Origin of the sequence: Algoriphagus resistens (genome assembly GCF_001442615.1) — a bacterium.
Classification (GTDB): Bacteria; Bacteroidota; Bacteroidia; order Cytophagales; family Cyclobacteriaceae; genus Algoriphagus; species Algoriphagus resistens.
On record NZ_LMXN01000004.1, the window covers coordinates 403,701 to 461,371 of the forward strand.

Consider the following 57,671-nt stretch of genomic DNA (forward strand, 5'->3'; position numbering starts at 1 on the left):
TGTTCGTAGGATTTGTGTTGCTGTAACCATATTCCTGCGACCGCAAACAATGCAACTATAGAGGCAGCTACTCCTACTATCCAGAATTTCTTAGGTGGCGTTCTTTGATCTGGCTCCATTTGAGCTTTCACCTTTTCCCATTGCTCTTCCAGTTGGGACTCAGACAGGTAATTTGGATGCTCGTCTTCCTCATACAATTTCTTTAACTTTAGAAACAGGTTGACATTTTGCTCGCTCTTCTCCAACCACTTTTGGATCATTGCATTTTCTTTCGCATCCGTTTCTTTTTGGATAAATGCCAATAGCCTTTCTTTAATATGTATATCATCTCTCATTCTATAAGGCTATACAAGAATTGGAAAGATTACCCTGACAGTGAGACTGTTTTTTATTAAAAAAAGTACTTTAGTCAGGGCTAATCGCCAGTTGCTTAGTGGTAATTTCCTACAAAACAGCCAGCGTCTATTACCTGACTAGTAGAATCAGAATATACCCGCAAGGAAAAGCTCAGTGGATGTATCCCTTCTTAAGGAATTTTCTTAATGTGGTTAAGGAACGCCGGATCTGGGTTTCAACGGTACGTGGTGAAATACCAAGCTGGCTCGCAATTTCAGTGTATTTTAACCCTTCTTTCCTACTCAGCAAAAAAATTTGTTTGCGCAGGTCCGGTAAAGAATCTATCGCTTGATCAATCGCTTGCTCCAGTTCCTCATATTCCATGAATTGATGTTCATAGCTTAATATGCGCTCAGAATCATACAAGTCTATCGATGAATTTAACTTGACTTTTTTAAGGTGGTTGATGCAGTGATTGTGAGTGATTTGAAAAAGGTATGGCTTCAGGGAACCAGCTTCAGTATTCAATCGATCCCGGTATTCCCACACTTTCAAAAAGGAATCGTTGACTATCTCCTTGGAGCTCTCTGAATCATTGATGAGTCTGTAGCAATAGGCAAACAATACGGCATAATACTTTTCAAAAAGTACTTTATAGCTTTTTAAACAACCCCTTCTGATATTTTTGATTAAAATTTGATCCATAACAAAGATCAAACCAAGCAAATATTCACCACAAGTATGTTAATGAAAATTGAACCTTGTATTAAGAAGCGTTCACTTTAAACTTAAATAGCTTAGAAGAAAGGTAGGGACGATATTCTGAATAAAGTCTAATTTCCAGAGGTTACTTAAGCCACAAAACCCATAAGAATGTGAAGGAAAACCAATTGTACAAACCACGGCTAATGGCTGATTCCGAACCTTCGGAAAACAACCCAAACTTAAAGTAAAAATCTTTAGTGGGGTCAATGTTAATCCAACCCCCATCCTAGAATAGCCACTACTTTGAAACATATCAACACGATCATCGCTAAAAAGACTAAATATCGCATAGGTTTATAGATGATTTATTTTCCGGAAAACCCATTAAATACTTGGTAATTTCGTAATCAACATCGGTTTACCCTCCTCTTCCAAAATAATTGAAAAACTAGTTGACCTAGTAAAATTGATCAGCTTTTTATCATACACTCTTAACTGAGATGGATCGATTATCCTTAACTGATGAAAAATTGATGCTTCATAATTTTCAGGATAGTCCCCGGCGGTTTCTCCATTCGTTGTTTTTCTATATTTTGGCCTAAATACAACAGATATTTTGATATCACCAGGATATTCGGCTTGAATTAACTCTATTTTTTTCCTAGGTTTTAAATAATTCTCAGAATAATACGCCTGAGTAAACAAAGAGATATGGTGCTGAGGTTTTTTGAATAGGTCTTTCTTTCCTTTTTCTCTTACCGTAAACAAGGCAAAATCAGCAGCCTGGTACTTCTCTAATTCGGATTTTTCTGTTTCTACACCATCAATGGTCAATGAAATGCTTTTTGTGCTTTTCCATCGTTCGAAAACATCGCTCGGGATTTCATTAATCTGAGGAGGGCTTTTAAAAAGAATACTTGTTTTCACATCGGGATAAGCTTGCTGCAAGGCTGTCAATTTCTCAAATGCCAATGCATCAAAAAAAGGAAATTCTGTTCCGGCTTGCTTATCCCTCTCATCCAATGCTAGATAGGCACTTCGAAGAGCCGGAAGATCAAGCTTAGCCAAATCTACTTCGTAAGGGTTCCCTTCTTTAAAAGCTTGGGACAGGAGGTGTTCATAATTATTTATTGGTTCTGGATATTGGGCTGGGAAATAGGGTTTGCTGGATGACAAAAACAACAGCATAAAACCTGTTAAAACCAGGCTGCTTGCTTTATACAGATTGGTCTTAAGCGGGGAGCTGGATTGGCCCATCATGATTACTCTCCGTTTGGTAACCGAAGCGTTAAACGGACTACCAATCGATAATGCAACCTCATTCCCTGAAATTTTATTGAATAATAGCCATTGGTAAGCAGCTTTGTTTCTGAACTTGGAATTAACGGCTGCATCTGCCAAAAATTCATGGTTCAACCGGATTGCTTTTTTGTAAAGAAATAGAAGGGGATTAAACCAAAATACAATTTTCAGCACTTCCACAAACAAGATATCCCAACTATGCTTTTGCCGGATATGCGTTAATTCATGAACTATAATTTCTTCTTCAATTGCCTTGTTTTGGAACGCTGATTTATCAACAAATAAAAAATGTAAAAAAGTAAAAGGTAAGCTATTATTAGGAAGTAAAACATAGATACACTCACCTTCTTGTAGGGTTAAATTGTTTCTAATGGACCGGACAAGTTGTAATAACTGAAAAATAAATCGAGTAAAGAAAACGCTCAGCCCCAGTAAATAAATAACCTTTAAAACGATGCCCCAATTAATCGGAGTAATCCCTTGGGTCGTACTTAGACTTCCATTTCCAGCATTCATCTGTGCAACATTTTGATCAGGCAGATTATCCTGTATTCTATTCTTAATGACTGTACTTGCTAGGGTTGAATCTTTTGCCCCCGTGGTATTTCGGATATGGAAGCCAAAAGGAACAGGAAGAAATGGAACGATCAATGAAAAGCCGAGCGCAAAAATGAGAAAGAACCTAGTAAATCCAAACATACTTTCTTTAGCCAAAAAGGCGAAATAAAAAGCATAAAAGATAAGTAGGGCAAGAGTCGCCTTTGTGATAAATTCAATCATGGCTTCTGGGATTTAAGTTGTTCTTCAATTATCCTCTTTATTTCTTCCAGTTCATTCGTTTCCAGCTCCGTCTCTTTGGTAAAAAATGATGCAAACTGAGTAGGAGAATCATTAAAGAAGTCTTTAATCATGCTACTTACCTTTTTGGAGAAATATTCGTTTTTGGCAACCAAGGGAAGGTATGCTCGGGAGTTACCAAACAATTCAAAATAGATAGCCTCTTTCTCTTGCAACCTTTTGAGTAAGGTAGCAACGGTGGTGTGTGCAGGCTTAGGTTCCGGATAGGACGCTAGAATATCCTTCATAAATACCCTTCCCTTTTCCCAAATCAAATTCATAAGTTGCTCTTCAGCTTTAGAAAGATTCATATTCTATTATTATAGACTGTCGTCTACAATAATAGACAAAAAAAAATAATTATAAAAATTTCTGAAGCTTTTTATTCCTGAAAACCATCCTTGTCTTGAATTAGATTCTACGATTTTAAAAAGATCAGTTGGTGAAGGGTTGCGTCGTTGCCCATTACGAATGAATAATATTTAGCAACTCTATTAATCAGTTTCATCACAATGATTGGAGCATTGGGAGCAGAAAGCCCCTTTCCTCTTTTCGCTTCACCATATCGTAGAAATGCTAATTAAGTTTTTCAAATTGAGTTTCATTTGAATCAATTTCCCTCTTAGACATCGCACAGTTCGTTCGGGACGAGATACTAGAGGTGCACGAATTCAGTTTCTCTATTTAAAGCTTTGGCTTCCCAAATAATGCCCCCTCTTTTTCGATATTCCAACCACAGGTAATCTTATGCTATTTAACATCTATGGACTCAAAGGGGCAAAAACTATTTTGAAAGAATTAGCCAAGATGCACACCACATCGAACAAAAGGCAGAAACCTTAGAATAAAACCGAAAATCAATAACTTTAGCACAACTTAAACCATCTTATTACTGCCAAAAAAACCCTATCCATTAGGGTTTTAATGTGCCGAACTGATATGGACTCAATTTCATTGCCAAATACATGTATTCCAAGTTGGACAAATCTCAGACTCCCCTCAAATTCGATGAGAAATTTTTTAATCCTAATTTTAACTTCTTTATTTTTCTTAGGATGCTCAAACGAGAAAAAGAAATACCTATTCACCCCTGTCTCAGTTGAGAAATCCAATCTAAAGTTCACAAATGAAGTCAAAGAATCAGTAACCCTCGGAATTCTCTACTATCTCTATTTCTACAATGGTGGGGGAGTCGCAGTTGGCGATATAAATAATGATGATTTGCCTGATATTTACTTTACCGGAAACCAAGTACAAAATAGGCTATTTTTAAACAAGGGAAATATGGAGTTTGAGGACATCACCTCAAATGCTGGAGTTGACGGATCCTCAGATTGGAACACCGGAGTCACCATGGCTGATGTAAATGGAGACGGATTTTTAGATATATATGTTTGTGCTGTGACTGGTATACATGGCTTAAAAGGTAAAAACGAACTGTTCATAAACAACGGGGACCTCACCTTTACCGAAGAAGCTGAAAAATATCAATTGGATTTTGAAAATTATGGCACTACTTCAGCATTTTTTGATTTTGATAATGATGGAGATCTCGACATGTATCTACTCAACCATTCAGTTCACACTGAAAATTCATACGGCCCGGCAGATATTAGAAATATTAGATCTGAAAAAAGTGGAGATAAATTATTAAGAAACGATAACGGGATATTCATTGACATCAGTGAAGAAGCTGGGATATTTGGTGGAGCAAATGGATATGGATTGGGTCTGACAACAGCTGATTTTAACAACGATGGCTTTACTGATATCTATGTAAGTAATGATTTTCACGAGGATGACTATTACTATATCAATCAAGGAGATGGCACATTCACTGAATTACTAAAAGAGAAATTCAGCCAGATCAGCAGGTTCTCCATGGGCAACGATGCAGCAGACATTAATAATGATGGCTATGTCGATATTTTAACGCTAGACATGCTTCCTGAGGATGAGAGTGTCCTTAAAGCATCTATGAGTGACGACCCCGTCTACACTCATGACCTGAAAATCAAACGGTTGAAGTATCATCCTCAATATGCGCGTAACATGTTGCAAATTAACCAAGCCGGAGAATATTTTCAGGAAACTGCTTTATACAGTGGAATAGCTGCTACCGATTGGAGTTGGTCTCCCCTGTTCGCTGATTTCGACCTAGATGGCATACAGGATGTTTTTATTTCTACAGGTATTCCAAGAAGACCCAACGATCATGACTACATCAGCTACATTTCGAATGACGAAACTGAGGGGAAATTCAATAACTCCAACAAACTAGATCAGGAAGCCCTAAACAAAATGCCTGAAGGGAAAGTAAAAAATTACATCTATAAAGGAGAAAAAAATCTACAATTCTCTGATCAAACAGGCAATTGGATTTCTAAAGACCCTATTATTTCCAATGGAGCAGCTTGGGCAGACTTTGATAATGACGGGGATTTAGACTTGGTCACAAACAACCTCAATGAGCCGGCAACTCTATATCAAAACAACGCAACGGAAAACTCAACTTATTTAAAAATCAAAGCAAATTTCAAAACTCCCAATAATTTCGGCATAGGCACTAAAGTGATTTCTTGGCATCAGGGAAATATGCAAGTAAAACAACTATATAATTCCCGTGGCTTCCAATCCTCCTCTGAACCATTAATACATTTTGGCTATGGAAATGCTTTAACTATAGACTCCCTCCTAGTAATATGGCCAGACAACACATTTGAAAAAAAATACAACATAGCTGTAAACCAGACGATAGTTTTCAGTCCCGTGGAAGATAGGCAAACAATAAACTACTCCGATATTTTCCCGAAGGCTGAGAAATGGTTTAAAAAAACCAGTTTCCCGGGCTTAACATATAAACATCAAGAAAATCACTTCATAGATTTTAACCGTCAAAAACTTATCCCATTCAAAGTTTCTGACCGAGGTCCCGCAGTTGCGGTTCGAGATCTTAATGGAGATGGTTCTGATGATATTTTCTTCGGTGGAGCCAAAAATCAACCTGCTGAGATTTACATTCAGACTAAAGTTGGTTTTGCGAAAAAAAAGGAGGATTTGATCTCCATAGATTCTATCACTGAAGATGTGTCGGCAATAATAGAAGATTTGAACAATGATGGTAAAAACGACCTTTTTATAGTATCGGCTGGGGGTGAACTTGAGTATGAAAACAAAAATCTAGGAGATAGACTCTTTATAAATAATGGCAGCAATTTAACTAAGCAAGGTCTTCCTTCCTATTATCAAAACAGCTCAGTGGTGCGGGCTTTCGATTACGATAATGATGGCCATATAGACCTCTTCATCGGAGGGGCAGCTGAGGCAAAAAATTATGGTGAAACACCAAATTCCTTTTTGTTAAATAATAAGAATGGAATATTCACTATTACGCAAAACGATGAGTTGCAGCAGGCAGGGATGGTAACCGATGCGGTCTGGACAGATTTTGACAGTGATGATTGGGTAGATCTCATAGTCGTGGGAGAATGGATGGCACCCAGGTTTTTTAAAAACCAAGAGGGTGTATTAAAAGATATCACCCCAGAAATCACTGATCGTGAGCTAACAGGACTGTGGCAATCCGTAATTCCCTTTGATATAGATGGGGATGGAGATTTGGATTATTTACTCGGTAATTGGGGCTTAAACACAAAGTTTATAGCCAATGATGGTTCGCCTTTAAAGATGTATTATTCAGATTTTGACGATAATGGAAGTACAGAAACTATAGTGGCTTACGAGAAAAATGGTCAATACTACACAGTTTCTGGGTTAAGTGAGATGGGTAGCCAAATGAGCTTTCTAAAGAAAAAGTTTACTTCACATCAAAAATTTGCTGGAAAACCTATTGAAGAAATTTTTGATAACGACCAATTGGAAAATGCCAAACTCTTCACAGTTAACAATCTTGCCTCTGGATATTTACTTAATTCAGGAGGGAAATTTACTTTTGAATCCTTTGATGCGGCATTACAGATGGCTCCTATTACTGCATTCCTAAAGTTTGATTTTAATCTTGATGGGAAAGAAGAAGTCTTGGTAGGTGGCAATTATTTTGGTGTTACACCCTACCATGGTCGCTTTGGGAGCTTATCAGGAAATATACTCACTTCAGAAGGCAAAATTCTGGAAGGAAACAACCTAGGTCTAAGTTTCACCCAAAAATCTGTTAGAGGTTTGGATATAGTCAATTTCCAAGGCAGCCCCTACCTTTTGGTTACCTATAATAACGAAGAGCATGAGGTCTACCAACTTCCTTAATACTAAAAAATCCGGCTCCCAAGAACAAGCTTAGATGCCGGATAATCTTTACAACAGAATTAAATTGATATTTAACTCATCTAATCATTTTATTGATACTCAGTAGCCAGGATTTTGCTCCAACACATTACTTGCTGAAAGCGCAGAAGTAGGCACTGGAAAGCGATTTAAATGATCTGAACCGGACGGTTGATGATCCCACCATTCTTCTGTGGTGAAAAAGCCAAGCCGTACTAAATCAGTTCTTCTCCTTCCTTCTCCTAAGAATTCAATGCCCCATTCATCAGCCATTCTATATAGATCCAAATTTCCTGAAGTAGCAGGATTTGGATCCATGCCATCTTCAAATGCTCTTCTCCTTACCTCATTGATCAATTCAGCGGCTCTCTCAGAATCTCCAGATCTAAGCATACATTCTGCAAGCATCAGGTAAACTTCTGCCAATCTAAAAGCAGGATGGTCGGCCCCCCACCTTAAGGATAAATCTGCACTGGAAGGAATAGGGATTTTCACTAATCGGACCCCCGTATTTTCCTCTCCCGCTCCTATATTCGAAGGGAGCTCTTCTACAGAAGAATAGGTTTGACCCAACTCAGAAAATCTTCCTACTTGATCCACAAACACCAAAGGCTTTCCATTATACTCTTCATTACCCATCACCTGATCTCCCGTGATAGGTGACACTTGATCTCCTACTAGGAACATCCCTTCGTAATTACTGTTTCCTAGATACTTATAGGGTCTCTTTCTAAGGTCTTCATCCTCATATTTTTCATAGGGTGAACCAAGTTTAAAGTCATCCATATACAAATCACCATTAGGCTTTCTTGATGGTTGAAGGTGTGTTCCATTGTTAGAACCCAAATCCACATCAAAATATACCCTAGAATTATAATGATACATATGACCGTAATGGGTGTATTCCAGTCTATTAAATTCAGAAGGAATGGACCATATAATTTCTGTGGAAAGATTATTAGTGAAATTGTGTGGCCCTTTCCAATCAGGATCCAAACTATACACTCCATATTCTCCATCTAAAAGTTCTTGGGAAATTTTGGCAGCCTCTTCAAACATATCAACTCCGGTATAGGCCTCGGAATTAAAGTACAGTCTTGCCAACATCAGTGCTGCTGCACCTTTAGTCATTGCACCTTCCAAGGGAGCTCCTACTTCCCTTTCAGGTAGATCAATGATGGCTTGTTTTAACAAACCCTCTATATGGTTAAACGTTTCCTGATCAGAACTTCTTGGGACATTTTCCTGATCTAGACTAGTAAATATCGGAAGTCCACCAAAAAAGTCCAGACCGCGAAGGTAAAAGAAGGCCGTTAACGCATCCAGTTGCCCCAGATGAGCGGCCTTATCTTCTTCCGTCAACGCAAGGCTTTGATAATCCAGGTTGCCTAAATCCTGCTTAACGTCCAATGCCAATGCTACACCCTGTAAGGTTCCTCTCCACGTCTCAAACAACTGGGATTCGTCAGGTGTCCATTCATGATGTTGGTAACGAGCATACCTCCCTCCATCATACCAGTGTCTGCCTTTGGTAGTTCGGGCAAAATGATCGGCAGAAAATTCCTGGGCAATCCACCTGTCCCCAGTTAGATACCATCTGGCATGGGTAAAAGGCCTATATAGTGCAGCTAAAACATCACCTTCAGTTTTGAAGAAAGTTTCCGGCACTACCCTATCATACCATACTTCGTCCAATGAACAGCTGGTTAATGCTACTGTTAAGGTTATGATAATATATTTTTTCAGTTTCATTTTTAAGGTAGTTTGGGTTTAGAAATTTGCTTGTACACCTAACATAAAAGTGCGGGTTTGAGGATAGGTTGCTCTTTCTTCAAATCCAGGGTCCAAACCATTGATATTGACTTCTGGGTTAAGTCCTGAATAATTGGTAAGCACCAATAGGTTTTGCCCGGTTGCATAGACTCTTAATCCTTTAAGGTATTCACTTCCTGGCAGACTAAAGGTGTAACCTATCGAGAGAACGTCCAATTTTAAAAAGTCACCTTTTTCAATCCAGTAATCACTTAATTCCTTTTCTCCTGTGATGTGCTTTTGTTTATCATAGTTCTCTGCTAGCACATTTCTACCCTCAAGTGGGATACCGTAATAAAAATTGGGCATATTAAATATATCATGACCGGTCCACGCCCTAAAATAGGCACTCATATCAAAGTTTTTGAAATTAAACTGGTTGTTCCAGGACAGGATCAATTTCGGAATCGCATTCCCAATAAATTTTTTATCATCATCAGTTTTGGTCCGTTCAGTGACGTCGAACACTTCCCCATCTGCACCTTTGAGCATCCAGTTTCCATCTTCCGTGAAACCTGCAAATTCCCATACATAAAATTTACCTATAGGCTCCCCTGGAAATAACCTTACCGCATTGCCTGGGCTACCTGGAGCTGGAAAACTCTTGCGGTCCCAAAATGTCTGATTTCCCCAAAGATTTACTAATTCGCTTTTGTAGGAAGAACCAATGAATGTTGTAGAATATTGGAAATTTGTCTTTCTAACAGCATTCCAGCTAAGCTCTACTTCCCAACCAGCATTGGTCAACACTCCTACATTCATTGTTGTTTTATCATGGATTGCAGGAGGTTGAGGAACTGAAATATCATAGATCAAATCATCCACATCACGTCGGAAAACATCGAAACGTCCATAGACATTCCCTTCAAGAATGGCAAAATCAATCCCGATATTGTATTCTTTTTTCGTCTCCCATTGCAAATCTGTGTTCTGGTTATGGGACACTCCGTAAGTTCTTCTCCATTCTCCATTCATAAGCCACCATGTATCCGGACCATACATTCTAGTTGCAACTCCTGGGTCAAATCCTTCATTGCCAGTCTCTCCATATCCGGCACGAAGTTTTAATGTTGAAAAGATTTTTTGGCTTTGCATAAAGGCCTCATTATTAATATTCCATCCAATAGAAATAGCTGGAAATGTTCCCCACCTATTATCCTCGGCAAATTTGGATGAACCTTCTCTTCTTAAGCTAGCCGTAAGGAGGTATTTGTTGTCCCAGTTGTAATTAACCCTTCCAAAAAAGGCCATTAGACGAACTCTTGGATTTTTATAGGAGCCCAGCCCCGCTCTTCCTTCGGACAAAAACCTACCTGTACCTAAATCGTTTTCCTCTATTCCGTCAACAGCGAAGTCTGAGTTGTTGGCGTTAAAACCCTGTCCGTTAAACTCCTGAAAACTATAACCTAGTACGGCATTTAGATTATTTTTCCCGAAAACTTTATTGTAGGTGGCAAAAGTTTCAAATGTGCTGCTTCTTGATTCTCCATAATCCTGACTGGCATAACCCGCAACTCCCTCGTCCAAGGAAGTTTTATGCTGGGCAGACCTCCAATACGTCCCGTAGTCATTGTTTTTGACAATAGAATATCTTCCAGTTAAATTTAAATCTTTTGTCAAATTCAACACTAAGCTAGTCGTGTTCAATAGGTAACTGTATTTTCTATCATCTGTCCTCAACTCTATATCCGCAACTGGATTATACCAATCATACCCTCCAGTCCAAACATTCAGCCCATTTGGATCGGTTGGATCATAGGGTGTTTCAGTTGGATTGAGTTGGATTGCCATCCTAAAAATATCATTATTTGAAAAGGTGGAATACCTATGGCTATATGAAAGGTTATTACTGATTTCAAGAAATCCATCGAACATGCTGAAATCTGTATTAATCCTGGCTTGGATATCATCTCTTGATGATCCAATAGCCAGCCCTGTTGCACTTCTTTGACTTACCGTAGCCCTGATACGCGCCTGTTCAACCCCTCCGTTTAAACTTATCACATTTCTATAGGCAAAGGGGGTATTATTGGTCACCTCATCAAACCAATCGGTATCATACCCCAGATCTTCCCCTATGTCCTCTTCAAGAAAGCGTTCGGTACTCAGTGGCTTATTATATCTCCGAACAGTTTCAACGAACATTTCACCGGTATAACTGACAGTTAAACCTCCGGCCTTTGCCGATTTGGTTGTGATCAAAATTACTCCTCCAGAAGCTCTTGTCCCATAAATAGCTGCGCCGGACGCATCTCTTAGAACTTCTATGGAAGCGATATCCTCCTTGACTACAGTATTGATATCCCCACCCGGGACACCGTCAATTACTACCAAAGGCCCTTGTGAAGCGTTCACACTGTTCACTCCTCTTAATTGAATAGAAACTCCCGCATTGGGATCTGTGCCGTTTGAAGATTGAACACTTAATCCTGGCACTTTCCCCTGAATGGCCATAAGTGGAGAAACAGTACCTGCCACAAAATCATCTTCATTCAAAGAACTGACTGCACTGGTTAAATTCTCCCTATTTACCGAACCGTATCCAACCACAACCACTTCATCTAAAGAAGACACATCTTCTTTAAAAATCACATTTATTTCAGATTGATTGGTGATTTTAAAACTCTGGGGCTCGTATCCAATAAAGGAAAAAACTACTGTAGAACCTTCCGGAACATTGATAGAATATTTCCCATCAAGATCTGTGACAGTACCGACTCCTTCTCCTAAAATTGAAACTGTGGCACCAGGAACAGGTTCCCCTGATTCATCTCTTACAGTTCCTTTAATCGTAACATCAATTAATACATTACTATTAAGCATTAAATCTTTACTCTCTTTTTCAATTAGTGACCTGGCTATTAAGTCATTTAAAAAAAAGATTTGCGAAATCAAGAATAGCATCAAAACATTTGGCAAAATGCTCCAATGCCCTTTTAAGGGTATTTTCATAGTTGCATAAGGGTTAATTGGGTTTTAAAAATGTACTGAATGTACTGTAGGTAAAATTTGAGACGTACTTTTTTTCACTTTACACCTCATTTAAAGTCACTAATACATCATAGGCAGATTGTTTAAATTTTAACATAGACTAATATATTCTTTAATCATTTGAAGTCCAAGTATTACTTTAATACAATCAATAGCTATTGAAAAATCCGCTTTTTCCAGCAATACGCTCACAACTAATCGACAATTAGATATTATTAAAATAATACCTTGCTATTCCAGGTTAATCAAACTCATATTACATACAAAGCAAAACCTGAATGATTATTAATATATTTACATAAACATCCTTACTTATTTATATTCGCACGAACTAACTTTGAAAATTAACCGTAAACTATCTGATTATGTGGTCAATAGTAAGATTTTCAGAAATAGTATTCTTTGGCTTCATTGCCATGATCGGAGTATTAGGAGCAGAAAATACTTTCCCTTTTTTGTTCTTGCTCAGGGAAATTGGATTATTCAAATGCTAAGCATACAGACTAAAAGAAAAAAGGAGCTGGAGAAAGAAAGACCAATCCTGGAAATTCTAGATAAGCTCTAGAAATCAAAAGGAACTTCAAAATCGCAAAAGATTTAGATTTGGAAGAATATAACATTAGCAGGAAATACCGCTACGGTGCGTAATTAACGGATGTAATTAATATTGCCAAAAACTCACTCAACATACGTTTCAAGCCTGGAAGTCGATTCGCTCTTCTCCGAGACGTTTTCTTATACCCTCAAGCAACGAGGTATCGAAAGGTGGACGTTTGACATAGGGACTGTAGCCAAGAACGAAATGCAGATACATGTTCCCAGTAATCTGGACAACGGTCGCTCGTTCATCCAGATTGAGCATATGCCTGATGATCGCCAGCATGATCAATACCCTGGGGTTCAGTGCAGACCGCCTTATCGGTTTGGACGGATAACGTTTGTTGAACAGGTTTACCAGCCCACCCCACGGGGTCTGTGAACCGAGCACTACCCAGTGACTGGATGGAGCCAAACCATTATAAAGGGGCAAATCCAGTCAACGACAGCTGGCTTTGACTGGTATTTTCGCTGTGGGGTGCACGCCTTTTGGGAGTCTTCTGCATGGTTCTTTCCACTTGGTATCGCTTACTCTCTGAAATTATTCCCTTAATAGAATCATGTGACCACTTTTTATTTTCTAAGCAAACCCTAATTAACAACTACAATATATGGTGTTATTTCCACTGGCGATATCACCAGCAATCCCCACATATATTGATGGTTACGGCTTTTTTATTAGGAGTGCGAATGGGATATTAATAAGGTTGCAATATCATTTCACGCCGAGCAATAATTCAGCATTTTCAACCGCTTTATTCATTTGCTGATCCACTTCTTTGATCTTTGTCAGTTCTTCTTGTAGTTTTTTATACAGATCACCCTGGTCAGTTTCTCCATTTCCGCCCTCTTTGCTATGGGTACCATGCTTCATTCCAGCTACTAGAAATCCTGCCGGGAAGTTTTCGGAAAAAGCCCTCATCCAATTCATCATTTCCTCATTTGCCTCGCTTAGTGCCGCTTCGCTCTGAACAATCCTGTCCATGATTTCCATATCTGTTATAGTATCCTTATTAGCATTCAACTCTTTCTTTAACCTCATGAGATTCCCCATTTTAGCCATGGCATCATCATGAACTGTTATCACTTCCTTTTTAAGCAAAGTCAAATTCTCATGTTCTCCAGTATTCTGATTTTTACAACTTAGAAACAGGTGAACAGAGAGGAGAAATGGGAGGAGAATTTGTGATTTTTTCATGGTTAAGCAAAGAATTACTGTGTTACAATTATCAAGTGAATGTAGATGGATTCGATCCAGGCTTTAAAATTCAAAAATGTCCTCATCCATTTTGTCGTTTCGCTTCAGGTTGAATGAAATATGGGTCATCAATCTGTTTCCTGCCAAAGCGCGGTCATTTGCCAGATCCTGGCTGATGGGAATCTGATAATTTGCACCGAAAGAAACCTGCCCTATATTGAGCTCAATACCCAGCACAGTGCTCAAAAGATTTCCTCCTGACTGATGCACCTCATATTTGTTATATAGCACATCTTGAGGCTGGGTTTCATAGATCAACCCCACATTTGGTGCTACCCTGACTTTGTCCTTAATGTTGAATTTGTAGTATGCCAGGAAATTCCCAGTGAATTTATTCCCGTATCTATAGTCGTATTTGTTTTCCGCGTTCAGCTTATAGCTTGCATTTACATTTACTCCAAAATCCATCAATCTGATATCGTATGCCGCATTGAATAAGAAATCCGTACTTCCCGATCCAAGCTGAAAATTATTCGGTGAATCAGGCATAACTTGCTCACCGTCTTCATACTTGCCTGTAGGAGCTTTCACACCAGCTCCTATCCAGAGAGAATGTGCTAGGAATTTAGCATTTTCGGAAGTGACACGGGACTCAAACAGCTTATAGTTCAGAATAGTGACCGCATCCCCCAGCCCATGCTTTTCACCTTTTACACTTTCCTGCTCTATCGTGCGGGTATTGAAATTGTATGGCATTATCGCCATGATCCTCCAGCGGCTGCCAAAGTTCCAGGCTCCCCATACTTCAATGCTCTGATAAGTTTCATCGGAAGTCAGCGGCGTACGGTTACCATACGGACCAAGATGGGTTGTCAATGACTTGGACTGGTAGCGTACACCTATAAATTTATTGCTAAAATCAGGCAAAATCCCCAAATAATAGCTCCCTACACCGCAGCCACAAATATCACATGCCAATGCCGAAAGAGGCATAGTAGCCACCAGCAACAGGGTTAAGAATTTAATTTTCATTTGATTATAGAGCTGTTTAGGACAGGTTCTGCAAGCAGTGGGTTAGTCACAAAACCCCGGTCGTTGAGTGTGCTGAGAAATTCTATTAAATTATTTTTTTCTTCATCTGTCATTTTTATTCCGATGGATCCGTCCGCATTTCTAAAGGCCGGATCTAGGGATTCAGAATCCACCATACCGGTCCGGTAATGCTCGATCACTCTATTAAGGGTCAAAAACCTGCCATCGTGCATGTAAGGGGCAGTGTATTGCCAGTTTCTAAGACTCGGTACCTTAAATTTATATTTGTCTGCTTCATTGAGCGTCACATCATATCGTCCTACATCATCTATATGGTTTGGCGTCAAGCCATTGTTGCGATATGTTTTATCTGTGAGCAAAGGCTCTTCATGACAACTGGCACATTTGGCCAGAAATACCTGATAGCCGGACAATTGCTTGGCAGAAAATGCTGCTCCTGATTCATTTCTTCTGACCTTGTCATAATCAGAATTATCACTTACAGCCAGTAGCATGTACTGCGAAAGTGCCTTGAAAAACCTTACGTCTGTAATTTCTTCTGTCCCAAACACTTTTTTGAACAGTCCGGGATATTCTGGATGATCCCGTAGTTTCTTCAGTACGTTGGGTACATTTTCATCCATCTCCACAGGACTGGTTATCGCATTGATAGCTGCAAGATCCAAGTTGAATACTCCCCCATCCCAAAAGAATTCCTTAGACCAGGCCATATTCATGATCGGCATGGGATTACGGATTCCCAATTGATCATCTATGCCATGGCTCACATCATGTCCGTGGTGGGTAAAAGCCGCAGACTGTATATGACAGCTTCCACATGCGATAGTATTGTTGCGGGACAGGCGAGGTTCGAAGAAGAGCTTTTTCCCCAGTTCAAATCCATCTTTGGTGATTTCATTTCCGGAGAAATCATAGTCCGGTTCCGGAAATCCCTCCGGCTGTACAAACCCCTGAAACAGCTCAGGCTCCTCCTCCCCCGAATGACATGCAAAAACCCCGATAAAAAGTAGAATGCAAATCGGCAATAATTGGAGAATCCGGTTGTATATGTTGTTTCCCATCATCAATGCCTAGAGCCCATCCTCCCCTTTGCTAAAATTCTCCGTGTGATCATGGGTGAACATTCCTGGGAAATTATTGGCAATATATACGCTGAAATCACTAAACATCACATTGGGATGCTCTGCAATACTGAACATATGCTGTCCGTTGAAAACCTCCATCACATCCACAAAAAGATGCACATTACTTCTTAAACCCTCCCTTACCTGGGCTATTCCGCCTTGGTTTAAATCGACTGTAATTTCTTTTATATTATTCAATGTAGGTGCACTATATCCACCAAATCCTCCAATATGATATTTGAACTGCTTATTTCCGGTAGGATCCCCCTGCTGGTCATCCGAGATCAGATTGCAATTGCCCTCAAACTTAAAGAAGATGTAACCGCTGTTCCATCCCCAATACATTCCTCCACCTTCATGTCCCTGGCCTGAGTCAAAAGAAAGCACCCCCGGACGCTGATCTACCGGCATAGTGTTTCTCAGGCTATCCACTCCCAGGACAAATGAAATCTTGGTGTAGTCTCCTTCTGGCACCGTAACTTTTGTAAATCGGGTATTCCGGTCTTCTGCCTGTACCAGAAAATAACTTTCCTCCTGAGGGACTACATATTCATCCCCAGAATCTGTATAAAGCTTAATATTACTGATGAAATATTGGAGGATTCTTATGGAAAACTCCTCTCCTTTAGCATTGGTGTATTTCCTAGGTTCCAGACCAAAAGTCTCCTCACCTACGATGGTATCAAATTCAATGGAGAACTCACCTGTTTTCGCCAGATCTGGACCTGGATCCTCGTCTACACAGGCTGTGATAGTCCAGGATATTGCTATTAAGCAAAATGCCGGCAATACGACTTTAATTTTTTGAAATATTGAATTCATGTGCTTTTGATTTATTTTTTAATTGGTTCTCCCCAGCCAGTTGGCGGGGAATACTTCCATTACTGACAATTATCCCCATGTGCCAGTAACATACCTGGACTCAGGTAGCCCCCTCATAGCTTTTGCATCAATCGGAAGCTGGCCAGGAACCCTGGGAAATAAATGAATAGGTAGTCAGGATTTTTAGAAAGTCTTTAATAGCTGACTTTTCAAGACCCCGGAATTCTGTAATAGTATTTATATACAACTTCACTACAGCATTCATTTTTTAAATAGAATAAACAAGACACACTTCTCCATATACATAAAATTTTATGCATAAGGGGTACGTTATGAAGAAATATATAATTTCTTCATTTAGATAAAATAAAATAGATTATGGATAGCTCTTATTGACTCGCATTAAAAACATAACACTGTTTTGCACACAGGTGAAGAACCTGCTAAAAACAATATGAATTTAACCCTCGTCGCTAATAGAGAGACTAAGTGTGTATATGAAAAATATCAGAGTTTAGGGGGCTTGATCACTTCGTGAACAAGCAAAGCCGAAAAAGGCTCTGAATAGGCCGCTATAAGCATATTAATCGAAACAAAAGTTCTGGAACAAGCCTGTCCAAGATCAGGAGCAGAAATATATATCCCGAAATCCGTACTGAATTTATAAGTAGAATTAGCGTCCTGCTTCTCCTTTTGAGCCCTCATTTGTTCTGCCAGGTAGCATTTACCATCACAGTTCATCATCGGCTTATCCTTGTTGATGCAAAAGTTATCAATAATATATGCCTTGTTGAGCTCGTAACTCCCCTGGATCACCGAATACACCATGCTGTTCAGCATGAGTATGGAGCAAAAGAAAATATGTAGCAAGGCTTTTAACACAACACAAAAATAACTGATGAAAAAGCACCAACAAAGTAAATCTATAATTTAATTAATATTAATTATAATAAGTTATTCACTCTAGCTTCCAGTTTGATATAAGGTAACCGACCTTGCCCATAACTTTTCGGATTCTTCCTCGGTACAGGAACAGTCAATCCTCAAGCTAGTGAGTCAAACTATCAGTTTTAACTTTCCCCTTAGGATATCCTGTTGGTTTCAATTAGGTATCCATTCTATAGTCAATATGTTAAGTCAGTCCAAATAATGAATTATCTGAGCTTAACCATTAAAGGGATTACAGTTTGTAAGTTTGAGCCGCATGAGGGTCCTTGGGCACAAAAGGTAGATAATCAGACAATTGGTAAAGCTAATAACAGTAACCTGTATCTGTTATTAAGCAATTGAAAGGCTAACACTAAAAAAAGAGACGAGAAATTTTTCCCGTCTCCATAGGTAAAGCTATACTGCGATTAATCGTTATACCCCGGGTTTTGGGTCAGTTTAGGATTCTTGTTTATTTCATCATTCGGGATTGGAAACAATGTCCTGGTGTCCGCCTGGGCATGAGGAGAATGATTGAACCAACTTTTGGTCTGAAAAACCCCAAAACGGATTATATCCTGTCTCCTGTGGGCTTCAGCGGCAAACTCCCACCCCAATTCATCTAGAAATCTACCAAATTCAATGTCATCCCCACCAGTCCCTGTGACAGTACCATCCTCATTCTGGATACCGTATTGATATGAGCTTCCCTTAAGAAGTTCAGCCCCTGTCACCACAGCTTTTGAAGGATCGGTTGAACGGAAGGCACGTTGCCTAACTTCAGTCACTAAAAGGGCTGCTTCATCTGCTCGTCCCGTTCTCAACAAAGCCTCCGCTTTCATCATTAGTACATCCGCATATCTGAGCATCGGAAAATCATTATCCAAAGACCCGGTAGCGCCTTGCTTGATGGCATATTTTCCTATTCTGGCACCTTGATTTGATTCGGTTCCAGCCATACTCGGCACCTTATTGACGTAAGTAATCATCGGCTCTCCAGTAGAAGCATGCAACTGCGGACCTAAAAGCCAGGTGTCATCAAGTCGGGTATCGCTGGGATCATAGGTATTGATAAACTGTGGTACGGCACAATTTCCTCCCCATGGCCCTGCCTGCATGTTGTACACAAATCTGCTTTGGGGATCCAGTGTTTTCATATGCACTGTATTTCCTGTTCCATAGATTTCATCGTAAGGTATTGCGAAGATAATTTCAGGGGAATTATGGTTCTCCCAGTTGAAAATATCGGAATAGTTATCATCCAGGGAATAGCCTGCGCCACCCATAATCACTGCGTCACATGCTTCAATACACTGTTGCCAAGCTGCCTGGCCGGTATACACTTCCGAATTAAGATAGATTTTAGCCAGCAGAGCCTGAACCACCCATTTATTAAATTGCCCATAGGTATTATTCACATCTTCACTTAGCATAGGCATAACTTCCTTCAATTCGCTGACAACAAAATCATAGACCTCTTTTCTGCTTTTCTGCTCAGGTAAAGAAACATCTTTGAAATCTGTCACGATCGGCACATTGCCGTGATTGTCCATGAGTAAATAATATGCAAAAGCCCTTGCAGCCCGTAATTCAGCCATTACGGCGTCCTTTTGATCTGTGATGGGAATTTCCCCTTCTTCAATCTGAGACATTACCCTATTAGCTGTTGTGATGCTACGGTAAGCACTCTGCCAGATATTTGTTGGCTGCCATTGCAGGGAAGTCCAGTTGTGCTGATGCATGCGCAGGTAGGTACCTCCGTCATACCATCCATTTGGCCTGGCGGGGGTTATGATTATATCCGCTGATTCTTCCTGTGTATCAAAATAACCCTGCCAACCCATCATCAACCCTCTAAAAGACCCATAAACGGGCGCTATTATAGAAGGTATATCCTTTTCAGTTGGATCGAAATTGGTAGCCAGTACTTCGGAATATACTTCCTCGTCAAGATTTAGACAGGAATTTAGCCCTAAAGAAGCCAATCCGATCACTAACAACTTAATTGTATTATTTCTATTGATTTTCATACTATTCGGATTAAAATGTGAGATTTAGGCCCAGTGTGTAGGTTCTTGTGGTGGGATATTTGTCCCGTTGATCATTACCTGGATCAAAACCGGTGACACTTACACCTTCTGGATCAATTCCTTTGTAATTGGTAATCGTAAACAGATTAAGCCCGGAAGCATACAGTCGTGCATTTCTTAGGAAAGCAACCTTTGGAAAAGTGTAGCCTACCGTAAAATTGTCTAATTTGAAGTAATCACCTTTTTCGATATAATGGCTAACCAATGCCAAATCACTGCTTAGGCGCTCCCCGTATACTGGATCGTATGCCGTTTCCAACATGTTATAGGCCGGATTGTAAGGGTTTTCATAGAACATCCTCTGGAAATTAAGAATTTCGTGTCCGAAGGCACCCCTAAAATTGAACTGGACATCAAAATTTCGGATTTGGAAGCTATTGTTGAAGCCGAGGATATGGAGTGGAATACCATTGCCATAAAACTGCCGGTCTTCCTGTGAAGCCGTACTGATCGGTATGGCCTCCCCTTCCGTATTCTCTATCAACCACTCCCCATCCGGAGTCACTCCTACAGATTTCCATAGAAAAAACCGCCCGATAGCACCACCCACTTCTACCCGGTGGGTATAATCCTGAATAGGCTCACCGGTATAGCCAGCGGTGAAAAAATCATTTGTAGCCTCAAACTGGTCATTTGATAAGGAGACTAGTTTGTTCCTGTTTGTAGAATAAGTGATGTTCGTGTTCCAAGAAAAACCAGGCTTTCTGATAGGTGCGAGGTTTAATAAAATCTCTATCCCATCATTTTGCAATACTCCGGCGTTTATGGTCATTAACCCTGTCAGATAAGGTGGCACCGGCACTGGGAAATCATACAACAAATCGTTGATATCTCTTCTATAAATATCTATTGATCCACTTACGCGGTCATTAAAGAAGCTATAATCAATTCCAAAATTGATTTCCTGCTTCTTTTCCCATTTCAGATCAGGATTAAAATTCCGGGCGGGGATAAAACCCTGAACCCATTCTCCTCCGACATAGGCGCCATTAGCTCTGTTGAAATCATAGCTGATCTGGGATAAGTAGGGAGAATTGGCAATGGTTCCCGTGACCCCATAACCAAACCTCAACTTGATTTCCCCTACATTTTTCAGATCTCTAAGAAAAGGCTCATTGCTGATTTTCCAGCCCACCGAAGCAGCAGGAAAAGTCCCCCATTGGTTATTTACCCCAAACCTCGAAGAACCCTCTCTTCGCACACTGGCCATAAAGAGGTATTTGTCCTTGAAGTTATAAGTAGCCCGGCCGAAGAAGCCTGCCAGCTGCCACCTGTTTTTGGAGCTACCCAAATCGGCTTGACCAGCCTGTAGTGCCCCACCTGCTCCAAGATTATTCCACTTGTATAAGTCAGTAGGAAAATCCCAATTGGAAGCAAAGAAATCCTCATACGTAGCATCTTGCCAGCTATATCCACCCAATACCGTAAAATAATGGTCTCCTATGGTATGGTTGTAATTGGCAGTAAGTTCCATCAAATTTTCATTATAGGCACTGGTAGATCTAGAAGCAGTTCCATTCTGATTATTGAGCCTTGTATTGGTGTGTTCAAAAGAAGTGGCGTAGCCCGTCAGGTTACTATTTTGCACGTTGGACACCATCATTTTTAAATCCAGATTATCTATGGGAGAATAGGTAAGGCTTCCGTTAACTCTCATCTCCTTAGTTTTGGACTCTGAATCTGCTTCATAAATTCTGGAAATAGGATTTTCATAAAAGTATCCTTCCCGTTCCTGCCAGCCTCCATCTTCCGTTTTCACCCGGTCTGTCGGATTCCTGATAATTGCCTGGCGATAGGCATAACCATCCGCTCCCCCTTGATCTGAAGTAAACACCCTGTTGATGATCTGGAAATTCGCTCTCAGTTTATCATCAAACATACTGTGGTTCATATCCGCCCGGATGTTAAACCTCTCCTGGTTGGAGCGTAAAAATATACCCTGCCAATTTCGGTAGTTGACTGCAGCTGTGAAATTGGTTGTCTTATTCCCGCCTGAAAAACTTAAATTGTGGTTTTGACTGACGGGATTTCTGGTCATCTCATCTACCCAGTCGGTATTTCCCCCATAATCTGTATAAGGAATACCTTCTTCTGCTATCAATCTCCGGTAATCGTCCCCATCCAGGAGATTCAGTTTTCTTGCAATTTGCTGTACACTTACATAAGCATCATAGCTGACAGTATTTCTATCCCCCTGGCTTCCTTTTCTTGTGGTAATCAAGATCACACCGCCTGTGGCCCTAGTTCCATAGATTGCCGCTGCGGAGCCATCTTTTAGTACATCAATTGATTCTATATCCTCAGGTGGAACAGTATTAAGTGTCCCCGGAACCCCGTCTATCAGCACCAGCGGATCCGATGTACCGTTGATACTGTTGATTCCCCGAAGGTTAATTTGTGTGCCAGCACCTGGATCACCGCTTGGAGTAGTCACCCGCAAACCTGCTACTTTCCCCTGGATTAATTGCCCAGCGTCCCTTACAGCACCTTTTACAAAATTCTCTTCCTTAACACCGGCGATAGAACTGGTAATATCACCCTTTCGGGTAGTTCCATATCCTACCACCACCACTTCATTCATGGAGGTAAGCTCGGCTTTTAATGTTATAGAAAGTTCCTTATCTGTATAGACTTCCAATTCCTGCGGTGCAAAGCCAATAAAACTAAACACCAGGACAGCACCTTCATCGGGTATATCTATACTGAATTTTCCGTCAACATCCGTAGAAACACCTCTCGTTGTTCCCTTTATCAGGACTGTTACGCCCGGTAAGGGCAAATTATCTTCATCGCTGATCACTGTCCCGCTGACTGTCAGCTCTTTACGAAGGTCCAACTTGTTGGTTTCAAAAGACCTGACAGTGGGCCTGACCTCTAAGTCAGTAGCCGCTGCATTCACAGGACATACCGCACTTCCGGTAAAACTTAGCATAGCCAAAAAGACTATCCTTTTTGTAAATAGGTTCATAGGCAAAATTTTTAAGTGGTTAATAAATTATATTGGATAGATAATTTTGAATTATCTGACTCAATAGAATATTTTAAAATTAGGCCATCTATTTTTGTGAAAAATTAACTCATTTATCAAAAACCAACTCTATATTGACAAAAAAGTGAAAATTGATTAAAATTTCGATCAAAATACCCGTACAAATAGTAGCGCAAGGGCGCTTTTAAAAAATCATTATTCCATACAGGTGTATGGTTTCTTGTCTAAAATATTGGCTTCAATTTCGGACGATTCTGAAAACTCTTTTGAAACCTATCCGGATAATCTGGCAGATCAAGTTGAACTATCTATTTTTAACCACTGGGGACAACTTATATATTACGGCGAGAATAAGAACATGAAAAATGGGATTAAGTCATCTTACTTGTGGGACCTAAAGTTCAAAAGTTCTGATATCCAAAATGGAATCCATACCTAGTGCTGGTGCGGATTAAAACAGAAAATAAAATTTGACTGCAGTGCAAAGCTCTTCCGTTCTAGTCCTTATTTATTGATTTTAAAAAGTTCACTTTCTGTTTATCGATATCCAAACGGCAACATAAAAGACATCCAAAAAAACGATCCATCCAACTGATTTTGTTGAATTGAATCTGCTCACCGGTCTCGTTGGGGATAAAAAAGATTGCTTTCCCAATCCTACCTAAAACCCTGCGGAAGCTGTTAACCTGAGAATGCCTAAGAGAGGACTACTCTTACAAGCGCTATCTGATTTTTTTTGGAATCAGTACCTGGAGAATCTGCGAATTAATATTAGGGTGGGAAAAACGAGTCTGTCCCAAATTAGCAAAAGAGCTAAGTAAAAAATCTGCTATTGAAGCGGCAATTGTGTTTGTGGCGGTTTATCCTGCCTGTTTATGTTTATTCATTTATCGAAATAAAAATATCCACTTCTGCCTGATTCCAATCCTGACTTCTTTCATCATAAACCTCAAAGTCCACTCCAAATTTCCGGTTTATTTTTGAATTCCATATTTTTTCCCAAGCTTCTGTAATGCATCCGGTCATTTCCCCTTTAGCACTAACCTTCACGTAATTTTGGGAAGGAACTATTAACTCATCTAGCCCCGTCGGGGTTTTAGTTTTTTTGTCCACTTTACAGCCTATGAAATATGAAAAGGGTTTCGTCTCATCCTTCTCATATTCATAATATACAGCGTAAATTTCATCTCCCAGCTTATTGGGAATAAGGCCGGTTATTTTTTCCGTTTCGAATTTTTGCCATAGGCTCCCACAATCCACACTTGATTGCTTGTTCTCATTAGTGGTTTTGTTTTCAAGTTTTATTCCAATTAATTTAAACCCGTCTTTCATGTGATTATAATTTATCATTTAAAGGTGATATGGAATCTCGCATGCATTACAATCATCCCAGTGTGTGACTCTTGAGTCATGCTCGATTTCCTATTCTAATCTCTACAGCTTTTCAAATTTATCCATCATACCTACAATTTATCCCGCCCGATAAATCTATTATTGCCTAGTAAAAACCCAATAGCCCTTTCTACATTTTTTGATATACTCTCTTCCGATTTCAAAGACGAAATGTATCGGACAATCTCCTTCCTTAATGAAGGGGTTAACCCGTCAAATATTTTTTTTGCTTCCTGATTGTTTCCCAATGCTTCTACCAATTTCGGGTGAGGGGTGATGCTACGGTCTGAGGGATCATATTCCACCGTCAGTTGCACTAGCTCACCTATACGCTCGGGTGATTTTTGGAGCATATTGGTATTAATATAAAGCCTCCATTCCCCTAAATGCTTCATCAAAGTTTGTTGATAGTCTGCACCATTTATTCTTCCCCGTATTGGGATCGGACTCTTGTCACTTCCCGCTTGCTGAAAGATTTCATCCAAAATCTTTTTGGGGACGCTTGCGTAGGGATTTAAGCCTATGATTTTTATTTCTGCTTCAAACTTCACTTGAAAACACGCTTTTATATTCAGTAGGTTTTGATGAAAGAAATGCGATTATTAGTTCTTTAATGCGGGCATCCTAAATTTCTAAAGGTAAAGAAGGGCCTCTTTTCCGCGGGGTTCAATCCATTTAATAGTGACAAGCTAGGTAACATCAGCTATGGGTTTTTCAATTATTGATCATTGCGGGTAATGCCTCATCTTTATTCCTTAAATCCAGGCCCCCTTCAAAAACGGATTTTAAGTTAGTCAAATAAAAAGCCCATCCATTTGAGCAGCCTAAGCGAACATACTGTTTTGAATTATCATCAAGTGGGATATTATGATGCCTAAGCGTTACTATAACATAACCGTTAAGTTCTTCAAGGTTAACATCCACTAAACACTCGCCCTCAAAAGTGAATTGTATAAAATCTCTCCCATTCACGCTGGTAATTCTACCTTTCATTGGCTCGTCATACAAATACCAGTACCAAGCATAGGAAATGTCCTTAGCAACGTTAGCTTTTCGGTCAAATGAGGTGTTCTCTAAACTGTAGAAATCGACCTGTTTCAAGAACCATTTTTCCAATTCTTCTGCTTTCGTCCAAGCATCATAAATTTCCGCCAAACTAGCTTTAACTGCTATTCGCTTAGTAAAAGATGTCCAATCAAAATTTTTCATTTTAGTGTTTTTTTTACTTATTAATGACCAAAGAGCAGGCGGGAATTAAAAGCCAATTCCCTGTACGCCGAGGCCAAGATTTAAGGCAGTGCCTATTTATTTTTTATCCGGTCCATTAGGAAAAGTTGGCTGAAAATAGATTCTCCTATTGCGCCTATACCGTCATTGTTCACATGCTATGGGTTTCTGCTGAGACTAAGATAATAAATTCCCTTAACCCAATCCTCGCCCAACACAGAGTGTTAAGATTTTCTTAAAATACCATGCTCTTTACCTGAAGGATTTACGCTTTAATTTTCAACCATTGTGATGGTATCATGATCGCTTTATCGGAAAACCATGGCATTCTCCAGTATATAATTGCACTGGTATATATCCACTGCATTCAGCTTGAGAATGCCCTTGAAAGTAACCACCTGATCCATTGTTAACCTTGGATGATTCTTGCCGAGTTTGAGTTCCACTATGGATTCGGGGCCGGCTCCTCCACAAAAAAAGCAGGCAGCAAACGGATTGGCTGAAAGTATATACACGTCATTGCCCCTATCTATTTCCAGTACATAACCTTTAATGATCACTTCCTTATTTTTCAAGGCCAGAACCGAAGGCCCGAAAGTCGGGAAATAGTAATACGCCTCTACTTCCTCGCTGTACTTGTCCGAAAAGGCCACATCAGAAAGTATATCCCAATTGATTATCGTCTGCGAGAAAACAGGAGTGGAAATTAGACAGCATACGAAAAGGAATGAAAATCTATGCATCAGATAAGCTTTTGGATAAATCAATTTTAAATACAGTAATGGCGGGGATCAGAGCCGCTAAAAAGCCAATGGACAAAGTGATCAGTAACAGATATCCCTCGTCCTTAAGCAATGCCATATCGGAAAACTCATAGCGATAGTCTGATTTCAGTAAAACGGAGATTACACCCAACCCAGCCCTACTTAAAAGCAAGCCCAGCACAAACCCGGAAAAGGCCACCAGCACCCCTTCCTGAAACACCATTCCGAGCAGCTGCTGCCGCGAAGCACCATAAGTACGAAGAAGAGCCATCTCGAAGGTACGTCCCTTCAGGCTTAGGTACAGACTGATAAACACACTGATCCCCGAAACCAGTATAACGGTGAAGGCGACCATATTGAGTGTAGTAGTAGCTATCCCCATCAAACTAAAGAGCTTCAACAATTCATAGTTTGGCAAAGCAGCTTGCATGTTGGTTTTTTCATTGATCATTCTGGGTAACTGCACCATTCCCAGGGGACTTCTGAATTTTACCAGCATTGCTGTAATCTCACGTCCTTCCTCACGGGGAGCATCATGTGAATGGCCTTCATGATCATCACTATAGGCAGATTTGGAATTCGCCTCCTCAGAATCATGGGCATGGTCCTCTTCCATTCGATCTCCATCTGTATGCTCCTCCTGATGGCTTTCTTCGGACTGGTGATTGGAGTGATTGTCATGGATATCCCAAACACTCTCAAGCCCGGTCAAAATCAGCTGATCAATGACAGATCCCGAAGGATGAAATATGCCCTTAACCACATAGTACTGATCTTCATGTACATGACCGCCTTCACTTAAGCCGTGGGAACCCAGAAATGTATCCCCTACTTTCAATCCTGTTTTTTCAGCAACAGCTGCCCCTATGCTTACTTCCAGAGAACTTGCCCACAATCTTCCTTCTGCCATTTCCATAGTGTAGATTTCAGGGTATTTATCCGTCGTCCCCACGATACGGAAACTTTCATAACTATCTCCATAAGAAAGCGGAATCCCATACTCCACCAGTCTGTTTTTCTGAAGAGTTCTGGCCTCCGACAGCCTTATGTTTCCAGTGGGAACATCTACTTGGAATACGGCTGAAAGAATGAGTTGAAGAGGACTGCCCTTGGCTCCCACCACCATGTCTATGCCGCGGATATTAGTACTCATCTGTGCTTGCAAATGCCTGTCAATGTGCAGCATCAAAGAGATGAGCGCTACACCGAGAGACAACAAAATCAAGCTTAATCCAGTCGAAAGAGGCTTCGATACGATATTTTTAATACTTAGATGGAAAATATTCATCCGTTAATAACTGAAGTCAGGTTTTTCGCAGAAAGAACTATAGAGTGGCTGAACTCAGATTTAAGACGTTGATCGTGTGTGATAATAATAAGGCTCGCATTATTTCGCTGCGTCTGGGCCTTCAGCAACTCAATGACTTTGATGCAATTTTTATCATCCAATGCCGAGGTAGGTTCATCAGCCAGAATAAATTTGGGTTCATTGATTACCGCCATAGCAATACTGGCTCGCTGCTGCTCACCTTGGGAGAGAAGATGTGGGCGAATGTTGATTTTGGAAAGTATTCCAAGCCCCTCCAACACATCTTTTATTTTCTGGGTGTCCGGTTGCTTCTTACCTACACACCGGATAATTGAGAGGTTTTCTCCCAAGGTGAGTGAATGTATAAAATGAGGGCGTTGAAATACTATTCCGATAGTACTGCCCCTAAAGGCATCCAGTTGCTTTCCGTCCAGTCGGGTGATATCTGTATCGCCAATAAAAATCTTTCCTGTTTTAGGCTTCAAAAGACCTGCGATCAAGTGTAGAAAGGTGGTTTTCCCGATTCCTGATTCCCCCAAAACCAGTAAATTCTGTCCTTCACTTACCTGTAGATCAGGGAATTCAAAGCAGTTGTACAGGTCATATTCGAATGAAAGCGATTGTATAGTAAGCATACCGATGTGTAATGGATGGCTCAAACCTATATACTTCAACGCTTATTTGCAATAATGTTGCATTTAAGTTTGATAATTTTTATGTTTGCAACACTATTGCAAAAACAAAGTATGAAAAACACATTCGCAGGAACTCATTTGGATTTTATCGGCTTTTCGACTTCAATAGCCTGTGCAATCCATTGCGCCTTATTACCATTTTTGATAAGTGCACTCCCTTTTTTAGGATTGGGATTTTTGGACAATCCATGGATAGAATACAGCATTATTTTGCTCAGCCTTTTTCTGGCGATATACGCGCTGTCACACGGATATCTACGGCATCATAAAAAAAAGCTACCAATACTAATTGTCAGCTTAGGATTTCTGATCATTGCCTTTGGATTAATCGGGGGTCCTGAGGAGTTGGAATTTATCATTACACCCTTCGGGGCAGTGATGGTGGGGATCGCCCACTATGTCAACTGGAGCTATATACGAAAATCGGAAACAGAATTCCCAGACTGTAAAAACCATTCCCAGTAATATGCAAAACAGAATTCCAGTGACCGTGCTAAGCGGATTCCTTGGTGCCGGAAAAACAACACTACTCAACCATATCCTCAACAACCGTGAGGGATACAAAGTCGCTGTTATAGTCAATGACATGAGTGAAGTCAACGTAGATTCAAAGTTGGTTCAGAACGAGATCAAATTCTCCAGAACAGAAGAAAAACTTATTGAGATGTCTAATGGCTGTATCTGCTGTACACTTAGAGAAGACCTGATCCAGGAAGTACAGAAGCTCGCCCGTCAGAATAAATTTGACTATTTACTAATAGAGAGTACTGGAATTTCCGAACCTATTCCTGTAGCACAGACCTTTTCATTTGAAACAGGAGACAGCCTACTGGATCTCCATGAGATCAGCAGGTTGGACACCATGGTTACCGTGGTGGATGCATTCAATTTCTTTAAGGATTTCAGCTCCCAAGAAACCATTTTGGACAGAAATATGACTGATGATCCGGAAGATGCCAGATCAATTGTAAATCTGCTTACTGATCAGATTGAGTTCGCCAATGTAATCGTTCTGAACAAAAGTGATTTGGTAGCAGAAGAAAACCTAAAATTATTGGAAGGAATGCTGATCAAGTTGAATCCTGAAGCGAAGATTATCCGGACTTCTTATGGACAGGTTTCTCCTCAAGAAGTTCTCAATACACATTTGTTTGATTATGACAAAGCCGAGCAGGCCGCAGGTTGGCTCAAGGAACTCAACAAAGAACATGTCCCTGAAACAGAAGAATATGGTATCAGCAGTTTTGTATTCAGAGACCACAGACCTTTCCATCCCGGTAGGTTCTGGAAATTTATCAACCAATCCTGGCCATCAAATATCCTGCGAAGCAAAGGACTGTTTTGGCTGGCGACACGTCCCCATCATGCTTTGCTCTGGAGCCAGGCAGGAGGTTCATTGAAAGCAGATCTCTTTGGCACGTGGTGGGCTGCCTTTTCTGAAAAAGAAAGACTGCGAAACCCGGGATATGTGGATAATAGGGAATTGATTATGGAAAAATGGGACGGTCAATTCGGAGATCGCATGAATGAGTTGGTCTTGATCGGGCAGGATATGGAAAAAGAGTTGCTCATAGAGGAGCTGACTTCATGCCTGGTCACCGAAAGTGAAGCTAAATATTTTTCCATGACCACCCAGTTTAAAGACGAGTGGCCTATTTAATCCCTAAGAATGAAGAAATCATCCCGTATTAATGTATATCTACTTACCGGTTTTTTGGGGGCGGGCAAAACCACAGTTTTAAACCGCCTCCTTGAAGCAAGGAAAAATAAGAATAACATTATTATTGAGAATGAGTTTGGAAAAGTATCGATTGACTCATATCTGGTGGCCACCCGATATGACTCTCTTTTTGAGTTGAACAATGGCTGCATCTGTTGCTCTTTGGATAAGGAGCTGGTAGATGTACTTGCCTCTATCATCAGCTCAGAGCCCAAGCCGGACAACCTATTTATAGAAGCGTCAGGTGTCGCTGATCCCGGGAGTATTGCCGCACTTTTTACCCAGAAGGAAGTAGCTCTATACTTTGACTTAAAGTTGGTCATCTGTATAGCGGATGCTTCCTGTCTGGAAGATTGGATCGATGAAGTCCCGGAAGTAAGCCGTCAAATCGCAGCAGCAGATGTTGTCGTATTGAATAAGAAATCCCTGGTAACGCCAAAATACCTCTTGGAACTGGTAGATCTGCTACTGAACATCAACACCTTGGCAAGAATAATACCCACCGATCAGGGCCAACTTCCGGTGGATATTTTTACCCAAGAAAGAAGCGAGTGGCACCCAGCCAACACGTCAGAGTGGTGGGGGAAGGTTTCGGAACATCCATTGAAAAGCCTTACCCTGGACGTAAACCAAGCATTTGACAGAGAAATGCTCCTTAATCAGCTCAAAATGGTTCTTTTCCTAAGCTATCACCAGATCTATCGTATCAAGGGGTTAGTTTGGTTCCAGGATGATAAAACTCCATCAATAATCCAGACACATGGAAAACAGGTGGAGATTTCACATTCTGAAAATAACCCAGCCATTGAATATCCAAATTCACAACTTGTAATCATCGGCAAGGGTCTTCAGCGGAGTGCTCTGGAAAAGCTGTTCAAGCGGGCGCTGTCTTGGCATACGCTTCCACCATCGACTTTCTAAATATCACTACCACTTCGTCCAGAACCGTATCATCATCCTGTAATAATACTTCTTCTATAAAAGTTTCCCCCAGGATTTCAACTTCTTTGAATTTCATCCCAAGAAATGAAAACATAAGTATGTCTCCCTTCTTGGCTCTGACATGAAATTCTCCCTTATATCGGCACAGTATCTACATCTGTCCCTTTAACTTCTACTGTCACTCCAGGAAGTGGCTCATATTCTAAATGGGTGACCTTACCATGAACCATACCCTCTTGGGCGAAACCCAAACAAGGTAAAAATAACAAAACGCAGATCAGCAATTTCGCATGTATCGACACCCTAATCTTAGTTTATTACGAGAAACCCTTCTGGCTTTTGTTTACTTTATGGAATTGGCAAAATAGAAGGCAAAAATGAATACCATTACAGTACAGCAAATCAACGGGAGTAAAAGATTGCCCCATTCTACAGAAAGGTTCTTTTCTGTAAATTCAGGTTGAAAATCCCTCCAATTCTCATCCAGTGCAGATGCATTGGCAAAAATTTTAGGATAGAAGTGAAGCCTAAGCCGCTCGTGGAAAGCATTAGTCTTGTCCAAAAAAGCCATGTGATCAGAAGAGCCAGTCCCCGCTATTTCATTAAAGCCTAACTGAATATGCATGGTAGGAACAAACCAGGAGACACTTTTACTTACCTGCTCGCGTAGCATGAGCTTGTCTCTCATCTTATTACTTTCCTCCCTGGCATCGTCGTCGCCCATTTGCTGCATGGCGTAGTACCAAAGCCAGGAGAATTCCTCACCTTCAGAATAACCATAGGATTCAAACTGCGGATAATGAGTATAAAAACGCTCCATAGTTTCCCGTTTATCGGAATCCCACTTTTTATGATATCCATCCCGCTGATCGATCATAGTTTCTAAGGCTTCTGGCACCGGATATTGATTACCCAGGTAGTTGTTTATTCCTGCAGGCAGAAGAATTGCCAACACCAACCAGACGGATAGAAGTGTCACCGCATTAAAGCTAGAATTCCTTTGAAAGGAAACTACCAAAAAGCATACAGAAAACCAGAAAGCCAAATAGCAGGTTCCTAAAAGAAAAAAAGCAAAATAAGCGCTGTCAAGCGCAAATCCCAGCACCAATTTCCCTATCCCTAGCAAGAACACAAACAGGGCCATCAAAACAATACCTCTTACAGATAGTTTGGTGAGAAGGTACTTTAATTTTGATGTGGATTGGATAGAGACCAGATTCCATGTCCCTGCTTCTTTTTCCTCAGAGAGGAGATTGAACATGAAAACAATGATCAGCAAGGGCAGCAAGTAGATAATTACAAATCCCAAATCCAGATTACCGGCCTGAAGGCTTGAAGGATTGACCAAATCCGTATCGTATTTCTGCCCTTCAAGATTCCTGATGGTGACATTCTGTATAGTTGGATTGACATCACTTTGTCCTATAGATAGTCCAGCTAATTTGTCTGGCTGGTTGATCAGCGCAAAACGCAAATAATATAGCAGTAATCCCATCTCATCCTGGTGGAATTTAACGTTGCGCTCAATGTGCTCCTTTTGATATTGAGTTACCTGTTCGGTTGCCCTTTCCTGTCTATCCAGAAATTGCTTCCCTATCAGAATACCTGCAAGTCCAAGCACTACTACTAGGACCAGGGATAGAATCACAACTTTAGATCGGAAAAACTGCTTAAATATTAACCGGTACATAATTTTAAACGGATTTAGCTTTGTGGGAAAGGTAGGTTACTCCCCAAACAGCGGTCAAGCACCATAGTACTAATGAAATCAAGGATAGCAATTCATTTTTCAGGGCATTTTCAAATGAAAAAAAGTGATGCTGAAAATCAGGAATCCCACTCCAGTTCTCCTTACCGATCACATGTGACTTCCCGGCAGATCCCTCACTTTTTTTAGGACTGATATGTTCCATTTGGAGTTCATTCATCTTTTGCGCCAGCTCATATCTGTATTTTTCGGCCTGATGTTGAAAATCGACATATGAGGCAAAGTCAGTTCCCGACAGGGCCATTGAAAGGTTTTTTACCGCCATATACGGATTGATTAAAGCTGTTATTTTAGAAAGACTATTCTGTCGCTCATAATTTCTCATCAGTTCATCCAGATGCTTTCTGTATATCATAGAACTGTTTTTCTCTCCTATTCCCATGACGAATCCGCCATAATTAAAGGGGAGATCTTCTACAGAGGATACTTGATGAGCGTTTAATACAGAGTCCTTCATTGAATTGAAATAGGGATCGTCAGGATTATGGCTATCCCCTTTTTGGATCGTCTCCTCTTCTATGAGAGATTCAAATTCCACTTTGGAGGGAGATGGATAAAAATAACTTCCCAATGCCTGCGAGGAACGGGGAAGTAAAACCACCAAAAAAAGCCATATCCCCAGCAAGGTAATCAGTGCATTTTTGGATTTTCGGGAGCTGGCGGAAACTGAGACTGTCACCAGACTAAGAATCATAAAGAACAACGCGTAAATCAGTCCTATGCACAGAAATCTTATCCATACATCCGTAGCGGCTCTCCCCTCTTGTCCAGTCAAAAAATATAGCATTAAGAGCAGGACAGGAATAAAGCAGAGAACGATCAGCGCCAGTAACCCAAGTGATTTCCCGATTAATATTTCTTTCCAGCCCGCGCCTTGAACCAAAATTATTTTCAGTGTACCATTTTCCCTATCTGCGGACACAGCAGAAAATCCCAGAAAAAATATGATCAATGGAAACACTGTCTGAAGTACCATCGCCATGCTAAGCTCACCAAATCTGAGTAAACCGGTAGAAAGGCTGGCTTCAGAGAAATTGACAGAGTTTTGCTTATGGGCTTCCAGAAAAACCGCATTTCCGGTAAAACTCTCGATTCCCGAATCAAACATGCTTAACGGGTATTTAAGCCTAAAGGCAAAAGTGCCAAAATGCGCCATTCTATGCGGGTGCTTATCAGGATTGGACTCCCAGCTCTCCCGGGCCTTCTGCTGATAATTGCTTCGTATCTCATTTTGCTTTTCATAATATGTCCATCCTGAATAAGCGCTGAAGCAAAGCAAAAGCGAAATGATGATCATTAATGGATAGACCACTTTACCCCTGAAAGCATTGACCCAAAAATGCCTGGCTATCAATATGATATTTTCTCTCTTCATGTGTTAATCAAAATTTATAAGCTGCGGTAAGCATCATGTTCCGTGGTGCTCCGGGAAATAATCGCAGGAAGTTCTGCGCCCCTAACCAGTAGGTTCTGTCCATGATGTTATTGACTTTTAGTGTCAGCTGAAAGTCACTTTGCTTGGGCATGTAGTATACAGCAAGATCCCCCAGGACATATTCAGGCAAGGTAAAATCCCGGGTATACCACGGTATTTTGCTCCCACTATACTGAATTCCCAGCCCGACACCCAAGTCATCCAGAAATCCATTTGTGGCCTCAAAATCATACCTCATCCAAAGATTTGCACTGTTGACAGGCGCATTTTCTTTCCTTTTGCCGATCAAAGTCTCGTCCGCGTCCGCCATGATCTCCGCATCGACATAGCTATAGGAGGCATTCACCTGCCAATTAGGTAAAATGTAGCCGTTCAGTTCCAGTTCAATCCCACGGCTCCTATCAGCTCCCCGTTGTACCAAAGAATCCGGGTAATCAGGCAGATTGGCATTCATCAGGATATTTTCTTGATTGATCTCATAAGCAGCCAGTGAGATATTCAGTTTATTGTCTAGAAAATCCCCTTTTGCACCAAGCTCCTTTAAGTCGCTGATGAGCGGTTTGAAACGGGCAGGTGAATTTGGATTCCAGAAAAAGGCTCCTGTACTGGGCATCAGAGTTACCGTATTGGACTGTGGCTGGTATCCTTCCAGATAAGTGGCGTAGATGTTAATGTCCTTACTTATCCCATACACCAATCCGATCCTTGGAATGAGTGTCGAATTTGTAAAACTGGCTTCCTGTCCCGTACCATAATTGGTGATATCTTCAAACCACTCCTGTCGTAGGCTTAGTAAAGATGAAAATTTGCCCAATTTTAATTGGTACTGAATATATACACCATTGGTTGTGGTCAAAGTGGGGGGGATAGCAAAAGTTGAATTGAAGGTATATTCTTCGGTATTTACAGTCGCATAGGTTGGATTGTTCAAGTCAAAGTAAGGCACATTGGGCATGGGTAAAGTAATACCTTTGGACTCATAGGTCAGGTATTCCTGGGCATTCTCAGGATCAAACCTATTGGCCACCAGACCGTTCTCCAAAAGGAATCCGCTTGCAGAATTCTGTCTGCCGCCTTTGGTCTTGTGCCATCTGCTGAGGTCATATCCTACCAATACCTTATGGCCAACACTACCTGTAATGAATTCAGCGTCAAAATAAGTGTTAAGGTTATCTGTATCCCAAAACTGCTGACGGGCGATGTAACGCATACTTACCAGACTGGGCACTTGGCTATTATCAATGTCCACTGCGAAAGCGTTGGTCGTGCGGTGTTCAGCCAAGTCTTCCGTCCAGGTCTGCTTCATATACGCCATATTGAAATTGAGAAAGCTCGCTAACTTCTGACTTAGCGTAGTCATAAATACCAATTCAGTGGATCTAAAATAATCTTCATTGGCACTCAAGCTCCGCCCTATAGGCGTACTGTATAGATCAGTAGCTCCCGATATAGCACCAAAGATTGGTTGTCCCCTATCCAATGTCCCTGTGTTGTCACTATAGATCATTTCCACATTTATTGCGGTTCTGTCATTGGGAACATAGCTGATAGATGGCGATACCAAAAAAGCATCATTCTTTACTAAATCCCGGTATGATTTTCCTTGTTGCAATCCGGCGTTCAGGCGATATAAAAGCGTCTTTTCCTGATTTAAGGGTCCAGTAAAATCCAGGGAACCGCGAAAAGTGGAGAAGCTTCCCACACTCATCTGTATCTCCTTACGGTCTTCCATCAATGGTTTTTTGGTGACTAAGTTGATGGATCCGCCGGGATCCACACTGGAAAAAGTCACAGATGCCGGACCCTTTAACACTTCCACACGCTCAATATTCGTCGTGATCGGTTGGAGAAAAAAGTATTGGTGGGTACGCATTCCATTTAAGATCTGCCCCTCCTCATTTTGGGTGATCCCACGGATGTTATAGTGGTTATAGAATCCAGTAGAGCTCACACCGCTCACAGTTTTGACAGCTTCTGATAACTGATATGCCTGTCTATCGTCAATAAACTCTTTGGTCACCACAGAAAGTGACTGGGGCAATTCCTTATTTTTAACCCCAATCTTGGTAGCCGAAAACGAATAGTCACTGGTATAGTCACGCTGGGCACGTCCCAATACCTCAATAGTCTGCAGCTGTTGCTCATCTTCTTCCAGGATGATATTGCCCAAGTCATAGGTATTCTGTGCGTTAACTTCAAAAGTGTTTCTATAAGTTTTATACCCCAGAAACCTTACCTCCAACTGGAAAGTACTTTCGGCTTCTACTAAAATTTCGAAATGGCCATCAATATCCGTCACCGCTTTTCCCTCTTCATGAGTAGTTTTGATAAGAACCGTCGCACCGGGGAGCGTTGAATTAGTATTGACACGAACATTCCCTGAAATACGAACTTGTGCGTAAGTATGAAGACCTAGAGAAAGAAATAAAAACAGGGTTAAGATAAATGCTGGTTTCATGTGTTAGATCGTTTTCAGGTACAACTCCTGTAATACACTGGCATCCAAATCTTTGGTCAAACTCGTCTGCACCAGTTCTCCTTCTTTCATGATCCCTATTTTAGTTCCCACTTTTACTGCATTGAAAATGTCATGAGTCGCCATAAAAATCGACGTGCCAGCAGCTGCCAGCTCTTGGCAAATCAATGTAAACTCAGAAGTTGCCTTCGGATCAAGCCCTGATGTAGGCTCGTCCATAAAAATGATTTGAGCATGCTTGGAGAGCGCGATAGAAATACCCACCTTTTGGCGCATTCCTTTTGAATAGGTTGATAGCGGAAGCGAATGTACTTCTTCCCGTAAACCTGCTTTATTTAAAAATAACCCCAGCTCCTTTCTGGAATATTTAAATCCCGCCATCCTGCTGAAGAGTTCCAGATTCTCCGTTCCCGAAAGATTTCCATAGAGCTGGACAATCTCCGGGATGTAGGAGATCAGCTTATTGGTAGCAGAAGAGTTGGGCTTTATTTCAATTGAATTGATCAATGCCTTCCCACTTGTTGGCTGGATCAATCCCAGAAAAATATTGATTGTGGTTGTTTTTCCTGCCCCGTTCTGTCCGAGTAAACAAAATACTTCTCCTTTTTCAATCTTAAGGTTAAGGCCCTTGAGCGCCTGGAATGTACCATAACTTTTTGTTAGTTCGATGGCTTCAAGCATGTGGTCGTATAAGTTTAATATTAAATGCAACAATGTGGCAAAAGTAATTCACAGCATACTCTTATGCAACATTGTGGCGATTTTAAAATTAAACTCCGACTCTGCCCACCGTCAGCTTTCTTATCGACCCCCGGTCCTAACCTATTGCTATTAGTTGAGCACTATTGCAGCCAATACGAAAATTAAAAAAAAACCATCTCCAGTGTTCGACATGAGGTTTCCACACATTTACCCACTACAGACAGATTTTTTTGAAGTGGGTAAAGCCATGGAAGGTGCCTTGTCTATGAAGCAGAAGATGGGTGATTAGACGCAGAATCCTTCTGCTCTAGTAAAAATTAGCGAATAGCTGATTTTGGTTACAAACTTAACTCTATGGGCTAACAGGATTACTTTCCCCTGATTTTCATCAGAAAAAATGTAATGCTAAACCCCAGAAAGCCCAAAACGCAAGACAAAATGATAGCCCCAACCAGGTACTGATGAAGTTGCAGATAAATTGTCTCCGTGGTTATTTTGGAAAAATCGGGAATCAACACTTTCTCTGACACAAAAAAACTTCCGAAAAAGTAGCTGGACAAAATGATCACAGGGATCAGCGGGGGCAAACTTATATTTGAAAAGGTAAGGACAATGACCCTATTAAGTTTCAGCAGGCTTGCCACAAAAAATGCAGCAATCATCTGAAATCCCCAAATCGGAAACACACCAAAAAACAGCCCCAATCCCACCGCTCCGGCCATGTGGACGGGGTCGTCCTGATGCCTCTGAAATTCTCTCCTAATCTGGGTAAAGATATTACGTTCCCCTTTAGAGAAGATAAGACGCTTTGGTGCATAATAGACCAAGGCCAACACAAACAGCACTGAATTCAAAACTGAAATCCTGCTGAAATCGGTTAATGGACGAAAGTGACTGACCCTGTCTTCAGGATAATTTACCTGGACCGGCACTTCCTTGATCGGAATATCATCCCATGCCAGTCGGACAATAACTTCTATCTCAAACTCAAACTTCTTGGTAAACCATCTCTTTTGTGCAACCGCCACCAGCGGATAAGCCCGAAATCCCGTCTGGGTATCAGAGAGCCTGATCCCGGTCTCTACCCAAAACCAGAAATTACTGAAGTTATTCCCGAAGCTGCTTTTCCTCGGAATGTTCTCCTGCGTCATATTCCGGGAACCCATCAGAATAGTATCAGTCTCTAGGAGTTGGATCTGATCCAGGAGATCCTGGATGTTTTCAGGCTCATGCTGGCCGTCAGAATCAAGGGTAATGGCATACTCAAACCCCTGTCCGAATGCATGTTCAAATCCTTTTCTCAATGCGTATCCTTTACCCTGATTGTTTTCATAGCTGATAGAATCCAATTCAGGAAATGCGTTCAGGATGGACTCCGTATTATCTGTAGAACCATCATTTACCACCAATAAGTCAGGGCAGATCGGCAAGACTCCGGATATTACCTCTCTGAGCGTTGCTTCATTGTTGTAAGTAGGGATGATGATGCAAACTTTCTTTTCCATCAAACCTGCGTATAAACACCTTTCATTTTAAAAAAAACCGTATCTCCTGAAAATAGATTTGCTTCTATTTTCAGCCCATCCTCTACATCTGTGTGTTTAATCCCCAAACGCACAGTATCATTTTTTGCAGGATTCAGTACAGACAGGAATTTGATGCTTAATGCTGTCTTAAGATGAAATTCTTTCCCAAAGAGTCGCTGAAGTGAAAACCTGACCGCCTCGACCATAATTACGCCGGGAAGGATTGGGGTTCCGGGAAAATGTCCCTCGAAAACAGGACTATTTTCCTGCACCTTAACTTCCATCGTCGACTCCGTTTCTGCCTGGGAAACGACAGTAATTCCGATTGTTTGATCAAAAGCTATCTGCTGCATTTTATTGAAAAATTGATGCGGGAATCGCAGTATTTATTCTCTGGTTGTTAAAAATGATTTCCGTGAAATCATTTTGATTTTCAAACATTTTCAGCTCATCGAGCAGCAGCGTTTTCTCATCAAAGACCAGTTCTATCTTTGCCAGTCGCTTAGCCATACGCTTATCCATTGGCACTAGTGTGATGGACATTTTTCCATTCTTGCCATGAAAGCTCTTATCAAATAAAGGATCATTCAAAATAGATCCATCCACCGTACTGAGAATAAACTGCCTAAACATACTCATCTGCATATTCAAGCCAGTGGATTTTCTAATAGATTCACCATCAAACTGAATTAGCTCATCTTTACTTAGGATAAAGTAAGTGGCGCTTGGCTCCTGCTGCTCCCAGCGGATTTTGTCCGCGTTTTCGTAGTAAAAAAGACCTTTGGACACAAGTGGCTCATCAAAAAGAACACTCTGTTTGTGCTGGGTAAAATCAGCCGTTATGGATTTTACAGTCTTGTAATATTCTTGGAGCTTGGTGGCAAAAGCTGCATCCTGATCCTGGGCAAAAACAGGGGCAGATAGTGTGATAAACAATAGAAGTGTAACTAAATAGCGCATTTAATTCAATTCAGCTTTTGTGGTCAAATTTCTTCTTTTCAATTCCCCTATCAAGGGTTCCAGTATCGAAACTGTGAGCGGTTGCGTATCATGCAAGAGTACAATATCTGATCCTTTTATTTTCAGCTTCAGATTTTCAAGGAGTTTTTCAGGGTCTTTTTTGACAGTATCATAGCTTCTCACTGTCCACCCTACCGCCTGCAGACCGCACTTCCTGAGTGCAAAGGCGATGGTTGGATTTGTAACTCCAAATGGAGGCCGATACCAGTTGCCCGCCTCCGGGACTACAGTCTGCAATACTTCATGTCCTGCACTGATATCCAGGGTGGTTTTCTTTCTGCCCCAAAGACCGATCATAGGATCATGACTGTATGAATGACTCCCCAATAGATGCCCTTCCGCATGCATTCTCCGAATAAGGGCTTCATTGCCTTGGATCTTTTTGCCGATCAGGAAAAACATCGCTGTTGCATCATGCTTTTTCAGAATATCCAATACCAATGGAGTATTTACAGGATCTGGGCCATCATCAAAACTAAGCAAAACATTGTTTTCTGTAGTTTTCATGAGGTAGCTAACAAAAAACTGCGGCTTAATAGCCATAGCCATTCCAAACAAAAAAACCGATAAGCCAACTGCCAGAGCAATCAGGTATAAGTCGGGAATTGAGGTCATCAAAATTACACCCGCAAGCAGAACAGCTATTCCCAAAGTAGCCTGGACTTTACTCATGGCTAAGTAATGTTAACCCCAAACCTGTGGTTGAATTGGCACAGATTAAGACATGTTGATACGCTTTCTCTGATAAATACGAGCATCCCAAATGCATCGCTAAGCCTGAATTAGTCATATACATTCCAACTAATTCTGCCACAGATCTTTGATCCATGCCGCAGGTACTTATCAAATCATCTGTGGTAAGAAGTAAACAGGATTTCTTGTCAATCCGGTTTTTCAATAGAAAAGCATCGCTTTCTTCAGGAAGGCTTCCTGCTTTGGTCTTGATCAAAATATCCTTTACAAAAATCTCTGAGGGGATATCTGCACTAAGGTGAAAAAACGATGCCCCTTCGCCATACCGGGAAATTTCCCTCTCCTCATAGCCCACCTCTCTGGCCAGCTTATTAAGCAAGGGAATATGCTCATCCGCCGCACCAAGAAGGATATTCCCCACTCCGAATTGGGATTGAAGAACCGCATCTTTGAGCGCATTTTCAAATGAAAAACTCCGCTGCACATGAGTCATATTATAGGCATGATTTTTCAGCTGAAGGGCAATCTGCCCGGATAGCGTATTGTGGCTGGACTGGGTGAAGGCCGTCGGTGAATTCAAACCTGTTGCAGAACCGTAAATAAGATTCAAAAACTTCTCGGTATCTGACAGATTACCCAACCCTGTTGCCACAATTATTGCATCCCAGTCCAAGACTGGCTTTTGGGAAACAGTCAATCCGCACATCAAAGCCATTTTGGTGATTTTTGACATCCTGCGCAATGCCATTACAGGGATTACCGTTTTATAGTCTGGGTCAAAAGCGTTGAATTCTTGCAGATCCTCCTTCAAACCCAACACATGGATGCCTTTCCAAAAGCCCTGGGCAGAGATCGAAACCGCTTGATGGATGTATAGTTTTTGCATCAGTTCCCGGAAAAAATCAAAGAAGTGGAATTCCCACCAAATCCGAATGAATTTGACATGGCGTGTCTTACCTCCTTTGAAACAGTTTTACGTAAAAGTGAAGGAGAAGCTGTCATCGGCTCGGCCAGACTGAAATTTCCGAAAGCACAGTTTTCCAGTAAACTCTGCACTGCAAACACAGCTTCTATAGCTCCAGAAGCAGCCAAGGTGTGCCCTGTCGCTCCTTTGGTAGAGCTGAAGTCCGGCAAGCTTTCCTTGAAAACAGCATCCATCGCCGCCAATTCTGATGAATCATTATTCTGTGTTCCCGTGCCATGCGCATTGATATAGTCAATCTGATCAGGCCTAAGAGCTGCTGTTTCAAGGGCAGCGCGCATGGCTTGTTGCGCACCGATTCCATCTGGGGAAGTACCTGTGCTGTGAAATGCGTCATTGCGGTTCGCCCAGCCTGAGAGTTTCGCCAGGCAGCGATTACCGCTTTCCTTTACACCCTGGTCACTTTCCAAAAGCAAATAAGCAGCACCTTCACCCAGATTCAGCCCCCGTCGGTTGGCATCAAACGGCTGGCACAGGTGGGCATCATAGACCATCAAGGATTTAAACCCTTCGATTGTAAAGTTGCACAACGCGTCAGTTCCGCCTACCAGCACCCGATTATATTCTCCCGATTGGATTAATTGTGCTCCGAACATGATTGCGTTGGCGGAGGATGAACAGGCAGTAGAAATTGTATCCACATACTCAAAGTCACCCACTTGTTCAGCGATATAAGCTGAGTTTGCACCTAGGTCATGCATTTGAAAAAGAGCTGCATCGCCCTGGTTTCCCTTGGCTATTTCAGAAAAATAGTGTTCACTGCGGTCCATCCCCCCTACAGTGGTCCCATTGATAAATGCAGTGGGAATTCGTGAATCAAACACGGTACCGCCCAAGGCTTCTTTGGCTGCTAAGATCCCCAACAAGGCTGTTCTTGAGGTGTAAACCGAAAAAGCAACTTTACCTAATTCGGAAAGTTGCTGATTAGTAAAAGGTACTTTCCCGGCATAGTAGTACTGCCCATCCCGCTGATAATGGCCTATGCCTATCATCCCGGATATGAGCTGATTGAAATGATGCTTCGCACTGATACCCAAAGCACTCACTATCCCTAGACCGGTAATATTAATCTTTGTCAAGACCGGCTCTTTACGATGAACTCTGCAAGTGTATTCACTGACTTAAAAACTTCCTTTCCCAAGTCCGGGTTATCCAGTACTACTCCAAAATGATTGTCCAGGATTACAATAATCTCCAATGCATCAATTGAATCCAATCCTATTCCTGCATCCCCGAAAAGCGGCTGGTCATCTGCAATGTCTTCCGGAGTCAGATCTTCCAAATTCAACTGCTCGATTAGATGCCCCTTTATTTCTTCCTGTAAGCTCATAGTTATATACTTATATCGTCATTTTTATTCCTGCAGCTTCCACCAAATAAAGCTGCAGCTGATAATTCTCCTGAAATACATCTATCCAGCCCCCAAGGCAGTAGGTGGCCTTTCCTCCGGAAATCAGTAAATTTGCTTCCATCGCCCATTCTTCAAAATCAAAATCCGGCTTCAAAATAAGCAGATTTTCACCATACCATTTATTCCTGATCGCTATTTCGCCCATCATGATGTTCGGCAAGGTATATACAAAGACTGCAGGGCTGACTTTAGCTCCTTCTTGGATAAGTTTCTGATGTTTTGAATCGGAATCCAAACTGGATTGCCCATTAAAGAAAACCTGGGCAACTTCATCATCACGGAAGACTAGCTTAGCCTCCTTCAATAAGTATTCTGATCCCAAAAACGCCAGCTGGCATAGCTTATCCATTTTGTAAAACTTGGAATAGGGAATATCCAGCTTCTTGAATGCTGCCTTTGAGAACGCGGAAAAATCTCCATCTTCATGGAAAAAAACAGGTGTTCCGTTGACGGTAATACTGCCCTTTGCTATGCTACAGGAAGAGATTACATGGATAGCCATCTTACAGCCTTTCGATTAAAACTGCTGCATTACAGCCCCCAAAACCCGATGCCGTTTTCAATGCCAAGCGGATGTCTGTTTCAAGATTTTGTGTCAGGACATTGAGCATTGCCTCTGTCCCCGCATTTTCACACCCCAGTGTTTTGAGAAGCAAATTCATTCGCATACTCTGCATTGTCATCGCTAGCTCCACAAGACCACTGGCCCCAAGGGTATGTCCAAAATAGCCCTTCAAGCTATTCAAAGGAGTTTTCCCCAATCCCAGCCGCCCGAAAGCCTTGGCTTCCATTTCATCATTGTATAGTGTCCCGGTTCCATGAGCTGATATAAACTGAATCTGATCCGCGGATTTACTGCTGTACTTCAGTGTTTTCGAAACTGCCCTGTAGAGTCCCTCACCTGTTCGGGATGGACCGGAAATATGATTTGCATCATTGCTTGTAGCGCCACCCAGGTACTGAAAAAGGCTGGATTTGAATAGACTTTTATCCTTCGAAAGCACAACGCTTGCTGCTGCTTCCCCCAGATTCAGTCCCTTTCTGTCTTGATCAAAGGGTTTACACTGAGCAGCATCCAACGCAAAAAATGACTCAAACCCAAGTGTGATAAATTCACTGAGTAAATCTGCCCCGACCACAAGCGCATGATCGATTTGATCAGCGGCGATCCTATCGGCGGCATAGATCAATGCTGACAACCCCGAAATGCAGGCACATGAGACCACCTTTCCCTCACAGGAAAACGGCAGTTCCTTCTGAAGCCGCTGCATTAAATAATGGGGATTAGATCGATCCACATCTCCATTTTTCAACTGGATAATTTCTCCCTTGGTAGTACTCAACACAAAGAGCCAGCGTTCTTCCTGTTGATGGACAAAATGTAGTTCTTCCAAACTCCCACGACAACTTTCTCCTGCAAATTCCACTAGAGGGGAGTCTGTAGAGAAGGAAGAGTCCTCAAATTTAGCGGCATGTAGTTTTGAGATCCCGGGAAAGGGTTGTTCTAATTTCTTTAGGCCGGTTCTTCCCTGTACAGCATTTGAAAATGCTTCCTGGATACCCCATCCTAAGGGTGAGATTATATTTTCCCCGCCTACAAAAACTCTTATTTTTCCAGCCATGCTTGATTGGACTTCCATGTTTCAAAAACAGCAGGGGTATTCAACTGCAGTTCCATGTCTTCATTCACGAACACCTGGGTAGTTTCTCCTATGGCAGCCAGCTTGTCGGTGGTTTCATTATAAACCGTGTATTTGTAAATGACTTTGGCTGCCTGGCTGTACTGTAGCCGCGTGACCAGACGGGCTACATGGCCAAATTTCAATACCGATTTAAACTTCATTTTAGTATCCACTATGGGCAAAATCAACTTGTTTTCATAGAGATCATGGTAGGACATGCCATATTTGAGACCGAGATTTTCCCGGCCATCTTCAAAAAACTTCAGGTAATTCCCATGCCACACAATGCCCAATGAATCCACTTCAGAAAAACGGATATTGACCAGTATTTCGTCCTCTATATATTTCATATGAATATAATTTGTCTTTCAAGGGCCATATGGAATCTCGCATGCATTATAATCATCCCTCTGTGTGACTCTTGAGTCATGCTCGATTTCATCTGTTTATGATTTGCTTTTTAGCGGTCATATGGAATCTCGCATGGTAGATAATCATCTCTCTGTGTGCCGTACTTCGTCATGTTCGATTTCAGGGATTGGTCACAATTTTCATTTCGCACTCCATCAGCAATTCATCCAAGATAAAGCATTTACCTCTGATCAAATTAATATTAAATACCTCCTGCAGGATTTCCACATGGGTTGTAATCGTCTGCGAGGCTGCCGCTAAACCGACAACTTTCACTTTATTTATACCACCAATAAACCCTAGTGGGACTTCTTCTCCTACTTCCCTAGCTTCCAGTCCCACCATAGCAGCGGCTGTCTGGGCGATATTTTCCAGCATTCCCGATTCAGAAAAAAGATCGTGGCTTACAAAGATATTCCCTGTTTCAATATCAAGTTCTGTTTGGATTTTACCTTTCGAATAGGCAACGACCCTACTAAGCATCACCATCGGCGCACGTTGGGGAATTAAGGAGATAACAGGGATTTTATGTAATTGTTGGGATGAAAGCATTAAGATGGATCTTGGTAAAAATCATAGTAGTTGAACCACTGCTCTGGATATTGCTTCACTTTTTCTTCCAATGCAGTGACATAATTCTCAACAATTTCCTGGATTTTCCCCTCCGCTTTAGCTGGCTTGGTGGCGCTGAACTCGTACCCAAATTTACTGTGCTTCACCGCAAAAATGAAAGTATATTCTGCTTTTAGCTTATTGACAATCGAGAATGGTCCTTCGGGAAAGTGTGCTTTCGAATTTAGAAAATTTGCCACAATGGTTTTCGATCCCGGCAAAAAACGATCAGCATTGATGCAGATCAGCTCCTTTTGCTTGTAGTGTTTATAGATTTTCACCAAATGGGACATGTCTTCTTTGATCGGAATGATATTAAAACCGGGTTTCGATCCGATCTTTTCCAGGTAGCTGTTGATTTTCTCCTCCTCATTTTCGAACATCACCACATTCAGGGGCACATCCAGGTTTTGTAGTAGGTTGCCGGCAATATCCCAATTACCCACATGGGCAGAAAAAACAAAGCCTCCCTGACCTGATTTAGCCATACGGATCAGCTGGTCCTCACCCTTCTGACGGTAGAAAATATCGCTGCCCAACTCCATAGCCAAGGCGATCTTATCGAGAATACTCTGTGCCAACAAAAAGAAATTGGCCTTGCATAAAGCTTTTGATTTCCTAAGGGAAAAGCCCATGTGATTTTGATAGAAATCAAGGATATGCAGCTTGGGTTCTCCAGCAAAGAGATAGTAATAAAAGGAAATTATCCTCAACAAAATGTACGTATTGGACAAACCAAAAATGCGCAGAGAACCTACTACTATTTTATATCCGAGAACATTCCCCTTGCTTCTACCCGTCCACGAGGCCATTACTCTGCACTCACTTTATCAAAAATCAGATCGTAAAAATCCTGATAGGTAGTTACAGCCTTGAAATCTTCTCCAGTCACTTTGAAGCCAAAGTTATTCTCAATCACCACTACCAAATCCACGTAATCCAAACTATCCAGTTCCAATGTATCTTTTAAGCTGGCATTGGGAACAATGACGCTTTCATCCACCTCAAACTCTTCCACAAGGAAGCTATTTATCCTATCTATTACGGTTTCCTTCGTCATACTTTCTTTATAATTAAAGTCGAATTAGTACCTCCGAACCCGAAAGAATTGGAGACTACATTCCTTAACTCAGCTTTCTTTGAATGTGCAATAATATTAAGTTCCGAAGAAACTTCATCTGGATTTTCGAAATTAATGTTCGGCGCAATGAAATCATTCTGCATCATCAGTAGGCAATAAACTATCTCGCTGGCCCCTGCCATCCAGCATTCGTGGCCTGTCATAGACTTGGTAGAACTGATTGGGGTTTTTGATCCAAATACCTCTTGAAGTGCCATCCCTTCAAACCTATCTCCCACCGGAGTGGATGTGGCATGCGCATTTACATAGTCGATTTCTTCTGGACCCAGGCCAGCACCCTTCAGCGCCATCCTGATTGATCTTACCTGCCCCTCCACATTGGGGTTGGAGATATGCTCTCCGTTTGAAGAAAAACCATAACCTACCAATTCTGCTAAAATAACAGCTCCACGGGCTGTCGCAGACTCATAGCTTTCAATAATCAGGGTGGCGGCACCACCACTGGCCACCAGCCCATCCCTATCCCTGTCAAAGGGACGACAGGACGCTTTGGGGTTTTCCTCACGGGAAGAAAATACGCCCAGCCCATCAAAACTCCCAAATGCCAATGGATTCACTTCCTGTGCCCCGCCGACAATGATCATATCCTGCATGCCTGCTTTGATCAACTGATACCCCATTCCTATGGCGTGTGACCCTGAAGCGCAGGCAGCACTGACCGTATAGTTGATTCCTCGCAGCTTGTAGATCGTCGCCAGATTCATGGTGACCGTACTGTTCATCGATTGGAAAATAGATCCTGAGCCTACCAGGGTGGTATCCTTCTTCGCCCGGATTGTATCTACGGCCTCTATCACCGCCTTTGCTGAGGAGTCGTTTCCATAAATGATCCCCACCTCATTCTTCTCAAAATAGGAAAGATCCAATCCGGCTGTTTTCAACGCCTCCTCGGTGGCCACCACAGCATATTTAGCCTCTTCACTTAGGGTATTTCGCTGCTTTCTGTTTAAGACAGCTTTCAAATCAGGCTCTTCTACCAATCCGGCAAGTTTAGACCGAAATCCCATTTCTTCTCTGGCCGGATCAATGGAAATGCCACTCAACCCATTTTGCAGGGAATGCAAAACCTCCTGAAGATTTTTGCCAATACAGGAATAAATTCCCATTCCCGTGATCACTACCCTGCTCATGAAATCCCTCCGTTTATGTTGATTACTTCTCCGGTGATGTAGGCGGCTTTATCGGAAACAAGAAATGAAACAGTGCCTGCTACCTCTTCGGGTGTACCAAATCTATTCATTGGAATCAGTTTTTTCAATTCATCCTCCGGCAAATCCTGAGTCATATCAGAATGTATAAATCCCGGAGCTACGGCATTCACCGTTATTTTTCTCTTGGCAACCTCCTGTGCCAAAGACTTTGTAAAGGCAATCATCCCGCCTTTGGAAGCAGAATAATTGGTTTGTCCGGGAACGCCTTTTACTCCTGCAAAGGAAGCGACATTGATGATACGTCCATATCTTTTCCTTACCATATGATTGATTACAGCTTTGGTCACATTATAAGTCCCCCGTAAGTTGACATCAATCACTTGGTTAAAATCATCTTTTTCCATGAAAACCAGCAAATTGTCCTTCGTGATCCCCGCGTTGTTCACCAAGACTTTAATCTGATCTTCCGGGTTTGCCTTGATCCAGGTATCTATTGCTTCAGTGGTCTTACCGTAGTCCTGTACAAGGAATTGCATCAACTCCCCGGAACCTCCGTTCGCCTCTATAGCCGCTAAAGTCTCCAATGCAGCTGCTTCATTGCCGGCGTAATTAATCAAAATATGAAACCCATAATCCTGGGCCAGCGTGAGGGCAATGGTTTTCCCAATGCCTCTGGAGGCTCCTGTGACCAAACAACACTCTCTCATTTTATAATCCTTCTTTACTTTGTAATAACTTGGTCTTTAATCTGGCCAATCCTTCGTAATTCGGCTTATCAGTCTTTATCACGTCTATTTCTTCTCTCACAAAATCATACAAACCCTTCGAAGCCGAAGAAAGTCTTCCGTAGCTCTGATCAATGTCTATTGCCTGCGCAACAGCAACCAACTGGACAGACAATACCTCAAAGGTATTATTTATCACCCGCTCTGCCATGAGCGCTGAGTTGGTACCCATACTCACGATATCCTGATTATCCCCATTATTGGGAATGGAGTGAATATACACCGGTGTACTCAGGGATTGGTTTTCTGCGGTGGTGCTGACTGCTGTGAACTGCATCCCTTGCAAGCCGAAATTGAATCCCAATTTACCCATATTCAGGAATGCAGGGAATTTATTGTTCAAGCGCTCATTCATCAGGTAATTGATCTGCCTCTCCATGAGCATGCTCAGCTTGGTTATTCCAATTTTAAGCTTATCCATCTCAAAGGAAATGTAATCCCCGTGAAAATTACCCCCATGGTACACATTCTCCGTATCGGCACAGACAATCGGGTTATCGTTTGCCGAATTAATCTCTTCTTCCACAATTTTCTTGGCATTCAAAAAAGCATCGTAAATAGGCCCGATGATCTGGGGAACACATCTAAGGGAATAATATTCCTGTACTTTTTCGGAGAAAAATTCCTGACCGTGTATGTATTTCTCATTGAAAAGATGGTCATGCCTGTTTTTCAATACATTCCCGTCAGCCAAAAATTCCCGCATTTTCCTGGCTACAAAGTGCTGTCCCGGATGTAGTTTTGTACCATTCAGCTCCTCACTGAAGGAATCAGTATAAGAGGCCGTCAATTCATTCATCACTGAAGAGGCCAGTATACTGTAATATAAGAGCTTTGAAGTATGGATCAGATTAATCGTGGCCAACCCGCTCATACTGGAAGTACCATTGATCAGCGACAACCCATCCCTGAGCTGCAGCTCAGCCGGCTTGATACCGGCCATCCCTAGCGCTTGCGTCACAGGCATTACTCCATCTTTGTAATATGCCTTTCCCTCACCGATCAATCCCAACGCTAAATGCGCCAGCTGAACCAGATCTCCACTTGCCCCGACTCCGCCATGCTGTGGAATAAGCGGATAAATTCCCTGCTCAATAAAACCTGCCAAGGTCACCAAAACCTCTGGGCTCGTACCGGAAAAACCCAGGGCCAGGGTATTTAACCTGCAAATCATGATGATTTTGGTAGCTTCCGGAGAAAGAAAATCACCCGTGCCATTGGCATGGCTGCGAATGAGATTATACTGAAGTTCCTTAAGGTCTTTATCGGCTACACGATACTGAGCCATGGGCCCAAAGCCCGTATTAATTCCATAAATCACTTTGTTTTTGGAGAATTCCCTTAAAAACTCGAAAGAGCGGATTGATCTCTTCAATTGAGTTTCAGACAACACATAGGTTGAATTATTTCTGAAAAACCCTTTAATATCCTCCAACTGCAGATAATCACTCGGCAGATTTTCTTTCATATGATTATAATTTGTTTTTAAAGGCCATATGGAATCTCGCATGGTGAATAATCATCCCGGTGTGTGACGTTTTCGTCATGCTCGATTTCATCTGTTTATAATTGTTTTAAAATGGTCACATGGAATCTCGCATGCATTATAACCATCCCTGAGTGTGACTTTTGAGTCATGCTCGATTTCATATTTCCCGAATCTTGTATTCAACAAAACTAGGACATTTCGTAATCCCGATAAACCCGCACCCCTATTTAAACGAATATTTAAATGAGTTTCAAAGAACTTCGGTCGGTAGATTGTAATATTGCAGGTTGAGACCACGGATCCGGAAGTTGAATTTTTATGCGTCAATTGAATAGATACCTCCCTGTATTTCTTTTTATCCTAGTGCTTCTGGCGGGTGCTTTCAGCGCTTCGAATCTGAACATCCATGAAAACCTAAACAAGTCCATTCCCAGTAACTTAGACCTGGACACCTTGCAACCAGTGATTGACAAAGGTGAACGTGCGGTCTTTTTCTCCCTTGATATCCGGGATTTCCAAGGTGACAAGTACAAAATTGACAGTGCCGGAAATGCACTGCTTAACAGCCTGGGTAAAAACATCGGCTCACAGCTTGGAGGGCTTCAATATCGTTCAGATATAGATCCTGACCTCTTCAATTCCTTTGTCCAGGACCATCTTTATCTATTCCTGGAGGAAAAAGATTACGCAGCTATTGATAGCTTATTGCAACGGGAAAATCTTGTATCAACCTTACTTGCAAACAAAAAAGCGCTTGGCAGTATTCAGGGTTTTGGAATGGGACAGAACATCTCTTCTGACCCGCTTCATTTCAGTCATTTAGCTTATAAAAACCTTTCAAAAGGTCTTTCTCTCCAAAACATGCTTACCACTGAAGGGCTGTACATCTCCACGGATGGCAAGAGCCTTATGATCAATGGCGAGCTTATTTTTGACCCTAAGGAAGTTAGTAGCGTACAGCTTCTTGATTCCCAACTGGCAGATTTCAGGGATTCCTGGAATCAGGATCCCTCCCATGCGAAACTCGATTATTTCGGCTCATTTGCCATTGTCTCCGCAAATGCAGATCAGATTAAGAAAGACATTATTCTCACGGTTAACTTAGCGCTGCTCTTCATTGTCGGACTGCTTTACTTTTATTACCGAAAGCTTTCCACCATTCTGTTTTTTGTGCTTCCCGGTGTATTTGGAATCGCCGCATCAATTACCTTGGTTTATCTGTTCGCAGGGGGAATTTCTGCCTTGGCATTGAGTGCAAGTGCGGTGATCATGGGAATAGTGGTGGATTATTCGTTCCACTTTTTTTCACACCTGAGTCAGGACAAGGATGCCATAAAAACCCGGAACAACATAGCATTCCCACTGATCATCAGCAGTATCACTACAATTACCGCCTTCTTTTCCCTGACTTTTGCAACTTCCCAGGCATTAAGGGACTTTGGTATGTTCACCGGTCTGAGCCTGCTGTTTACGCTACTTTTTATCCTGTTCCTTTTGCCGGACCTGATCCGGCTGTTCGGCAAAAAAACGATGCAAAACGGCAGCGTAAAACTGGATAGCCTGATTGAAAAGTTTGGCTCAGAGAATGCCAGACAGCCTAACTGGATACTACCGGTTATTTTACTGGTAACAGGATTTCTTGCCTTTCACGCAAGTGATGTGGAATTTGAGAATGAGCTTACCAAACTTAATTTTTATCCGGAGGCACTCAAAAAGAAGGAAGTAGCACATCAAAACCTGGATCCTGATTCCCAAAAGCGAATTACTATTGTAGCCTATGGCAAAACTGATCAAGAAGCAGCTGAGCATAACAGGGCTCTTTTCCAAACACTTACTCAAAACCCCGCAGGTATAGATCAGGAGGTGAATTCTATTGGTTCATTTATCATTCCTGAGAAAGAAGTCCTACAAAAATCAGAAGCCTGGATATCTTTTTGGGACAAAAAAGGAGAAGAGTTTACCCATCAATTTACGACAGTTTCCGATTCCTTGGGCTACAGTAGCCGCGCTTTTTCTCCCTTTCTGAACAACCTAAAATCTATTCCGGAAAAGATCAACCCGTTTGAATTTGCCGCACAATCTGAAAGCCTTCAAAAACTGATTTTTCAGGATCGGAACACGAATATCCTCACTACGGTGGTATTTGGCAAGGATCATTATGGACAGCTGAAAGAAACAATTGCCTCAGTTCCGGGAACATTTATCGTAGATGGTGAAAGTGTGGCAGAATCACTGGTCAATTCCGTTAAAGCTGATTTTAACCTGCTCCTGGTCATCGCCAGTGCATTGGTTTTTGTGACTATGTTGATAGTCTATGGCAGATTGGAATTAACGCTGATTTCATTTCTGCCAATGGTGTTGAGCTGGATCTGGATTTTGGGATTGGCGGCACTTTTCGACATCAAGTTCAACTTCATCAATATCATGATCGCTACGATCATCTTCGGCTTGGGAGATGATTTTGCCATTTTCATTACCGATGGATTGCAGACCAAATACACCTATGGTAAAAACGGGCTGGCTACAAACAAAGCAGGGATCTTACTTTCCTCTATCAGTACAATTATCGGGACAGGGGTCCTGTTTTTCGGTCAACATCCGGCTATCCGGTCTATAGCTGCCGTCAGCGTGATCGGGATCAGTACCATCGTGCTGCTGAGTTTTGTGGTGCAGCCGTTTTTGTACCGCATGCTTATCACTAGACGCACAGATCAGGGCAAGCCTCCCTATACGATTTTAGAGCTGGTTATAAGCATTTTTGCTTTTACTTTTTTCTTCCTTGGATGCATGATCAGTACACTTCTGACCTTAATAGTGTTGATTCTACCTTTCTGGAAGGTGAAGAGCAAAAAATTGTTTGTACATAGACTGATCCAGTTTTTCACCTGGTCTCTTTTGAAATTCATGGTGTTGCTTAAGAAACGCTACTACAATTACGAGCTGCTTGACTTTTCCAGACCGTCGGTAATTATAGCAAACCACAGCTCCTTTTTGGACATTTTGTATATAGCGATGCAGCACCCAAAAATCTCTTTTCTGGTTGGCCCATGGGTATACAATTCTCCTATTTTTGGCAGGTTCATCCGTTTTGCTGATTATATCCCGGCATTTCTTCCAATTGAGGACAGCCTGGAAAAACTGCAGGGGCTGGTCGCAGACGGCTACTCTATTTTAGTGTTTCCTGAAAGCCATCGATCTGTAGACGGTAAAATGACGCGATTCCACAAAGGCGCATTTTACCTGAGCGAATTGCTTCAAATTGACATTACACCGATACTGCTGCATGGACTGCACTATAGTTTACCCAAAGGGGATTATTACGTCAAGAGCGGCGACATAACTATGAAAATCCTTCCCAGGATCCCAAATTCGGACGCACGCTTTGGTCATGGGTATAGCCAACGGGCAAAGAACATCACCAAGTATTTCAAGGAGGAACATGCTCGGTTCACCTTACAAAGAGAAGATGCAGACTATCTGAAAGCTCCGCTTACCTATGCATATCTGTACAAAGGGCCTGTTTTGGAGTGGTATTTTAAAATAAAGTATAGTCACGAAAAGCATAATTACGAGCTGATTCACCGGGAGTTGACCGGAAAAAGTAGAATCTATGATCTGGGATGCGGCAATGGGTTTTTGGCTTATTTTCTGAAACTGAAGGACTCTGGAAGAAAGATCATCGGGATAGATTACGACGAAAACAAAGTAGCCGTTGCTGAAAACTGCTACCTGAACGATGGCTCTATGGGGTTCATTTCAGCGGATCTCGCAGAGGTAGAGCTCCTTTCCTCTGAAGCAATTATTTTGATGGATGTTTTGCATTACCTGAGTCCTGAGAAAAGAGTCTCGGTATTAGAGAAGTGCCTCGCAAGCTTAACAAAAGACGGTATTCTGATCATCAAAGACGGCCTATCCAGTGATTTTGAAAAACACAAATGGACTCTTAATTCGGAGAAGTGGAGCACAAAATGGCTAAAATTCAACAAAGTAACAGATGAACTCTCTTTTTTCGACCTAGCTTATATAGAAAACTGGGTCGCAGAAAATCATTTGGAAATGAGAATCCTGTCAGCGTCCAAGGACTCAAGCAATACATTGATGGCGATTAAAAGGCGTTCGTTGTAAACTTTATTTTTCAGCTATATCTGCAGCTTTGTTTTCAATCTCGATCACTTTTGCCAAAGTTGACAATATGGTCCGATGCTTCCTCACAAATGGATTGGCATTATCCCAAACATGCCCCGCCAATACGGAGCATATCTTTTTTTTGATTTCCGAATTAATCTTTGGATTAAAGAAAATGGTCTGCAGCTCCCCGTTATACCAGCCATTGACATAGGATCGAAAAACCTCAATGCCATGTTGCATTTCATCCTCATAAGCAGTTTGCCAATCTACGGATTCGCCATTTAATTCCTTCTCGACTAATTTTGCCGCCAGCAAGCCGGAAACTGTAGCCAACGTAACACCTGAAGAAAATACCGGATCCAGAAATTCCGTAGAATTCCCGCACAACACATAGCCCTTACCATACATTTGCTTCACTCCTACCGAGTATCCTAAAATCATGGCAGGATCACGCTGATACGCAGCATCGGTAAATCTCCCGTCCAGCAGTTCAAAACTTCTCACGAAGTCTAAATACGCTTTAAAATCATCCGCTGCAAAAGCCTTTGTCTCCTCAGTCTCGGAAACCAGACCGACACTTGCCGTCCCATCGGAAAATGGAATCACCCAAATCCAGGAGTTTTTATCGTCAAAAGGGTAGATAAAAATATCATCCCCTTCTCTACCTGTTCTCTTTTGATCTACAAAATGTGCAAATACTGCACCTCTTGGTTTTTGAGTTGATGGTTTCTCTAAGTCTAACAACCTGGGCAGTACACGCCCATATCCGCTCGCATCCATTACAAATGCTGCTTCAACAGTCTTTTCCTCCCCTCCCCGCCCATAAGTCACTGAACGGCGTTCTCCATCAATAGCCACCACGGTCACGGTACTCCCAAAAATAAACTGAACACCATTTGCCTTGGCAGCATCCACCAGGTCCTGATCAAAATGTATCCGCTGCACATTCCAGGTCCAATCCCAGGATTTGGAGAATTGCTGGCTGAATAAAAATGAGCATGTTTGGTTTTTCCTGTTGTAATAAGAGGCACCCATCTTCTTTTGGTAGCCTTTTTCAAGTAAAGAAGGCATCAAGCCTGCTTCTTCTAAAGAATCCATGCACCTTGGAAGGAGACTTTCTCCAATCACAAATCTCGGAAATCCCTCTTTCTCCAGCACAACCACCTCAAAGCCCTGCTTTGCCAGATAACTGGAAGCTACAACTCCGGCGGGACCTGCACCGATCACTACTATTTTATCCATACCAAACCTTTGCCCGCTTCCCAGCTTAAAATTAAAATCTGCCTGTTATTTCTACTTGTATTATTGAACCGATTTTCCTTTGGTTTTAAGTAGCTCATAAATCGTACGGGCCCAGTAGTTTCTCAAACCGAATCCTCCCGCTTTTTCCACATAATGCGCTGCCGTGATGATTTCGGAGGATTGGGCATCGATCAAAACCAACCAATGCGAACCCTTAGTCGTCTTTTTATTATAACACTCTGCCACCAAAAGCGCCGCTGTACCTTGGATCTGAGACAAATCATAAGATCGCGCAACAGTCTCAGCTTCTTCTTGGGTGATCTTGTGATCCTCCTCCTGAACCATAGCTTCAGTATCAAGCCCCTCGTTTTTCTCATAGGTATAAGACAAATCTATGGTCACATCAGAGATGCCTAATGCCTTTTTAACATCATATTTCTCAGGTTCTGTGATCACAAAATCATTCCATGCCAGCAGAAACCTCGGTAAATCCCCAGGATCTGTAAACCCGGCTGCCCCTACAAATTTGGCCTGGGTGTAATCAATTCCAATCCAGGTGACAGGCCCGTCGGTTTTAGAAAGCCGTTCATTTTCCATACCTGGAAAAAATGCTAGAAATGGAAGAATAAGGGAGCAAAATAAATTCATAACTTTGAGGGTTACTTCATGTGAATATTCCTTTTTTTTTATCCGAAAGAATCAAGGGCCTAAATTAGACTAGAATTGCGGAAGAAAAAACTCATCATTTCCGGAGTCATTTCTCTGTTGATTATCATTCCCTTAATTTTTATTAAAGCCACGGTTTATCCTGCCCCGGAGTTACCCGGAATTCAGGTTGAAAATCCCCAGCGGGAGACGCTAAACAGCACTACTTTTCGATATAAAAACAACTGGCTTCGCAAAAACGGGTCAGGCAACTGGGAAAGCTACATCGAAGGCACGGCCTACGAACGTGGAATTGCGCTTGGCCTTCTCCACAGGGAACTTATTCAAAGCCAGGAAACAGCCTTCGTGGGAGAAATCGAAAAACTCCTGCCATCAGGAATTCTACGTACTGTAATGCAGCTGGGACTTGGCTGGTTTAACAGGAACCTTGACGAGGACATTCCTGAAGAATACCTTCAGGAAATCTACGGGGTTTCACAAAGCTTTTCTGATGAGTATTCCTATGTAGGACCAAAATTCAACCGGATCCTAAATTATCACGCCGCACATGACATCGGGCATATGGTCCAAAACATGAATCTTGTGGCCTGTACCGCTGTATCACAATGGGATTTTGAGTCCGGGGAACCTAAGATGGTTTTGGGGAGAAATTTTGATTTCTACTTCGGAGATGAATTTGCCAAAGACAAGATTGTCCTGTTCGTCAATCCAAGTGAGGGGTACGACTTTGTCTCAGTAACCTGGGGAGGCTTTAGTGGCGTAGTGTCGGGAATGAATGAAAAGGGGCTGACTGTCACCCTGAACGCCCTGCCTTCAGAAATCCCCACTAAAAGCTCCACTCCTGTTTCCATTATTGCAAGAGATGTGATCCAATATGCCTCCACTATTGAAGAAGCATACACAATCATATCCAACTATGAGGTGTTCGTATCTGAATCATTCACCATCGCTTCCGCCTTGGACAAAACCACAGCCGTCATCGAGAAAACCCCAGGGAAGACCGCAATCTATTATCCCGAAAACAAGCAACTCATCGTGGCAAACCACTTCCAAAGTGACGAATTCAAAAACTCACAGATCAATTTGGATCACATCAGGGATTCGGAATCCATGCCCCGTTTTGAGCGGATGACCGAACTGACCGAAGATGACACTTTAATTTCTGTAGGGAACACCCTTCGGTACCTGCGTGACCAACAAGGCGTCAACGGTAGGGATCTGGGCACAGGAAACCCTAT

General features: G+C 41.8%; 48 protein-coding genes (2 of these 48 cut by a window edge). 6 read left to right on the forward strand and 42 right to left on the reverse strand.

Going from position 1 to position 57,671, the window contains the following annotated elements:
• The 4 genes from AS141_RS10210 to AS141_RS10225 all read right to left on the reverse strand — a co-directional run.
• A protein-coding gene (locus AS141_RS10210) for a FecR family protein (protein WP_057937538.1) crosses the window boundary here: on the reverse strand, window positions 1-335 show its 5' portion. It extends 631 nt beyond the left edge of the window; only the first 335 of its 966 coding nucleotides appear in the window; its start codon is at window positions 333-335; its stop codon lies beyond the left edge, outside the window.
• Between the two features lie 172 nt (window positions 336-507).
• The gene (locus AS141_RS10215; protein WP_057937539.1) at window positions 508-1,041 is read right to left on the reverse strand and encodes an RNA polymerase sigma-70 factor; all 534 of its coding nucleotides are present in this window, start codon (window positions 1,039-1,041) and stop codon (window positions 508-510) included.
• 384 nt (window positions 1,042-1,425) lie between these two features.
• Window positions 1,426-3,123, reverse strand: a complete 1,698-nt coding sequence (locus AS141_RS10220; RefSeq protein ID WP_057937540.1) for a M56 family metallopeptidase — start codon at window positions 3,121-3,123, stop codon at window positions 1,426-1,428.
• Entirely contained in the window at window positions 3,120-3,491 is a 372-nt protein-coding gene (locus AS141_RS10225; protein WP_057937541.1) for a BlaI/MecI/CopY family transcriptional regulator, read from the reverse strand. Before AS141_RS10225 ends, AS141_RS10220 begins: the two co-directional genes overlap by 4 nt.
• Window positions 3,492-4,188: 697 nt before the next feature.
• On the opposite strand from AS141_RS10225, the gene AS141_RS10230 reads away from it, so the two are divergent.
• Window positions 4,189-7,443, forward strand: a complete 3,255-nt coding sequence (locus AS141_RS10230) for a VCBS repeat-containing protein (protein ID WP_057937542.1) — start codon at window positions 4,189-4,191, stop codon at window positions 7,441-7,443.
• Between the two features lie 99 nt (window positions 7,444-7,542).
• On the opposite strand, the gene AS141_RS10235 is transcribed toward AS141_RS10230, so the two are convergent.
• The 16 genes from AS141_RS10235 to AS141_RS10315 all read right to left on the reverse strand — a co-directional run bounded on the left by AS141_RS10235 (window position 7,543) and on the right by AS141_RS10315 (window position 28,391).
• A complete protein-coding gene (locus tag AS141_RS10235) occupies window positions 7,543-9,213 on the reverse strand; it encodes a RagB/SusD family nutrient uptake outer membrane protein (protein WP_057937543.1) in 1,671 nt (556 codons plus the stop codon).
• An 18-nt stretch (window positions 9,214-9,231) separates the two neighbouring features.
• Window positions 9,232-12,225: a SusC/RagA family TonB-linked outer membrane protein gene (locus tag AS141_RS10240; RefSeq protein ID WP_082632247.1), complete on the reverse strand. Its 2,994-nt coding sequence runs from the start codon at window positions 12,223-12,225 to the stop codon at window positions 9,232-9,234.
• Window positions 12,226-12,958: 733 nt separating this feature from the next.
• Window positions 12,959-13,252 carry a transposase gene (locus AS141_RS27390; protein ID WP_394331075.1) on the reverse strand — a complete coding sequence of 98 codons (294 nt, stop codon included), beginning with the start codon at window positions 13,250-13,252 and terminating at the stop codon, window positions 12,959-12,961.
• Between the two features lie 324 nt (window positions 13,253-13,576).
• Window positions 13,577-14,059 carry a hypothetical protein gene (locus tag AS141_RS10250; RefSeq protein WP_057937545.1) on the reverse strand — a complete coding sequence of 161 codons (483 nt, stop codon included), beginning with the start codon at window positions 14,057-14,059 and terminating at the stop codon, window positions 13,577-13,579.
• A gap of 63 nt (window positions 14,060-14,122) precedes the next feature.
• Window positions 14,123-15,091 (reverse strand): transporter family protein, encoded by a 969-nt coding sequence (locus AS141_RS10255; RefSeq protein ID WP_057937546.1) that lies wholly within the window; start codon window positions 15,089-15,091, stop codon window positions 14,123-14,125.
• The gene (locus AS141_RS10260) at window positions 15,088-16,173 is read right to left on the reverse strand and encodes a cytochrome-c peroxidase (protein ID WP_057937639.1); all 1,086 of its coding nucleotides are present in this window, start codon (window positions 16,171-16,173) and stop codon (window positions 15,088-15,090) included. Before AS141_RS10260 ends, AS141_RS10255 begins: the two co-directional genes overlap by 4 nt.
• Window positions 16,174-16,182: 9 nt before the next feature.
• Entirely contained in the window at window positions 16,183-17,058 is an 876-nt protein-coding gene (locus tag AS141_RS10265; RefSeq protein WP_057937547.1) for an MbnP family protein, read from the reverse strand.
• 507 nt (window positions 17,059-17,565) lie between these two features.
• Window positions 17,566-17,898, reverse strand: coding sequence for a hypothetical protein (locus AS141_RS10270; protein WP_057937548.1), 333 nt, complete (start codon window positions 17,896-17,898; stop codon window positions 17,566-17,568).
• Between the two features lie 515 nt (window positions 17,899-18,413).
• A complete protein-coding gene (locus tag AS141_RS10275; RefSeq protein WP_057937549.1) occupies window positions 18,414-20,015 on the reverse strand; it encodes a RagB/SusD family nutrient uptake outer membrane protein in 1,602 nt (533 codons plus the stop codon).
• 10 nt (window positions 20,016-20,025) lie between these two features.
• On the reverse strand, window positions 20,026-23,043 hold the full coding sequence (locus AS141_RS10280) for a SusC/RagA family TonB-linked outer membrane protein (protein ID WP_057937550.1): 3,018 nt from the start codon (window positions 23,041-23,043) through the stop codon (window positions 20,026-20,028).
• 900 nt (window positions 23,044-23,943) lie between these two features.
• Entirely contained in the window at window positions 23,944-24,414 is a 471-nt protein-coding gene (locus AS141_RS10290) for a GyrI-like domain-containing protein (protein ID WP_232424865.1), read from the reverse strand.
• Between the two features lie 113 nt (window positions 24,415-24,527).
• Window positions 24,528-25,007 (reverse strand): YdeI/OmpD-associated family protein, encoded by a 480-nt coding sequence (locus AS141_RS10295; RefSeq protein ID WP_057937553.1) that lies wholly within the window; start codon window positions 25,005-25,007, stop codon window positions 24,528-24,530.
• 163 nt (window positions 25,008-25,170) lie between these two features.
• The gene (locus AS141_RS10300) at window positions 25,171-25,665 is read right to left on the reverse strand and encodes an SRPBCC family protein (RefSeq protein WP_057937554.1); all 495 of its coding nucleotides are present in this window, start codon (window positions 25,663-25,665) and stop codon (window positions 25,171-25,173) included.
• 326 nt (window positions 25,666-25,991) lie between these two features.
• The gene (locus tag AS141_RS10305; protein ID WP_057937555.1) at window positions 25,992-26,426 is read right to left on the reverse strand and encodes a hypothetical protein; all 435 of its coding nucleotides are present in this window, start codon (window positions 26,424-26,426) and stop codon (window positions 25,992-25,994) included.
• A complete protein-coding gene (locus AS141_RS10310) occupies window positions 26,419-27,735 on the reverse strand; it encodes an ABC transporter permease (protein ID WP_057937556.1) in 1,317 nt (438 codons plus the stop codon). Before AS141_RS10310 ends, AS141_RS10305 begins: the two co-directional genes overlap by 8 nt.
• Window positions 27,732-28,391: an ABC transporter ATP-binding protein gene (locus tag AS141_RS10315; RefSeq protein WP_082632249.1), complete on the reverse strand. Its 660-nt coding sequence runs from the start codon at window positions 28,389-28,391 to the stop codon at window positions 27,732-27,734. The genes AS141_RS10310 and AS141_RS10315 overlap by 4 nt, the downstream gene beginning before the upstream one ends.
• A 111-nt stretch (window positions 28,392-28,502) precedes the next feature.
• On the opposite strand from AS141_RS10315, the gene AS141_RS10320 reads away from it, so the two are divergent.
• The 3 genes from AS141_RS10320 to AS141_RS10330 are packed head-to-tail and all read left to right on the forward strand — an operon-like array spanning window position 28,503 to window position 31,092.
• Window positions 28,503-28,916: a MerC domain-containing protein gene (locus AS141_RS10320; RefSeq protein ID WP_157243430.1), complete on the forward strand. Its 414-nt coding sequence runs from the start codon at window positions 28,503-28,505 to the stop codon at window positions 28,914-28,916.
• Between the two features lies 1 nt (window position 28,917).
• Complete coding sequence (locus tag AS141_RS10325) at window positions 28,918-30,111, forward strand: GTP-binding protein (RefSeq protein WP_057937558.1); 1,194 nt, start codon at window positions 28,918-28,920, stop codon at window positions 30,109-30,111.
• Window positions 30,112-30,120: 9 nt separating this feature from the next.
• A complete protein-coding gene (locus AS141_RS10330; protein ID WP_057937559.1) occupies window positions 30,121-31,092 on the forward strand; it encodes a CobW family GTP-binding protein in 972 nt (323 codons plus the stop codon).
• A 364-nt stretch (window positions 31,093-31,456) separates the two neighbouring features.
• Here AS141_RS10330 and AS141_RS10335 read toward each other — a convergent pair whose 3' ends face one another.
• The 20 genes from AS141_RS10335 to AS141_RS10430 form a co-directional block, all read right to left on the reverse strand.
• The gene (locus tag AS141_RS10335) at window positions 31,457-32,803 is read right to left on the reverse strand and encodes a DUF3526 domain-containing protein (RefSeq protein WP_057937560.1); all 1,347 of its coding nucleotides are present in this window, start codon (window positions 32,801-32,803) and stop codon (window positions 31,457-31,459) included.
• A gap of 4 nt (window positions 32,804-32,807) precedes the next feature.
• The gene (locus AS141_RS10340; protein WP_057937561.1) at window positions 32,808-34,256 is read right to left on the reverse strand and encodes an ABC transporter permease; all 1,449 of its coding nucleotides are present in this window, start codon (window positions 34,254-34,256) and stop codon (window positions 32,808-32,810) included.
• A 7-nt stretch (window positions 34,257-34,263) separates the two neighbouring features.
• Window positions 34,264-36,774, reverse strand: coding sequence for a TonB-dependent receptor (locus AS141_RS10345; protein WP_057937562.1), 2,511 nt, complete (start codon window positions 36,772-36,774; stop codon window positions 34,264-34,266).
• Between the two features lie 3 nt (window positions 36,775-36,777).
• Window positions 36,778-37,473, reverse strand: a complete 696-nt coding sequence (locus AS141_RS10350) for an ABC transporter ATP-binding protein (RefSeq protein WP_057937563.1) — start codon at window positions 37,471-37,473, stop codon at window positions 36,778-36,780.
• A gap of 389 nt (window positions 37,474-37,862) precedes the next feature.
• Window positions 37,863-38,999: a DUF2062 domain-containing protein gene (locus tag AS141_RS10355; protein WP_057937564.1), complete on the reverse strand. Its 1,137-nt coding sequence runs from the start codon at window positions 38,997-38,999 to the stop codon at window positions 37,863-37,865.
• Window positions 38,999-39,373: a hotdog family protein gene (locus AS141_RS10360; RefSeq protein ID WP_057937565.1), complete on the reverse strand. Its 375-nt coding sequence runs from the start codon at window positions 39,371-39,373 to the stop codon at window positions 38,999-39,001. The genes AS141_RS10355 and AS141_RS10360 overlap by 1 nt, the downstream gene beginning before the upstream one ends.
• A 1-nt stretch (window position 39,374) precedes the next feature.
• A complete protein-coding gene (locus AS141_RS10365; protein ID WP_057937566.1) occupies window positions 39,375-39,980 on the reverse strand; it encodes a LolA family protein in 606 nt (201 codons plus the stop codon).
• Entirely contained in the window at window positions 39,981-40,712 is a 732-nt protein-coding gene (locus tag AS141_RS10370) for a polysaccharide deacetylase family protein (protein ID WP_057937567.1), read from the reverse strand.
• A complete protein-coding gene (locus AS141_RS10375; protein ID WP_057937568.1) occupies window positions 40,705-41,619 on the reverse strand; it encodes a beta-ketoacyl synthase chain length factor in 915 nt (304 codons plus the stop codon). Before AS141_RS10375 ends, AS141_RS10370 begins: the two co-directional genes overlap by 8 nt.
• Window positions 41,619-42,794, reverse strand: a complete 1,176-nt coding sequence (locus AS141_RS10380; protein WP_057937569.1) for a beta-ketoacyl-[acyl-carrier-protein] synthase family protein — start codon at window positions 42,792-42,794, stop codon at window positions 41,619-41,621. Before AS141_RS10380 ends, AS141_RS10375 begins: the two co-directional genes overlap by 1 nt.
• Window positions 42,791-43,045: a phosphopantetheine-binding protein gene (locus AS141_RS10385; protein WP_057937570.1), complete on the reverse strand. Its 255-nt coding sequence runs from the start codon at window positions 43,043-43,045 to the stop codon at window positions 42,791-42,793. The genes AS141_RS10380 and AS141_RS10385 overlap by 4 nt, the downstream gene beginning before the upstream one ends.
• Before the next feature lie 10 nt (window positions 43,046-43,055).
• Window positions 43,056-43,628, reverse strand: coding sequence for a beta-ketoacyl-[acyl-carrier-protein] synthase family protein (locus AS141_RS10390; protein ID WP_057937571.1), 573 nt, complete (start codon window positions 43,626-43,628; stop codon window positions 43,056-43,058).
• Window position 43,629: 1 nt separating this feature from the next.
• On the reverse strand, window positions 43,630-44,748 hold the full coding sequence (locus AS141_RS10395) for a beta-ketoacyl synthase N-terminal-like domain-containing protein (protein WP_057937572.1): 1,119 nt from the start codon (window positions 44,746-44,748) through the stop codon (window positions 43,630-43,632).
• Entirely contained in the window at window positions 44,733-45,158 is a 426-nt protein-coding gene (locus tag AS141_RS10400) for an acyl-CoA thioesterase (protein ID WP_057937573.1), read from the reverse strand. Before AS141_RS10400 ends, AS141_RS10395 begins: the two co-directional genes overlap by 16 nt.
• A gap of 181 nt (window positions 45,159-45,339) precedes the next feature.
• On the reverse strand, window positions 45,340-45,771 hold the full coding sequence (locus tag AS141_RS10405) for a hypothetical protein (RefSeq protein WP_057937574.1): 432 nt from the start codon (window positions 45,769-45,771) through the stop codon (window positions 45,340-45,342).
• On the reverse strand, window positions 45,771-46,643 hold the full coding sequence (locus AS141_RS10410) for an LpxL/LpxP family acyltransferase (protein WP_057937575.1): 873 nt from the start codon (window positions 46,641-46,643) through the stop codon (window positions 45,771-45,773). The genes AS141_RS10405 and AS141_RS10410 overlap by 1 nt, the downstream gene beginning before the upstream one ends.
• On the reverse strand, window positions 46,643-46,891 hold the full coding sequence (locus AS141_RS10415) for an acyl carrier protein (protein ID WP_057937576.1): 249 nt from the start codon (window positions 46,889-46,891) through the stop codon (window positions 46,643-46,645). Before AS141_RS10415 ends, AS141_RS10410 begins: the two co-directional genes overlap by 1 nt.
• Entirely contained in the window at window positions 46,888-48,102 is a 1,215-nt protein-coding gene (locus AS141_RS10420; protein WP_057937577.1) for a beta-ketoacyl-[acyl-carrier-protein] synthase family protein, read from the reverse strand. Before AS141_RS10420 ends, AS141_RS10415 begins: the two co-directional genes overlap by 4 nt.
• Window positions 48,099-48,830, reverse strand: a complete 732-nt coding sequence (gene fabG, locus AS141_RS10425; RefSeq protein ID WP_057937578.1) for a 3-oxoacyl-ACP reductase FabG — start codon at window positions 48,828-48,830, stop codon at window positions 48,099-48,101. The genes AS141_RS10420 and fabG overlap by 4 nt, the downstream gene beginning before the upstream one ends.
• Window position 48,831: 1 nt before the next feature.
• Window positions 48,832-50,376 carry an HAL/PAL/TAL family ammonia-lyase gene (locus AS141_RS10430; protein ID WP_057937579.1) on the reverse strand — a complete coding sequence of 515 codons (1,545 nt, stop codon included), beginning with the start codon at window positions 50,374-50,376 and terminating at the stop codon, window positions 48,832-48,834.
• Window positions 50,377-50,715: 339 nt separating this feature from the next.
• Here AS141_RS10430 and AS141_RS10435 point away from each other — a divergent pair, with 339 nt between their 5' ends.
• Entirely contained in the window at window positions 50,716-54,522 is a 3,807-nt protein-coding gene (locus AS141_RS10435; protein ID WP_057937580.1) for an MMPL family transporter, read from the forward strand.
• 3 nt (window positions 54,523-54,525) lie between these two features.
• Here the strand turns inward: AS141_RS10435 and AS141_RS10440 are convergent, their stop codons facing one another.
• On the reverse strand, window positions 54,526-55,767 hold the full coding sequence (locus AS141_RS10440; RefSeq protein WP_057937581.1) for an NAD(P)/FAD-dependent oxidoreductase: 1,242 nt from the start codon (window positions 55,765-55,767) through the stop codon (window positions 54,526-54,528).
• A gap of 60 nt (window positions 55,768-55,827) precedes the next feature.
• Window positions 55,828-56,415, reverse strand: coding sequence for a hypothetical protein (locus AS141_RS10445; protein ID WP_057937582.1), 588 nt, complete (start codon window positions 56,413-56,415; stop codon window positions 55,828-55,830).
• A gap of 75 nt (window positions 56,416-56,490) precedes the next feature.
• Here AS141_RS10445 and AS141_RS10450 point away from each other — a divergent pair, with 75 nt between their 5' ends.
• On the forward strand, window positions 56,491-57,671 hold the 5' portion of the coding sequence (locus tag AS141_RS10450) for a C45 family peptidase (protein ID WP_057937583.1). It continues 472 nt past the right edge of the window; 1,181 of the gene's 1,653 nt are visible here — the first part of the coding sequence; it begins with the start codon at window positions 56,491-56,493; its stop codon lies beyond the right edge, outside the window.

Bases quoted from the DNA above. Each gene is read 5' to 3' on its own strand.
- AS141_RS10215 (WP_057937539.1), bottom strand. From the start codon at position 1,041: ATGGATCAAATTTTAATCAAAAATATCAGAAGGGGTTGTTTAAAAAGC.
- AS141_RS10220 (WP_057937540.1), bottom strand. From the start codon at position 3,123: ATGATTGAATTTATCACAAAGGCGACTCTTGCCCTACTTATCTTTTAT.
- AS141_RS10225 (WP_057937541.1), bottom strand. From the start codon at position 3,491: ATGAATCTTTCTAAAGCTGAAGAGCAACTTATGAATTTGATTTGGGAA.
- AS141_RS10230 (WP_057937542.1), top strand. From the start codon at position 4,189: ATGAGAAATTTTTTAATCCTAATTTTAACTTCTTTATTTTTCTTAGGA.
- AS141_RS10235 (WP_057937543.1), bottom strand. From the start codon at position 9,213: ATGAAACTGAAAAAATATATTATCATAACCTTAACAGTAGCATTAACC.
- AS141_RS10240 (WP_082632247.1), bottom strand. From the start codon at position 12,225: ATGAAAATACCCTTAAAAGGGCATTGGAGCATTTTGCCAAATGTTTTG.
- AS141_RS10250 (WP_057937545.1), bottom strand. From the start codon at position 14,059: ATGAAAAAATCACAAATTCTCCTCCCATTTCTCCTCTCTGTTCACCTG.
- AS141_RS10255 (WP_057937546.1), bottom strand. From the start codon at position 15,091: ATGAAAATTAAATTCTTAACCCTGTTGCTGGTGGCTACTATGCCTCTT.
- AS141_RS10260 (WP_057937639.1), bottom strand. From the start codon at position 16,173: ATGGGAAACAACATATACAACCGGATTCTCCAATTATTGCCGATTTGC.
- AS141_RS10265 (WP_057937547.1), bottom strand. From the start codon at position 17,058: ATGAATTCAATATTTCAAAAAATTAAAGTCGTATTGCCGGCATTTTGC.
- AS141_RS10270 (WP_057937548.1), bottom strand. From the start codon at position 17,898: ATGCTGAACAGCATGGTGTATTCGGTGATCCAGGGGAGTTACGAGCTC.
- AS141_RS10275 (WP_057937549.1), bottom strand. From the start codon at position 20,015: ATGAAAATCAATAGAAATAATACAATTAAGTTGTTAGTGATCGGATTG.
- AS141_RS10280 (WP_057937550.1), bottom strand. From the start codon at position 23,043: ATGAACCTATTTACAAAAAGGATAGTCTTTTTGGCTATGCTAAGTTTT.
- AS141_RS10290 (WP_232424865.1), bottom strand. From the start codon at position 24,414: ATGATAAATTATAATCACATGAAAGACGGGTTTAAATTAATTGGAATA.
- AS141_RS10300 (WP_057937554.1), bottom strand. From the start codon at position 25,665: ATGAAAAATTTTGATTGGACATCTTTTACTAAGCGAATAGCAGTTAAA.
- AS141_RS10305 (WP_057937555.1), bottom strand. From the start codon at position 26,426: ATGCATAGATTTTCATTCCTTTTCGTATGCTGTCTAATTTCCACTCCT.
- AS141_RS10310 (WP_057937556.1), bottom strand. From the start codon at position 27,735: ATGAATATTTTCCATCTAAGTATTAAAAATATCGTATCGAAGCCTCTT.
- AS141_RS10315 (WP_082632249.1), bottom strand. From the start codon at position 28,391: ATGCTTACTATACAATCGCTTTCATTCGAATATGACCTGTACAACTGC.
- AS141_RS10320 (WP_157243430.1), top strand. From the start codon at position 28,503: ATGAAAAACACATTCGCAGGAACTCATTTGGATTTTATCGGCTTTTCG.
- AS141_RS10325 (WP_057937558.1), top strand. From the start codon at position 28,918: ATGCAAAACAGAATTCCAGTGACCGTGCTAAGCGGATTCCTTGGTGCC.
- AS141_RS10330 (WP_057937559.1), top strand. From the start codon at position 30,121: ATGAAGAAATCATCCCGTATTAATGTATATCTACTTACCGGTTTTTTG.
- AS141_RS10335 (WP_057937560.1), bottom strand. From the start codon at position 32,803: ATGTACCGGTTAATATTTAAGCAGTTTTTCCGATCTAAAGTTGTGATT.
- AS141_RS10340 (WP_057937561.1), bottom strand. From the start codon at position 34,256: ATGAAGAGAGAAAATATCATATTGATAGCCAGGCATTTTTGGGTCAAT.
- AS141_RS10345 (WP_057937562.1), bottom strand. From the start codon at position 36,774: ATGAAACCAGCATTTATCTTAACCCTGTTTTTATTTCTTTCTCTAGGT.
- AS141_RS10350 (WP_057937563.1), bottom strand. From the start codon at position 37,473: ATGCTTGAAGCCATCGAACTAACAAAAAGTTATGGTACATTCCAGGCG.
- AS141_RS10355 (WP_057937564.1), bottom strand. From the start codon at position 38,999: ATGGAAAAGAAAGTTTGCATCATCATCCCTACTTACAACAATGAAGCA.
- AS141_RS10360 (WP_057937565.1), bottom strand. From the start codon at position 39,373: ATGCAGCAGATAGCTTTTGATCAAACAATCGGAATTACTGTCGTTTCC.
- AS141_RS10365 (WP_057937566.1), bottom strand. From the start codon at position 39,980: ATGCGCTATTTAGTTACACTTCTATTGTTTATCACACTATCTGCCCCT.
- AS141_RS10370 (WP_057937567.1), bottom strand. From the start codon at position 40,712: ATGAGTAAAGTCCAGGCTACTTTGGGAATAGCTGTTCTGCTTGCGGGT.
- AS141_RS10375 (WP_057937568.1), bottom strand. From the start codon at position 41,619: ATGCAAAAACTATACATCCATCAAGCGGTTTCGATCTCTGCCCAGGGC.
- AS141_RS10385 (WP_057937570.1), bottom strand. From the start codon at position 43,045: ATGAGCTTACAGGAAGAAATAAAGGGGCATCTAATCGAGCAGTTGAAT.
- AS141_RS10390 (WP_057937571.1), bottom strand. From the start codon at position 43,628: ATGGCTATCCATGTAATCTCTTCCTGTAGCATAGCAAAGGGCAGTATT.
- AS141_RS10395 (WP_057937572.1), bottom strand. From the start codon at position 44,748: ATGGCTGGAAAAATAAGAGTTTTTGTAGGCGGGGAAAATATAATCTCA.
- AS141_RS10400 (WP_057937573.1), bottom strand. From the start codon at position 45,158: ATGAAATATATAGAGGACGAAATACTGGTCAATATCCGTTTTTCTGAA.
- AS141_RS10405 (WP_057937574.1), bottom strand. From the start codon at position 45,771: ATGCTTTCATCCCAACAATTACATAAAATCCCTGTTATCTCCTTAATT.
- AS141_RS10410 (WP_057937575.1), bottom strand. From the start codon at position 46,643: ATGGCCTCGTGGACGGGTAGAAGCAAGGGGAATGTTCTCGGATATAAA.
- AS141_RS10415 (WP_057937576.1), bottom strand. From the start codon at position 46,891: ATGACGAAGGAAACCGTAATAGATAGGATAAATAGCTTCCTTGTGGAA.
- AS141_RS10420 (WP_057937577.1), bottom strand. From the start codon at position 48,102: ATGAGCAGGGTAGTGATCACGGGAATGGGAATTTATTCCTGTATTGGC.
- fabG (WP_057937578.1), bottom strand. From the start codon at position 48,830: ATGAGAGAGTGTTGTTTGGTCACAGGAGCCTCCAGAGGCATTGGGAAA.
- AS141_RS10430 (WP_057937579.1), bottom strand. From the start codon at position 50,376: ATGAAAGAAAATCTGCCGAGTGATTATCTGCAGTTGGAGGATATTAAA.
- AS141_RS10435 (WP_057937580.1), top strand. From the start codon at position 50,716: ATGCGTCAATTGAATAGATACCTCCCTGTATTTCTTTTTATCCTAGTG.
- AS141_RS10440 (WP_057937581.1), bottom strand. From the start codon at position 55,767: ATGGATAAAATAGTAGTGATCGGTGCAGGTCCCGCCGGAGTTGTAGCT.
- AS141_RS10445 (WP_057937582.1), bottom strand. From the start codon at position 56,415: ATGAATTTATTTTGCTCCCTTATTCTTCCATTTCTAGCATTTTTTCCA.